Source organism: Pseudomonas marincola (assembly GCF_900116605.1).
GTDB classification, from domain to species: domain Bacteria; phylum Pseudomonadota; class Gammaproteobacteria; order Pseudomonadales; family Pseudomonadaceae; genus Aquipseudomonas; species Aquipseudomonas marincola.
The window spans coordinates 1-57,671 of the sequence record NZ_FPBC01000013.1 but is presented as its reverse complement, the minus strand read 5'-3'; the positions used below and the strand labels follow the sequence as shown (position 1 = coordinate 57,671).

The 57,671-nt window shown below is 56.2% G+C and carries 48 protein-coding genes, 1 rRNA gene and 1 pseudogene (1 of these 50 running past the window's edge); 25 read left to right on the top strand and 25 right to left on the bottom strand.

Features of this window, described 5'->3' with window-relative positions; all coding sequences use genetic code 11:
- From BM395_RS18330 to BM395_RS18305, 6 genes are all read left to right on the top strand, one after another.
- Positions 1-41, top strand: partial view of a hypothetical protein gene (locus BM395_RS18330; protein WP_090514628.1) — the final stretch only. 289 nt of this gene lie to the left of the window's left edge; only the last 41 of its 330 coding nucleotides appear in the window; its start codon lies off the left edge, out of view; it ends in the stop codon at positions 39-41.
- A 97-nt stretch (positions 42-138) separates the two neighbouring features.
- Positions 139-1,107: a DUF932 domain-containing protein gene (locus BM395_RS18325; RefSeq protein WP_090514626.1), complete on the top strand. Its 969-nt coding sequence runs from the start codon at positions 139-141 to the stop codon at positions 1,105-1,107.
- Between the two features lie 79 nt (positions 1,108-1,186).
- Positions 1,187-2,191, top strand: coding sequence for a YqaJ viral recombinase family nuclease (locus tag BM395_RS18320; RefSeq protein WP_090514623.1), 1,005 nt, complete (start codon positions 1,187-1,189; stop codon positions 2,189-2,191).
- A 92-nt stretch (positions 2,192-2,283) separates the two neighbouring features.
- On the top strand, positions 2,284-3,180 hold the full coding sequence (locus BM395_RS18315; RefSeq protein ID WP_090514620.1) for a recombination directionality factor: 897 nt from the start codon (positions 2,284-2,286) through the stop codon (positions 3,178-3,180).
- A 42-nt stretch (positions 3,181-3,222) separates the two neighbouring features.
- On the top strand, positions 3,223-3,720 hold the full coding sequence (gene radC, locus BM395_RS18310) for a RadC family protein (protein ID WP_090514617.1): 498 nt from the start codon (positions 3,223-3,225) through the stop codon (positions 3,718-3,720).
- Positions 3,721-3,761: 41 nt separating this feature from the next.
- A complete protein-coding gene (locus BM395_RS18305; RefSeq protein ID WP_090514614.1) occupies positions 3,762-4,112 on the top strand; it encodes a hypothetical protein in 351 nt (116 codons plus the stop codon).
- On the opposite strand, the gene BM395_RS18300 is transcribed toward BM395_RS18305, so the two are convergent.
- On the bottom strand, positions 4,087-4,434 hold the full coding sequence (locus BM395_RS18300; protein ID WP_033939302.1) for a helix-turn-helix domain-containing protein: 348 nt from the start codon (positions 4,432-4,434) through the stop codon (positions 4,087-4,089). The two genes, BM395_RS18305 and BM395_RS18300, sit on opposite strands and share 26 nt — an antisense overlap.
- A gap of 148 nt (positions 4,435-4,582) precedes the next feature.
- Here BM395_RS18300 and BM395_RS18295 point away from each other — a divergent pair, with 148 nt between their 5' ends.
- From BM395_RS18295 to BM395_RS18280, 5 genes and pseudogenes are all read left to right on the top strand, one after another.
- On the top strand, positions 4,583-4,927 hold the full coding sequence (locus BM395_RS18295) for a hypothetical protein (protein ID WP_090514611.1): 345 nt from the start codon (positions 4,583-4,585) through the stop codon (positions 4,925-4,927).
- 232 nt (positions 4,928-5,159) lie between these two features.
- Positions 5,160-5,489 (top strand): annotated as a pseudogene (locus BM395_RS23885) (PAS domain-containing protein); the annotation flags it as partial.
- A gap of 66 nt (positions 5,490-5,555) precedes the next feature.
- A complete protein-coding gene (locus tag BM395_RS18290; RefSeq protein ID WP_425287646.1) occupies positions 5,556-6,722 on the top strand; it encodes a methyl-accepting chemotaxis protein in 1,167 nt (388 codons plus the stop codon).
- A 2-nt stretch (positions 6,723-6,724) separates the two neighbouring features.
- Positions 6,725-8,458, top strand: a complete 1,734-nt coding sequence (locus tag BM395_RS18285; protein WP_090514601.1) for a putative bifunctional diguanylate cyclase/phosphodiesterase — start codon at positions 6,725-6,727, stop codon at positions 8,456-8,458.
- A 251-nt stretch (positions 8,459-8,709) separates the two neighbouring features.
- Positions 8,710-8,979 (top strand): hypothetical protein, encoded by a 270-nt coding sequence (locus BM395_RS18280; RefSeq protein WP_090514599.1) that lies wholly within the window; start codon positions 8,710-8,712, stop codon positions 8,977-8,979.
- Between the two features lie 244 nt (positions 8,980-9,223).
- Here BM395_RS18280 and BM395_RS18275 read toward each other — a convergent pair whose 3' ends face one another.
- The 5 genes from BM395_RS18275 to BM395_RS18255 all read right to left on the bottom strand — a co-directional run bounded on the left by BM395_RS18275 (position 9,224) and on the right by BM395_RS18255 (position 16,955).
- Positions 9,224-12,262, bottom strand: a complete 3,039-nt coding sequence (locus BM395_RS18275; RefSeq protein WP_090514596.1) for a type I restriction endonuclease subunit R — start codon at positions 12,260-12,262, stop codon at positions 9,224-9,226.
- The gene (locus BM395_RS18270) at positions 12,259-13,422 is read right to left on the bottom strand and encodes a restriction endonuclease subunit S (RefSeq protein ID WP_090514593.1); all 1,164 of its coding nucleotides are present in this window, start codon (positions 13,420-13,422) and stop codon (positions 12,259-12,261) included. Before BM395_RS18270 ends, BM395_RS18275 begins: the two co-directional genes overlap by 4 nt.
- Complete coding sequence (gene rhuM, locus BM395_RS18265) at positions 13,419-14,420, bottom strand: virulence RhuM family protein (RefSeq protein WP_090514589.1); 1,002 nt, start codon at positions 14,418-14,420, stop codon at positions 13,419-13,421. Before rhuM ends, BM395_RS18270 begins: the two co-directional genes overlap by 4 nt.
- A complete protein-coding gene (locus tag BM395_RS18260) occupies positions 14,417-15,997 on the bottom strand; it encodes a type I restriction-modification system subunit M (RefSeq protein ID WP_090514586.1) in 1,581 nt (526 codons plus the stop codon). The genes rhuM and BM395_RS18260 overlap by 4 nt, the downstream gene beginning before the upstream one ends.
- A 73-nt stretch (positions 15,998-16,070) precedes the next feature.
- Positions 16,071-16,955: a helix-turn-helix transcriptional regulator gene (locus BM395_RS18255; RefSeq protein WP_090514583.1), complete on the bottom strand. Its 885-nt coding sequence runs from the start codon at positions 16,953-16,955 to the stop codon at positions 16,071-16,073.
- Positions 16,956-17,120: 165 nt separating this feature from the next.
- Between BM395_RS18255 and BM395_RS18250 the strand changes: the two genes are divergently transcribed.
- The 4 genes from BM395_RS18250 to BM395_RS18230 all read left to right on the top strand — a co-directional run bounded on the left by BM395_RS18250 (position 17,121) and on the right by BM395_RS18230 (position 23,153).
- Entirely contained in the window at positions 17,121-18,800 is a 1,680-nt protein-coding gene (locus BM395_RS18250; protein ID WP_212633034.1) for an NUDIX hydrolase, read from the top strand.
- Positions 18,801-18,858: 58 nt separating this feature from the next.
- On the top strand, positions 18,859-21,393 hold the full coding sequence (locus BM395_RS18245) for an McrB family protein (protein ID WP_090514581.1): 2,535 nt from the start codon (positions 18,859-18,861) through the stop codon (positions 21,391-21,393).
- An 11-nt stretch (positions 21,394-21,404) separates the two neighbouring features.
- On the top strand, positions 21,405-22,715 hold the full coding sequence (locus tag BM395_RS18240) for an McrC family protein (protein ID WP_090514579.1): 1,311 nt from the start codon (positions 21,405-21,407) through the stop codon (positions 22,713-22,715).
- A gap of 228 nt (positions 22,716-22,943) precedes the next feature.
- On the top strand, positions 22,944-23,153 hold the full coding sequence (locus BM395_RS18230; RefSeq protein ID WP_090514573.1) for a hypothetical protein: 210 nt from the start codon (positions 22,944-22,946) through the stop codon (positions 23,151-23,153).
- 74 nt (positions 23,154-23,227) lie between these two features.
- Here BM395_RS18230 and BM395_RS18225 read toward each other — a convergent pair whose 3' ends face one another.
- Together BM395_RS18225 and BM395_RS18220 are read right to left on the bottom strand one after the other, a co-directional pair.
- Positions 23,228-24,199, bottom strand: coding sequence for an inovirus-type Gp2 protein (locus tag BM395_RS18225; protein WP_090514570.1), 972 nt, complete (start codon positions 24,197-24,199; stop codon positions 23,228-23,230).
- A 318-nt stretch (positions 24,200-24,517) separates the two neighbouring features.
- On the bottom strand, positions 24,518-24,748 hold the full coding sequence (locus tag BM395_RS18220) for a helix-turn-helix transcriptional regulator (protein WP_090514567.1): 231 nt from the start codon (positions 24,746-24,748) through the stop codon (positions 24,518-24,520).
- 1,602 nt (positions 24,749-26,350) lie between these two features.
- Here BM395_RS18220 and BM395_RS18210 point away from each other — a divergent pair.
- Positions 26,351-27,025, top strand: a complete 675-nt coding sequence (locus tag BM395_RS18210) for a hypothetical protein (RefSeq protein ID WP_045633485.1) — start codon at positions 26,351-26,353, stop codon at positions 27,023-27,025.
- Between the two features lie 371 nt (positions 27,026-27,396).
- Here BM395_RS18210 and BM395_RS23635 read toward each other — a convergent pair whose 3' ends face one another.
- From BM395_RS23635 to BM395_RS18180, 6 genes are all read right to left on the bottom strand, one after another.
- Positions 27,397-27,609: a type II toxin-antitoxin system RelE/ParE family toxin gene (locus tag BM395_RS23635; protein ID WP_090514559.1), complete on the bottom strand. Its 213-nt coding sequence runs from the start codon at positions 27,607-27,609 to the stop codon at positions 27,397-27,399.
- Positions 27,610-27,677: 68 nt separating this feature from the next.
- Positions 27,678-27,950, bottom strand: coding sequence for a CopG family ribbon-helix-helix protein (locus BM395_RS18200; RefSeq protein ID WP_090514557.1), 273 nt, complete (start codon positions 27,948-27,950; stop codon positions 27,678-27,680).
- Between the two features lie 411 nt (positions 27,951-28,361).
- Positions 28,362-30,887: a fused MFS/spermidine synthase gene (locus tag BM395_RS18195; protein ID WP_425287641.1), complete on the bottom strand. Its 2,526-nt coding sequence runs from the start codon at positions 30,885-30,887 to the stop codon at positions 28,362-28,364.
- A gap of 92 nt (positions 30,888-30,979) precedes the next feature.
- Positions 30,980-32,566, bottom strand: a complete 1,587-nt coding sequence (locus BM395_RS18190) for an arylsulfatase (protein WP_090514554.1) — start codon at positions 32,564-32,566, stop codon at positions 30,980-30,982.
- Positions 32,567-33,177: 611 nt separating this feature from the next.
- Positions 33,178-34,131 carry a LysR family transcriptional regulator gene (locus BM395_RS18185; protein ID WP_069900788.1) on the bottom strand — a complete coding sequence of 318 codons (954 nt, stop codon included), beginning with the start codon at positions 34,129-34,131 and terminating at the stop codon, positions 33,178-33,180.
- 169 nt (positions 34,132-34,300) lie between these two features.
- The gene (locus BM395_RS18180) at positions 34,301-35,752 is read right to left on the bottom strand and encodes a diaminopimelate decarboxylase family protein (protein WP_090514551.1); all 1,452 of its coding nucleotides are present in this window, start codon (positions 35,750-35,752) and stop codon (positions 34,301-34,303) included.
- Positions 35,753-36,726: 974 nt separating this feature from the next.
- On the opposite strand from BM395_RS18180, the gene cyoA reads away from it, so the two are divergent.
- Genes cyoA through cyoE form a run of 5 tightly spaced genes read left to right on the top strand, consistent with a single transcriptional unit; the run spans position 36,727 to position 41,556 of the window.
- Positions 36,727-37,662 carry a ubiquinol oxidase subunit II gene (cyoA, locus tag BM395_RS18170; RefSeq protein ID WP_090514544.1) on the top strand — a complete coding sequence of 312 codons (936 nt, stop codon included), beginning with the start codon at positions 36,727-36,729 and terminating at the stop codon, positions 37,660-37,662.
- A 6-nt stretch (positions 37,663-37,668) separates the two neighbouring features.
- Positions 37,669-39,699: a cytochrome o ubiquinol oxidase subunit I gene (gene cyoB, locus BM395_RS18165; protein ID WP_090514541.1), complete on the top strand. Its 2,031-nt coding sequence runs from the start codon at positions 37,669-37,671 to the stop codon at positions 39,697-39,699.
- Positions 39,700-39,704: 5 nt separating this feature from the next.
- Positions 39,705-40,331 carry a cytochrome o ubiquinol oxidase subunit III gene (gene cyoC / locus BM395_RS18160; RefSeq protein WP_069900714.1) on the top strand — a complete coding sequence of 209 codons (627 nt, stop codon included), beginning with the start codon at positions 39,705-39,707 and terminating at the stop codon, positions 40,329-40,331.
- Positions 40,328-40,666, top strand: a complete 339-nt coding sequence (locus BM395_RS18155; RefSeq protein WP_069900713.1) for a cytochrome o ubiquinol oxidase subunit IV — start codon at positions 40,328-40,330, stop codon at positions 40,664-40,666. The genes cyoC and BM395_RS18155 overlap by 4 nt, the downstream gene beginning before the upstream one ends.
- A 2-nt stretch (positions 40,667-40,668) precedes the next feature.
- On the top strand, positions 40,669-41,556 hold the full coding sequence (gene cyoE / locus BM395_RS18150; protein ID WP_069900712.1) for a heme o synthase: 888 nt from the start codon (positions 40,669-40,671) through the stop codon (positions 41,554-41,556).
- Positions 41,557-41,737: 181 nt separating this feature from the next.
- Here the strand turns inward: cyoE and BM395_RS18145 are convergent, their stop codons facing one another.
- Positions 41,738-42,232, bottom strand: coding sequence for a PaaI family thioesterase (locus BM395_RS18145; RefSeq protein WP_090514538.1), 495 nt, complete (start codon positions 42,230-42,232; stop codon positions 41,738-41,740).
- Between the two features lie 322 nt (positions 42,233-42,554).
- Between BM395_RS18145 and BM395_RS18140 the strand changes: the two genes are divergently transcribed.
- Positions 42,555-42,776, top strand: coding sequence for a hypothetical protein (locus tag BM395_RS18140; RefSeq protein WP_069900786.1), 222 nt, complete (start codon positions 42,555-42,557; stop codon positions 42,774-42,776).
- On the opposite strand, the gene BM395_RS18135 is transcribed toward BM395_RS18140, so the two are convergent.
- From BM395_RS18135 to BM395_RS18110, 6 genes are all read right to left on the bottom strand, one after another.
- On the bottom strand, positions 42,773-43,714 hold the full coding sequence (locus tag BM395_RS18135; RefSeq protein WP_090514535.1) for a DMT family transporter: 942 nt from the start codon (positions 43,712-43,714) through the stop codon (positions 42,773-42,775). The genes BM395_RS18140 and BM395_RS18135 overlap by 4 nt on opposite strands.
- Before the next feature lie 5 nt (positions 43,715-43,719).
- Positions 43,720-44,364 (bottom strand): carbonate dehydratase, encoded by a 645-nt coding sequence (gene can / locus BM395_RS18130; protein WP_090514532.1) that lies wholly within the window; start codon positions 44,362-44,364, stop codon positions 43,720-43,722.
- A 175-nt stretch (positions 44,365-44,539) separates the two neighbouring features.
- Positions 44,540-44,992: a ribosomal protein S18-alanine N-acetyltransferase gene (gene rimI, locus BM395_RS18125; protein ID WP_090514530.1), complete on the bottom strand. Its 453-nt coding sequence runs from the start codon at positions 44,990-44,992 to the stop codon at positions 44,540-44,542.
- Entirely contained in the window at positions 44,989-45,852 is an 864-nt protein-coding gene (locus tag BM395_RS18120; RefSeq protein WP_090514529.1) for a YML083C domain-containing protein, read from the bottom strand. The genes rimI and BM395_RS18120 overlap by 4 nt, the downstream gene beginning before the upstream one ends.
- Entirely contained in the window at positions 45,849-47,396 is a 1,548-nt protein-coding gene (locus tag BM395_RS18115; protein WP_090514526.1) for a 2-isopropylmalate synthase, read from the bottom strand. The genes BM395_RS18120 and BM395_RS18115 overlap by 4 nt, the downstream gene beginning before the upstream one ends.
- A 282-nt stretch (positions 47,397-47,678) precedes the next feature.
- Positions 47,679-48,293 (bottom strand): hypothetical protein, encoded by a 615-nt coding sequence (locus tag BM395_RS18110; protein WP_090514524.1) that lies wholly within the window; start codon positions 48,291-48,293, stop codon positions 47,679-47,681.
- A gap of 256 nt (positions 48,294-48,549) precedes the next feature.
- Here BM395_RS18110 and mksB point away from each other — a divergent pair, with 256 nt between their 5' ends.
- The 3 genes from mksB to mksF are packed head-to-tail and all read left to right on the top strand — an operon-like array spanning position 48,550 to position 53,377.
- Positions 48,550-49,818: an Mks condensin complex protein MksB gene (gene mksB / locus BM395_RS18105; RefSeq protein WP_069900705.1), complete on the top strand. Its 1,269-nt coding sequence runs from the start codon at positions 48,550-48,552 to the stop codon at positions 49,816-49,818.
- Positions 49,815-50,546, top strand: coding sequence for an Mks condensin complex protein MksE (gene mksE / locus BM395_RS18100; RefSeq protein ID WP_090514521.1), 732 nt, complete (start codon positions 49,815-49,817; stop codon positions 50,544-50,546). Before mksB ends, mksE begins: the two co-directional genes overlap by 4 nt.
- The gene (mksF, locus tag BM395_RS18095; RefSeq protein ID WP_090514518.1) at positions 50,543-53,377 is read left to right on the top strand and encodes an Mks condensin complex protein MksF; all 2,835 of its coding nucleotides are present in this window, start codon (positions 50,543-50,545) and stop codon (positions 53,375-53,377) included. Before mksE ends, mksF begins: the two co-directional genes overlap by 4 nt.
- Before the next feature lie 119 nt (positions 53,378-53,496).
- Here the strand turns inward: mksF and BM395_RS18090 are convergent, their stop codons facing one another.
- The 4 genes from BM395_RS18090 to rrf form a co-directional block, all read right to left on the bottom strand.
- A complete protein-coding gene (locus BM395_RS18090; protein ID WP_069900702.1) occupies positions 53,497-55,800 on the bottom strand; it encodes a PqiB family protein in 2,304 nt (767 codons plus the stop codon).
- Positions 55,793-56,416: a paraquat-inducible protein A gene (locus tag BM395_RS18085; RefSeq protein WP_069900701.1), complete on the bottom strand. Its 624-nt coding sequence runs from the start codon at positions 56,414-56,416 to the stop codon at positions 55,793-55,795. Before BM395_RS18085 ends, BM395_RS18090 begins: the two co-directional genes overlap by 8 nt.
- Positions 56,403-57,065: a paraquat-inducible protein A gene (locus BM395_RS18080; RefSeq protein ID WP_069900700.1), complete on the bottom strand. Its 663-nt coding sequence runs from the start codon at positions 57,063-57,065 to the stop codon at positions 56,403-56,405. The genes BM395_RS18085 and BM395_RS18080 overlap by 14 nt, the downstream gene beginning before the upstream one ends.
- Before the next feature lie 317 nt (positions 57,066-57,382).
- A 5S ribosomal RNA gene (gene rrf, locus BM395_RS18075) occupies positions 57,383-57,498 on the bottom strand.
- Between the last annotated feature and the right edge of the window lie 173 nt (positions 57,499-57,671).

Genomic DNA, 57,671 nt, shown 5'->3' with positions numbered 1-57,671 from the left:
TCTGCCTGCTCTGCGGTCATCGCTTCAACCTGCCGACCTGATCCGGCCACCACTCTCCTCTTCCTTCTCCATCACTGATTGCCGGTGCTGCGCCATGCGCGGCGCTTTATGCCGGCCTGCACCCAAAGGAAATTCGTCATGGCTCATCAAATCGAACAAATGGCCTACGTTGGCGCTACTCCGTGGCACGGCCTGGGCAACAACCTGCCGCAAAAACAGCCCATCGAAGTCTGGCAACGCGAAGCCGGTATGGACTGGCAGATTCTGGAAAGCCCCGTGCACTTCAAGTCGGACGCCATCGGCCATCTGGGCGCGATCCATTCGTTCCCGGAACAGAAGGTGCTCTATCGCTCGGACACCAAGGCACCGCTGTCGGTGGTCTCCCAGCGCTATCACACCGTGCAGCCAAAGGATGTGCTGGAGTTCTACCGCGACCTGACCGAGGTCTCCGGCTACGAGCTGGAAACCGCTGGCGTGCTCAAGGGTGGCCGCAAGTTCTGGGCGCTGGCACGCACCGGCCTGGGCGCTGCGCTCAAGGGCAACGACCAGGTGAATGGCTACCTGCTGCTGGCCACTTCCTGCGACGGCACCCTGGCCACCACAGCAACCCCCACCACCATCCGTGTGGTCTGCAACAACACGCTGACCATCGCCTTGGACGGCACCAGCCGTGCGATCAAGGTGCCGCACAGCACCCGCTTCGACGGCGACCTGGTGAAGAAGCAGCTTGGCATCGCCGTCTCGCAATGGGACGACTTCATGTACCGCATGCGCCACCTGGCTGAACGCAAAGTGCAGTGGCATGAGGCACTGGGCTTCTTTATGAACGTGATGTGCGAGACCAGCCCGACCGGAGCCCTACCGGAGCAGCTGCCGAACGAGCGCGCTCTGCGCAAAGTGCAGGAGCTGTACGAAGGTCGTGGCCGTGGCAGCCAGCTGGACTCAGCACGCGGCACCGCCTGGGGTTTGCTTAATGCCGTGACCGAGTACGTCGATCACGAGCGCCGGGCACGCAGCACAGAGTATCGCCTCGACTCCGCTTGGTTCGGCCAAGGCGCCCATATCAAGCAACGCGCCCTGGATACAGCCCTGCAATTGGTCGCCTGACCTTTTACCCACTCCAACCCATAACGCCCGACCCGCTTCGTTGCAGGTCAGGCGTTTCTATTTCTGCAAGGTGAACGCTATGAAAGCCACTTCATTGAATCGCAGCACCAGCAAATCCCGCCCCGCCCTGCGTCTGGTCAGCACCAAGGAGCTGCCGCGCGAAGACTGGCTGCAGATCCGCAAGCAAGGCATCGGCAGTTCGGACGCTGCGGCGGCGGTCGGTCTGAACCCCTATAAGTCGCAGCTGGAGCTGTGGCTGGAAAAGACCGGGCGCGATGCTGGCATGCCCAAAGCTGATCCTCAGGATGAGGAAAGCCCGATGTACTGGGGCAACGTGCTGGAGCCCATCGTGGCCTGGCATTACAGCAAGCGCACGAAGAACAAGGTACGGCGCATCAATGCCGTGCTGCAGCACCCGGATCCGGAGCTGCCCTGGATGCTGGCCAACATCGACCGCGAGGTGATCGGGGCGGACGATGTGCAGATCCTCGAATGCAAGACAGCCGGCATAAACGGGGCACGCCTCTGGAAAGAGGGCGTGCCTGAGTATGTACAGCTGCAGGTGATGCACCAGCTCGCCGTCACCGGCAAGCAGGCGGCGGATGTGGCGGTGCTGCTGGGTGGCCAGACGCTGGAGATCCACCGTATCGCACGGGACGAGCAGATGATTGCTCGCCTGATCGAGCTGGAGCGCCAGTTCTGGCACTACGTGGAAACGGATACGCCGCCACCGGCTGATGGCACGGCTTCGGCCGAGTCCGCGCTGCGCTGCCTCTACCCGGAGGACAACGGCCAGGTCGTCAACTTCAGCCAGCATGCTGGTCTGTCAGCGGCTTACATCGAGCTGAAGGCCGTGCGTCAGTCGATTGCCGATAAGGAAAAGCGCGAGGCCGAGCTAAAACAGATGCTGCAGCAGGCCATGGGCGATGCCAGTCGGGCGGAGTTCACCAGCGGCTATGTCAGTTGGCGCAAAGCCAAGGACAGCATCGGCCTCGATGTCGCTCAACTGCTCAAGGACAAGCCCTACCTGCAGGCCAAGTACCCTCTGCTGAAACCGGGTGCACGGCGCTTCCTGGTCGGCTGAAACCCAACTTCTCCAACCCTTTCCTCCCCCTTGGCCAGTCCATGCAGTTCGCGTTGTGTGGCTGGCCTTTTTTCATTTCCAGGAGACTCACCATGCTCAAAGGTCTGGCTATCACCCCGCCGGTGCTCGGGCGGATTTCCATCGGCAAGGTCATCGAGAAAAACGGCAAGCGACTGCCGGAGAAGGATGACCAGTTCACCATCACCTCCCAGGTGCAGGGTAAGGACGGCTGGCTGCTGCACCCGCTCAATGACGAGCTGCGTCAGGGCAAGGACGACAAGCTGCGCAGCATTCCGGTGCGCTTGTTGTTCAACGAGCCGGAGCTGAACTTCCGCGCCGACTACACCTTGTTTGATCGGCAGAACGGTCGACCGGTGTGTGTCGGTAATGGTGAGACCTGCAAGCGCATCGGCAAGGATGGCGTTCAATCGCTGCCCTGCCCGTCACCCGATGCCTGCCCTCTGGCCAAGGGCAACGCCTGCAAGCCCTACGGACGAATGAACGTGGTGATTGGCGATGAGGATGCCCTGGGCAGCTTCGTGTTTCGCACCACGGGCTTCAACAGCATCCGTACGCTGATTGCCCGACTGCAATACTTCAGGGCTATCTCGGGTGATCGTCTGGCGTGCCTGCCGCTGGAACTGCGTCTACGTGGCAAATCCACCCGGCAGAGCCATGGCACGCCGATCTTCTACGTCGATCTGACGCTACGCAGCGGCATGACCGTGGAGCAGGCGTTGCTCGCTGCACGCGAGTTGGATGAGGCGCGTCAGGCGGCTGGGTTTGATCAAGCCGCGCTGGATGCCACCGCACGTGTCGGTCTGGGCAACGGCATCTTCGAGGATGACGGCGAGGACAGCAGCGCCATTGCTGAAGAGTTCTTTCCGGACGGGCAGCCCGCCGCGTCGAAACCCGACAGCACCGTTCACACCCAGTCACTCGCTGAAAAGCTCGAAGCCCAATCCCAACAGCTCGAACCATCAGCCTAAGTACAGGCGGGCCGAATTGGCTCGCCAATCCGGAGACACACCATGAAATTTCACAAGCTCAGAGCCGGTGAAGTCGCCGGCAGTTACCTGGTGGATTCGCCCGTCAGCGAAACCGACATCCTGCGCATGGCCCAACAGTTAGCCACTCAGCGACTGAGTAAGGGGCGCGCTCTGACTGATCCACACAAAGTCAGGGAGCACCTGCAGGTGTTGCTACAGGATCTGCCGCACGAAGTCTTTGCGGTGTTGTTGCTCGATAGCAAACACCGCGTGATCCGTTTCGAGGAGCTGTTTCGCGGCACCATCGATGCAGCCAGCGTCTATCCACGTGAAGTGATCAAAACAGTGCTCGCGCAAAACGCCGCTGCAGTGATCCTGGTGCACAACCATCCTTCCGGCGATCCCTCGCCCAGCCAGGCAGATATACGCCTGACGCAGACACTCAAAAACGCTCTGGCCATGGTCGGCACCACCACGCTGGATCACTTCATCGTGGGGTCAGAAGGCATCGTGTCGCTGGCTGAACAGGGCTTGCTCTAACCACCCTTTGCTGCGGGCACCATCACGCCCGAGGAGCGATCATGTCCACACGCTGCTTGATCTGTGAATCATCCGCTGTGTTGTCCAACGAAGCGGTCGGCACGCTTGCCATGCTGGCCAGCGTCATAGGCGGCTTTATGAATGCGGCACGGCGACCTTCCGGCCCAGAGGCTGCATCACCTGGAGTGAAGCCGATTAACCTGGAACAGGTGCTGGGATTTGTGGCGGAAGGGATTGAACTGGCTCAGCGGCAGTGGGCTGAGAACCAGCCCTTTCTGCAAGACACCAGGCGCTTTCAGTTCATGCAACACGACTGCCTGTGCCTGCGTTGCGGAGCGCTGTTTAACCGGGCGCTCGAACCTGAACTCAATCCTGACTCAGGCGTTGGGTGAGACGCTCGATCATCTCCAGCACCAGCTGACGATCTGCTGGTGTGAGCTGGTTGAGCATCTGGCTGATACGCACGGCCTGGTCTTCAGGCCGATGGCTGGCTTGGGTCAGCAGATCCGCAGCCTCACAGCCGAATATCTCAGCGAACTGCATCAGCCGCTCGATGTTCGGCATCACGATGCCACGCTCGATACGCGACACTGCTTCACCACCAATCCCCAACCGCTCGGCGACCTGCTCTTGAGTCAGCTCGCACAACATGCGCTGCCTGGCAATCGCTAAGCCCACCACTTTGGCCAGGTTCGTTTCTTCAGACTTCGGCATACGCCCTCCAGGTCAACCTGAATGGTCGAATGCCATCCTCTTGACATGAAGGGCTTCAAAGGTTGTTATCCAACCTATAGAGTCGATATGCATCCATCTAAGTCGACACTGCAAAACCCTTCATTGCGCAATAAGCGAGACCTTCACCATGACACAACTGACATTCGACGACTTGGCCACCGCCAAGTTGCCTCAACTCATCAGCCGCAAAGAGTCGTTTGAGGTCGTGGGCCTCAGCGGCAAGTTGATCGAAGCCGTTCGCCTGGTCGAAAGCAAGATCGAGGTCACCGGACTGACCTGCCGCGTTTACACCGTTGGCCGCGTTGGCCTGGCAGCCGGCAGTTTTGCAGGAGGAGTCACAGGAGCATTCGGATTGCTCTCGGCGACCAGTATTGCCGTGCACAACCTGCTGACCTTCAACCCCGACTACGAGATCGAGAAGTACCCGGTGCATAACCGGATCGTCGTTCGCTACAAGAAAAAGAAGATGTAACAAATTGATGCAGGCTTAGCTCACTGCTGGTACGAGCAAATAAGGGCCAGCGCTGGATAGCTCCGAGAGCCAGATTGATGCTAACGAGGTAGAGCTAATAATGCTGACCGCAAGGACAGGAATAGCTCTAAAAATTCGCCTAAAGTCCGATTCGCTAAGTAATCAAAGTAGCTAAGATAGCCACTAGGAATGCTGGCCATGTGCCGCCTACTGTCTTCAGAGAGCTTTACCGATGAGAAACAATGGTCCAGTGACTGCAAAAGAACGCGATTTTCCTTCAGCTCAACGTTTGATCACCACTACTGATACTCATGGCACGATCACCTACTGCAATGACGCTTTCGTCAGCATCAGCGGCTTTGATCGTGACGAGTTGCTCGGGGCACCGCACAACATCGTCCGACATCCGGATATGCCACCAGCGGTCTTCGCGCACATGTGGAGCCATCTCAAGGCCGGCAAGGCCTGGATGGGTGTCGTTAAAAATCGTTGCAAAAACGGCGACTTTTATTGGGTCAACGCCTATGTGACACCAATAACTGAGAATGGCCGAGTCACTGGTTATGAGTCAGTTCGAGTAAAACCAGAGTCAGAACATGTGCTTAGAGCAACTGACCTTTATGCACGGATGCGTTCTGGAGCTTGGAGGGAGACGCAAGGTAAATCTCTGCGGCTACTGTCGGTCTCGACTCCCTCGCTGGTAGCGAGCGCAGTAGTATTGGGAGCTTATTTCTTTGTCTCCCCTGCGGTGGCGTCGGGCTTAGCAGTCGCATCTTTTTTTGCATTGCAGGCTTGGCAAAGCCGAAACACAGAACAGCTACTGGTTCGCCTACAAAACTCTGTAGAGGGAGCTTTCGATAGTGAGCTGATTGCACGAACATACACAGACTTGGTAGGCAAGCCAGCTCAAATCCAAATGGCTTTGATCAGCGAGCGCGCACGGATACGCACAGTACTTAGCCGTCTTGAGGACTATGCGGACCACAGTTCTGAGCTTGCTCAACGCAGCGGTCAGCTTACCAGTAGCGCAGAAAGCTCTCTTTTGGCCCAGCGAAACGAAGCCGATATGACGGCAACCGCAATGCACGAAATGGCGGCTTCTATTGCAGAAGTTTCAACACACGTCCACCGCACTGCAGATGAGGCAAATCAGGCTAATGCACTGGCCAAGACTGGTTCTGCAGAGGCAAGCAAAACTCGAGAGGTCATCGAGAACTTGGCTAAAACCGTTTCCGGCATTAGCGAATCGGTAGAGGTGCTGGCACGCGATACACAGGCCATTGAACAAGCAGCAGGCATGATTCGGGCAATTGCTGAGCAGACTAATTTGCTGGCACTCAATGCGGCCATTGAAGCTGCACGTGCCGGAGAGCAAGGCCGAGGTTTTGCAGTGGTTGCAGATGAAGTGCGTGCTCTCGCGTCTAAGACGCAGGAGTCGACTAAAGCCATTCAAGAGATAATCCAAACCCTACGAGAGGGCGCACAAAACGCTGTATCTATAGCTAAAGCAGGAACTAGAGAAGCGGATGCTGGTGTACAGCAGGTTATATCCACTCAAGAAGCGCTTCAAGGAATCAGCAACGCAGTGAGTATGATTCACGATATGGGTCAACAGATGGCGGCTGCATCTGAAGAGCAAGCGCATGTAGCTGAGGATATTTCACAGCAAATTACGCGCATTGCCCAGGCCTCTGACCATAACGCTGAGCTAGCGGGCGAATCGGCACAAGTGGGCCAGGATCTGAAAGATACCTCAAGAGCCATGCATGCCTTAGTTGAACGCTTTGGTCGTTGAAAATGACAGACTTAGTAAATAGTAAAATCGCCACTGAAAGAGCACATGAAGTATGGGACGGCCTGGAATCAGCTCTTACCAGCGCTATTTTCAATGCTGCTGTCGATGCAATCATGGTAATAGACTCACGCGGAATTCTCAAAGCAGCCAATAAGTCAGCAGAGCGTCTTTTTGGATTCAGCGAAGATGAAATGCTCGGCCAGAACGTTTCTATACTCATGCCCGCACCTTACGCACAGCAACATGATACTTATTTAAACAACTACTGCACTGGTGGCGAACGTAAGATAATTGGTATTGGCCGAGAGGTCATGGGAAGGCATAAAGACGGAAGTAGCTTTCCACTACATCTGAGCGTCGGCGAGTTTCTCCAAGGAGATCAGAGGTTATTCGTTGGAATTTGTCATGATATTAGCGAACGCCGCCAATTCACGGAACATATTGCTTTCCTGGCCAAGTATGACGGACTAACAGGATGCGCCAACAGAAGGGAATTTATCGAAGGTTTGTCGAAAGCCATCGAGTCATGCGACATCAATGAAAGGAAAATTGCTGTACTTTTTATTGATTTAGATGGCTTCAAGCAAATTAATGACAATCACGGCCACCGAGTCGGCGACCGACTGCTAAAGCTAACAGCTGAGCGCTTTCAGAAAATACTGCGCGACACTGATCTACTGGGTCGCGTTGGCGGGGATGAGTTTGTCGTTTCCATCGTTATAGATTCAAAAATAGAAACAGCCAGCGAAATCGCAAAACGCCTTCTTGAGACACTCAGGGAGCCTTTTGTCATCGACAACCGAGCGCTGACTGTCAGCGCAAGTATTGGTATTAGCCTATTTCCAGATGACGGGATCACAGCCGATGAAGTCATCAATGAAGCTGATATCGCCATGTATCAGGCGAAAGTAGAGGGGGGCAACTGTATTCGCTTGTTCGATCAAGCCTTACGTGACCGATCCGAGCAGATCTACCGCGTGCTAAGCCGTCTACGCAAGGCCATACCGCTTGAGCAGTTCGAGTTACATTACCAGTTGCAGTTCGATTTGCAGACCATGCAACCGTGTGGCATTGAAGCACTGCTACGCTGGCGCGATGGTAAAAATGGTCTGGTGCCCCCTGACCAGTTTATACCCATAGCCTTAGAGCATGGATTAATGCCAACTATTGGGCGCTGGGTCATCCACCAAGCCTGTAAAGATAATATTGCACTAATTAAAAGCGATTTACTCGACGTGACTGTAGCGGTAAACATTTGCGCCCCATTATTTAGCGAGCCCGGATTTTGCACTCTAGTAAGCCAGACCCTTATGAAAACTGGCCTTCCGGCGAATCGTTTGGAGCTTGAAATTACCGAAGATGTGGCAATGAATTCTTCAGCACAGGTTTTACAAGCCGCTAACGAACTTCACAGAGCAGGTATCAGTCTTGCAATGGATGATTTTGGAGTTGGCTTTTCCTCTCTAGATCGTTTAAAAAAACTTCGCTTCGACAAACTAAAAATTGATCGATCATTTGTTTCTGGCCTTCCCGAAAGCACTAGCGACCAGGCCATTGTAAAAGCGGTCCTAGGCATGGCCGAAGGACTCGGGATGATTACAATTGCGGAAGGCATTGAATCAAGTGAACAAATATCCTTTCTTCAAGAAGCTGGCTGTGCTCAGGGACAAGGTTTCATATTCGCAAAGCCGATGCCATTAAAGGATTTGATAGAGTGGCTAAGAGCACGCAAGTAAACTCAATAACGATAGATGCGTCATCTTATTGGCAAGAACGTCTTTAGCTGCTCAACCATGAAACATCGAAGCATCGGTAACTACGACTGCCGCCCTGCAGGCGACCGTAGGCCACGGATCAAGCGCCTGCCGTTCATCGACAATCAGACAGGCGCCCGAACACTCGATGAAGTCCCCGGCTCACTGAATGTCCTGTGCGACCAAACGGCTGCGCCACGATATCCAACCAGCCTGGGTTTCCGAAGGGCACGATGGTAGGTAAAGGAGCCAACGGTTACTTCATCATCGAATCGGGTTATCTGGGCTATGACAGCAATGGTCACACCACTGCATACCGTGGAGATGTGGGACCGGACAGAGGCGACGCACCTTACGAGCCTTTGGTAAACATCGCCAAATACGGCACCGATGCCTGCCACGACGACGCCGTCAATGCCATTGAGAGCAAAACAGGCGCACCGCTGGAGGATTACTACATGATCCGCCAGATCCTTGAGGAGTGCGGCCTGCCGATCCAGTGACTGACTTTTGTGCAAACACATGCCTCGTACCTCCGGGTACGAGGCATGCCTTTTTTTTTGCTCCGATGATGAGTCTCGGTTTGTAGCTGTCCAGAGTAATAGCGCAAGGTGCCGCTCGCATCGGCGGGTCGCCAGCTGATATCGCCGAACAGGGCTTGGTTCTCGATCAGCCACAAGGGCGCAGCCGTGTGCCAATCATCGCCGCACTCCATAAAGGCTCAGCTACTAGGCCCGCGCCTCAGCGTCAAACCAGCCCAAAATAACGCTCGAAGAAAGTTGCCAGCTTGCCCAGCACTGTCTGTTTCTTGGCTGCATGACCATTGCCCTGCGAGAACCGCGATACCGGCGGCAGAATCTTGGTGATAGCCGTGCCGGCCGTGGGGATGGAGCCGTCACGGAACGCCTGTTCAACGAACTCGCGCGCCGCTTCGCCGTTGAGGTTTTCCTCCGTGATGATGCGCTCCAGCTCCTCGGTCTTCTTGGCCGCCATAAAGCTCTGCCATTGGGCGTCCACCTTGGCCCTGGTGTTCACCGACTCCACGAACTGAACGATAAGATCCTTCTTGTTGCGCAGGCTGGGGCTGGCGTTAATGGCGCGTTCGATGGTGGCGCGAATTTCCTTGTCTTCGCCCGAGCCCTTTTTCTTTAGGTACTGCTCGACCAGCAGCAGGATGTAATCGACGTTGATTTCCACCTGCTTGATCAGCTCGATCTCGAAGACCACGTCGTCGTTGATCGACTCCTTCTCCGCCTCGGACGTGGTGCGGAACTCGGCATACAGGTTCAGATAGACGCTCTGGTAATCCTGGTACTGCCGCTCGCTGAGAATCTCGTTCCCGGCAAAATCGTCGAAGGCCGTCAGGATATTTTTCAGCCGCAGGATCGAACCAAACAGCTTGATGAATGCCTTCTGCGCCGCTTCGCCGACGATGGCCTGCCCCAGCGGGAATTTGTCGAGCAGCTCGCCGACGCGCGCCTGGTATTCAGCGTAATACTCGGCGTAAGGCTTCAGCAGCACGATGCCCTTGGCGTCCTTATTGCCGAACAGGGCCAGCGCATCGTTGGTTTCCTGCTCCAGATTGCGGAAGGAAACGATGTTGCCGTAGGTCTTGACCGAGTTGAGGATGCGGTTGGTGCGCGAATACGCCTGGATCAGGCCATGCGCCTTGAGGTTCTTGTCCACCCACAGCGTGTTCAGCGTGGTGGCGTCGAACCCGGTCAGGAACATGTTGACCACGATGACCAGGTCCAGCTCGCGCTTCTTCAGGCGCTGCGACAGATCCTTGTAGTAGTTCTGAAACTTGTCCGCCGAGGTGTCGAAGCTGGTGGCGAATAGAGCGTTGTAATCCTTGATCGCGGCATCCAGAAAATCCTGCGAGCTCTGATCCAGCCCCTCGGCCTCGAACTCCTCTTCGCCGAGCAGGCCGTCTTCGTCGTCCTCGTTGGCAGCAAAGCTGTAGATCAGCCCAACCTTGAGGCGCTGGGCCTCGGGCAGCGCCTGCTGCTGCGCGGCAAGTTCCGCGTAGTAACGCTTGGCCGCATCAATCGAGGCACAGGCAAACAGCGAGTTGAAGCCCGCCACTCGCTTGCCGTCATGGCGATAGGTGCTGGCGCGCTTGGTCTTCTGATCAAAATGCTCGCGGATATAACCGACGATCTGGCTGATACGCTCCGGCGCCAGCAGGGCACGTTCGGTGTCGATGGCCGAGACCTGCTTGTCCTTGATCCGCGCCTGCATCTTGAGGGTGTTGATGTAGTCGATACGAAACGGCAGCACGTTCTTGTCGTTGATCGCATCGACGATGGTGTAGGTGTGCAGCTTGTCGCCAAAGGCCTGCTCGGTGGTGCGGCGCAACGGGTTGCCGCCGGTTCCCGAGTTCTTCGCAAAGATCGGCGTGCCGGTGAAACCGAACAGATGATAGCGCTTGAACACACGGGTGATTTCGCTGTGCATGTCGCCGAACTGGCTGCGGTGGCACTCGTCGAAAATCACCACCACATGCGCGTCGTACACCGGGTGCTTCTTGTTCTTGGCCACGAAGCGCGAGAGCTTCTGAATGGTGGTGATGATGATCCGCGCGTTCGGGTCTTCCAGCTGCTTCTGCAGCACCGAGGTCGAGGTATTGGAGTTGGCCGCGCCTTTCTCGAAGCGCTCGTATTCGCGCATGGTCTGGTAGTCCAGATCCTTGCGATCGACCACGAACAACACCTTGTCGATGTCCGGCAAACCACGGGCAAGCTGGGCGGCCTTGAAGCTGGTCAGCGTCTTGCCAGAGCCCGTGGTGTGCCAGATATAACCACCCGCCGCCAGCGTTCCCAATTGCCGGTGGTTGGTGGAGGTGGCAATGCGCTGGAGGATGCGCTCGGCGGCCACGATCTGGTAGGGGCGCATCACCAGCAGCTTGCGATCCACATCGAACACGCAGTACTTGGTCAGTACGTTCAGCAATGAATGCTTGGCAAAGAAGGTCTTGGTAAAGCCCACCAACTCGGTGATGGGCTGGTTGCGCGCGTCGGCCCACCAACTGGTGAAGGAAAAGCTATTGGAAGCTTTGCTTTTACTGCGTTTGCCGGACTGCTCCTTCAAGTGCCCGTCACGCACAGTGTTGCTGTAGTACTTGGTCAGCGTGCCATTGCTGATCACAAACAGCTGCACGTACTCGAACAAACCGCAGCCTGCCCAGAAGCTGTCGCGCTGGTAACGGTTGATCTGGTTGAAGGCTTCGCGGATGTCCACGCCACGGCGCTTGAGCTCGATATGCACCATCGGCAGGCCGTTGACCAGCACCGTTACATCGAAGCGCGTGGCGTGCTTGCCGCCGTGCTCGCCGGTCGGCGTTTCATACTGGTTGATCACCTGCAAGACGTTGTTGTGGATATTGGCCTTGTCGATCAGATAAATGTTCTTGCTGCTACCATCATCGCGCTTCAAGACCTGGACGTGATCCTCCTGCAGGCGCGCGGTTTTTTCCAGAATGCCGTCATTGGTGCCCGCAATGCAGGTGGCGAAGAAGCCCTGCCACTCGTTGTCAGAAAACTCGATCTTGTTGAGCTGCTCCAGCCTGGCCCGCAGGTTGGCGACCAGCTCGGCCTCCGAACTGATCGGCAGGTACTCGTAGGCCTGCCGCTGCAGTTGTTCGACAAAAGCACTCTCCAGCGCCGCCTCGCTCTGGTAGCCGGTCTCGCGCACACCCAGCGCATCCGGCAGAAACTCGGCCACCACGGTGCTCTCGTTGGAGAGTGCAATGGCCTCGTAGCGGTAGGGCTGGATCTCAATGCTCATGCGGCTTCCTTGAATGTGAGCAAACGGTCGCGGTAGTAGGCGTACTGCCGACGGCGAGCGGCGATCTCGGCAGGCAGACCGACTGAGATGTCATTTACCAGTGCATCGAACTTGTCGAGGATGGCGACGATGCGCTCTTGCTCTTCAAGCGATGGGACTGGGATACGAATCTTGGAGAAACCACCAATCAGCAAGGTGTTGACCTTGGTACGCGCCACATACTTGGCCTTCTCTGCAATGAATGAGCTCGTTTGCATGCAGTAGGAAACGAACTTCGGATTCATCGAATGGCGGAAGGCGTAGCAGTGATCGTGGATCGCAACATCTTCGGTGCCAACCCAGGCCACGGCCTTGCCAACGTCTTCCACGGTTTCACCTACGTCGGTAACCACGACATCACCGGGCTTGGCATAACGCAGTGAAGCGGCCATATCCGAACGCACATGCGAGATGGCCGTATCTGCGGTCGTACCGTAGCGGGTGTAAATCTCGCCATAGTGGATACAGGGCACCCCGTCTTCAACGTAGTCAGCCTTGGTAAACCGCCGCCCCCGAATGAACTCGCCTAGCTCGGCCATCGCGGCCCAGCGAATATCTTGATCGCTGAAAGCGAGCAAGGCGTCGCGGTAGTACTTGTACTGCCTGCGACGCGCCTCAAGCTCCGCCTCAAGCTCCGCCTCAAGCTCCGTAAACGTATCGAGCACTTTCACGATTTCGCGCTGCACTTCGAGCGGCGGAATGGGAATACAGAAGTCAGTAATCATCGGCTTACGAATCGAAGTAACGGTCGCACTGACTGCTTTCAACAAGATGAAGCGTTTAAAATGAACGGCAAAGTAGTAGTACGCAAACTTCGTGTTGAGCTCGGCCAGATTGAAGCAAATTCTGTAGGCCCGCTGATGCAGAGCATACTTACCGGATACATAGTGGAATATCTCGCCAATTCCACCCTCTCCGGGGATCAGGATTGCTTCTTCGTCGAACTCGTATTTGTCGATACGGAATACGTCTTGAGAGCGCACATAGAACGGAAATGCACCGTCGGCTTTTGCGTCTTTCCGGTCACTGCTGCCAGTGCCAACGGCGGCAATTTCGCCAATTGATTTGAACTCCACTCCTTCCGGGCAAAGCTCCGCGATCAACGCATCGATCCGGCTCATGGCTTTTCCTTCCCGGTGATTTTCTTCTGCACCATCTTCACGGTTTCCAGATAGGCCGTTTCCACCTCGCTCGGCTGCTCAGCCAACTGGGCACGGAACTTGGCGTATTCCGTTTCGGCGTGAGCAATGGCCTGCTGGTGGCTGACTTTGCCGGCACCTTCCAGGGCCTTGCCGCCCATGGCCAGGATCAGTTGCTCCAAGTGCGCGAGCCAGTCCTTCATATAGGTCGGCTCATGGTTCATGGCACGGAACTCGGCAGCGTCGAAGTAGGCCGAAACCAGCGTATTCAGGCGCTTTAGCTCGTCGGCGTTAAGATAATTCTTGGCATTGGTGACTTCGGCCTTGGTGGGCTGCTTGCCACTGAAGGACAGCAGGCCCATAAAGGGCTTACCGGCATCGGCACGCTGCCTGACCACTTCCGCCGCCGTCTGGCCGTGGGCCGCGTAATGCAGCTTGTTCTGTACAGCCTTGAAGAACACCACGCTGGCTTCGGCCTTGGGGTCGTAATCCACGCTGGTGGCGTACAGGTCGAGCACCTGACGGTAGAGCACCTTCTCGCTGGAGCGGATATCGCGGATGCGATCCAGCAGTTCTTTCCAGTAGCTGCCGCCGCCCAGGTTCTTCAGGCGCGCGTCATCCATGGTGAAGCCCTTGACCAGGTATTCGCGCAAGCGCTCGGTGGCCCAGATGCGGAAGCGCGTGCCCTGCTGCGACTTGACCCGGTAGCCGACCGAGATGATGACGTCGAGGTTATAGAAGTTGGTCGGCTTGGTAGAAAATTCGGAAATTCCGATTTTTCTCATCACCTGTTCCGGCACCAACTCGCCTTCCTCGAAGACGTTCTTGATGTGCTCGTTGATGGTCGACTTGGCCTTGCCGAACAGCTCCGCCATCTGCTCCTGGGTCAGCCAGACCGTATCGCCGTCTAGCCGTACATCGATGGCGGTTGCATCGCCACGTTGGTAAAGAATGATTTCCCCTGCTGGCTGCTCGCTCATGCCTGGGCTCCTTCCAGATCCGCAACGATGGCATCGATCTGCTTTCGCAGCTCCGTTTGCCGGGCAACGATGCCGCTGAGTTTCTCGTTGAGCTCACGAATGTCTACCGCTTCGCTGGTGTCGGCCTGCTCGACATAGCTGGAGACGGCGATGTTGTAGCCGTTGGCGGCGATGTCACCGTTCTCAACCATGCGTGCGAAATGGTCGATGTTCTCGCGAGCGGTGAATGCATCGAGAATTTTCCGCTGGTGATCGAGCAACATCTTGTTCTTGTTACCGCTGCGCACGAACAGGCTGGAGGCGTCGATGAACAGCGTGGCGTTGTCGCGCTTGGACTTCTTCAGCACGACGATGCAGGTCGCGATGGTGGTGCCGAAGAACAGGTCCGGCGGCAACTGGATGACGGCATCGACGTAGTTGTTGTCGATGAGGTACTTGCGAATCTTGGCTTCCGCACCGCCGCGATAGAGCACGCCTGGGAACTCAACAATCGCTGCGGTGCCATTGACCGCCAGCCAGCTCAGGATGTGCAGGGTGAAGGCAAGGTCGGCCTTGCTCTTGGGCGCGAGCACGCCGGCCGGAGCGAAGCGCGGGTCATTGATCAGCAGCGGATTGGCATCGCCCTCCCATTTGATCGAGTACGGGGGATTGGAAACGATGGCCTCGAAAGGCTCGTCGTCCCAGTGCGCCGGGTCGGTCAGCGTGTCGCCGTGGGCGATGTTGAATTTCTCGTAGTTCACGTTGTGCAGGAACATGTTGATCCGGCACAGGTTGTAGGTGGTGAGGTTGATTTCCTGCCCGTAGAAGCCCTGGCGCACCTTGTTGTGCCCCAGCACCTTGGAAAAGCTGAGCAACAACGAACCGGAGCCGCAGGCTGGGTCATAAACCTTGTTGACCTCCTTCTTGCCCACCACCGTGATGCGGGCCAGCAGTTCGGAGACTTCCTGCGGGGTATAGAACTCGCCACCGGACTTGCCGGCCGTGGAGGCATACATCTGCATTAGGTATTCGTAGGCATCGCCGAACAGGTCGATGCTGTTGTCGGCAAAATTGCCCGAGCTGTTGCCCAGCGGCAGATCGCCAATGGCGTCGAGCAGCTTCACCAACTTTTCGTTGCGCTTAGCCACGGTGGGGCCGAGCTTACTGCTGTTGACGTCCAGGTCATCGAACAACCCCTTGAAGTCGTCCTCGCTACCAGCGCCCAACGCCGAGGCCTCAATGTCCTTGAACACTTGCGACAGGGTTTCGTTGAGGTTGGGGTCACGACGGGCGCGCTTGCGCACATTGGCGAACAGTTGCGACGGCAGGATGTAGAAGCCCTTTTCCTGAACCGTTTCGTAACGACCCACAATGGCGTGGGCGTCTGCCAAATCGCTGTAGTCAAAATCCGCACTACCCGCGCGGCGCTCCTGTTCGTTGAGGTAGTTGGTCAGGTTCTCCGAGATGAAGCGGTAGAACAGCATGCCCAGCACGTAGGTCTTGAAGTCCCAGCCATCAACGCTGCCACGCAGGTCGTTGGCGATGCGCCAGATGGTTTTGTGCAGTTCGGCGCGTTCAAGATCTCTGGTATTGCTCATGGGACGTTAATCACTCTCAGTTTTCGTGTCGCCGGATGACTAACGCATCACGGCGCGTATGTAATTCGTTCGCTCAGGCCGCTCGGTAACCGGGCGCCAGCACCGCTGTTTCCACGCCGTAGAGCAGCAGGGGGTCTTTCAGCCAGAGGCGGTACTCTGGATCACGCAGCCGATGATCCGGCGAACAATCGACGCTCCATTTGCGCAGTACGTAACCCGCCGTAGCCCCGCGCAGCCTCAGGCGCAGCACACCGTCTTGCATGGCGTAATCCATGGCGGTGATATCCGGATACGGCTGGTCGGGGTGCGGCACCAGTTCGACCTCCACTATCCGGCTCCACTGGACATCCTGCTCCGGCCGCTCGTGCTCGGCGACGGGAGACTCTATGAGCAGCTTCGGCCGCTTGATGCGCGTGACCACGAAATCCCGAAACGCACCGCGCTTGCGGTCATAGCCGCGCACGTGCCAGCGCAAGCCCGTGTCGATGAGGGCAAACGGCACGATCTCCCGCTGGGTCTTGCCGCTGCCTATGGAGTAGTACTCCACACGCAGAGGGCAGCGGTGGTAAATGGCACGCGTCACGATACCCAGCGCGTCCAGATCCGGCTGAGCAAGGCGCCCGGACGTTACGCATGAGATTCCCGGCGCACTGCTTGCCGGCTCACCATCACCAAAACCCTCTGCCAGCCAGGCCAGAACCCGGTCAGCGGAGAAGGTGAAGATCGGCCGGAACTCCTTGGTCGGCGTGTAGATTTTGCTGCTGCGGTCATAGGCCAGGTTATTGCCGGCGAGCTCACGATAGGCGGCGAGGTCACGGGTAGCAGCCGCCGTTTGAATGCCGAAGCGCTGAATCAGGTCCTGCCGTCCTATCTCCCCCACGAATCGCAGGCGCAACTCCAGGTAGGCCAGCCGATCGCGCTGGGCTTGCGTTAGTTGCGAGAGAGCTGCAGTGGTCATGGTGGACTAGTCGCGGTTAAAACCTGGACAGCATAAATTGCGATCACAACGCCCGCAATTAAAAATCACGAACGTACCATTTACAGATCATTTTGATTCGTAATAGCCTAAGGCAATCGTCGGGCGCCAACTGCCCGACCCACAAACTCAGGGACGGGCAGGCACATGTGGCTGTTTACCAAATTCGGTTTCTTTTCCGTTGTAAAGAAAGGCACCAACGATGACCTGACCATTCGCAGCCGCACACGCAGCGACCTGGACCGTCTTCGCAATCACTATCTGCCTTCGCTCTCTGCCTCCCGAGCCCATGAGGGCACTGACTACCCCTGGCGAGCCACGGCGTCTGCTTCCGCCCTGGCGGAGGCGATGAGCGCCATTGCGCAGGACATTGACTATGCAAATTTCAAAGACGAAGTAGCGCTTAGCCTTGGGAAAGATCGCGCCAAACGCTACGGCAGAGTCTGGTCGGCGCTCTACGATATGTCGGATGATCTCAGCGAACCCCATCCGGAAGGCTTCGAGGGCCTCCCCTGGCAACAAAGCGCCAGCACCGGTAAAGCCGTGGCCTATGGCGGTGTGGTGATTGATCCCAATGGCTACCTGCTGATGCGCGAGGTGAAAAACCACTTCGATGGCTATGTGTGGACATTTGCCAAAGGCCGCCAGGATAAAGGGGAAAGCCCAAGGCAGACCGCACAGCGCGAAGTCCGTGAAGAAATGGGCATTGAGGCCACCATTCTCTCAGCCATACCCGGTGAATTTGCTGGCGGCACCACGATTAACCGTTTCTTCCTGATGCTGACAGACCGTGGAGCACCAGATCTCACGTTTGGCAACCGGGAAACCGAACGCCTCTGCTGGGCAACCCCAGATGAAGCCAAGTCGCTGATCGCCCAAACAACCAACAGCAAGGGGCAGCAGCGCGACCTTACCATCCTTCAGGCCGCACTGGCCTTGCTGCCTGCCGCGCCGCCTCTGAAACGCGCCATAGCTCGACGGGCCGATTGGAAAAGCCGATTCATGCCGGCCACCCGAATCTCCTTGCCACTAGAGACTCGCTACTCGCCTCAAGAGATGGCCACAATCATCGGTGGCTTCGTGCCGGCTGTAATGGAGGAGAAGTGGTTCATCTTCTACGAAGATGGCGTGTTGCATTGCCACCGCAGCTGGACGGGGATCTGCATTTTCCGGGTTCACTTCAAGCCCTGTGACAGCGAATGGCAGGCCTGGCAGGTCGAAATCAACCGACACCCTGGACAATACACAGCAATCGATGAACGCGAGGATCTGGCGCTACTCAACTCGCTCATCGAACACCTACTGATCCATGGCCCAGTAGAACCGACAGTCGATGGCTTTGCTCAGGCGCTGCTGCAGTCGACTCAGCCTGGCTACCTGGGGTCACCGCAGGTCGTTGGCGACCTGCTGCAAGAGCTATTTATCACCGTCGTCGAGCAGCGCAAGGGCGCAATAAAAAAGGGAGCATCGCTCGCGGTGATCAAAAAGCTTTCCGTGATCTTTTCTGAGGACACGGAAGGCTATATCCGCATGCCTGGATGGCACAGCGAGCAGCAACTCGGCAAGGCATTGGTGCATTGCTGCAATCTCGATGAGGGTTATTGCGAAGGCGAGAACCTCTACTGCTTGGTCGCGGAGGGATTAGCTGCACTACAGCTGAAGATTGGCGAGCTACTCAGCGGCTTTGAAGCAGATCACAACGCACAATGGGAGCGAGACGCCCTACCCCAGCTCAACGAATTGCATCGCTTTGCTACAGCGGTAATGCTCGGTAGCAACAGCGTGTCCCATCCAAATCTTACGCTCAGGGACTTTATCTGGAAATAATCGAACGCATGCCCCTTGCTACCAAGCTTGCCAACAGCACACATAAGGCGATTACTCGATGAGTGACCTCCCAAAAAAATACGCCCTATGGGATGAGTTTCTAACGGTTTGGCCGGCCTCCCGACTGGCTACCATGACGTTGGATGAATACAGCCAGGCAGGGTCGAAGGACAGCTTCACCTACTGGATCGAATCGCGGCTCGATGAGCTCGGTAGCATCTGGGGAGGCTCGTCGTTCAAGTTCGGCGTGTTCTCGCGCAAGGACACTGAAGACAAGGGTTCGGACACTAAGCTTTCCTATTCGGAAACGCACGGCTGGTATTCATCGCTTGGCACATCAGCCGACGCTGCTTTCGACAAAGTCCGGAGTTTCGTAGCGCAGGTGGCGGACTGGGCCGCCATAGGTGATCTGGACGCCATCGAGTCCTTTGAGCATCTGGGCGAGGCTTTTAAATGGAAGATTGCCTTCCACTACCAGGACCGGAAGGCGCCAGTGATCGTCGATATTTTCAAGCGTGCGCCCCTGGCAGTGTTTGTTGGCGGTACCGCAAGTCAGCGCATGGCCACGCTGCAGAAGGCCACACTGGCCAAACGCCCAAGCGACCTTGGCATTCTGGAGTTCGGGCAGCAGGTGTGGGAGGCGTGGAGCCAGAAGAATCTGGCCATCTGGAAGCTATCGCACGGACTAAACGACTTTTCTGCCGAAGAGCGCAGGCAGTACCTGCAGGAAGAGCTGGGCGTGATGCATAGCGATACCGCGAAGGGCCAGGCCGAGAGTTTCCAGAAGGCGCCAGCCGGCAGCTTGTTCTACTTGTGCCACGGAAATGAAAGTCTTCAACTGGTCGGACAGTTCATCTCTGATCCTGCACCATGCTTGAAAGGGGATGGTTGGCTACAGCGCCGCTACAGGGTGTTGAAGCACGGCATCAAGCATGGTGGCTTTCAAGGCAGCCAGAAAGGCTGGACGCCCAACTACCGCTCCACCTTCAAACAAGTGCCCGCTCACGATCTGCCGGAGTTCGAGAGTGATTTACTCAAGCCGTTTTTCGGCACCGATTTAGCTGAACTGGCCGCATTGGCCGGTGACCCCATCGAGGATGTCAGCCCCCTCGCCGCAATCCAGTCATTGCCCCCAACCTCTCAGGTAAAGCATGTGGCCAGCAAACCCGTCGCAATCTGCTCCAACCGCATCTACTACGGGCCGCCCGGAACAGGCAAAACCTTCACGCTGATGCAGCTACTCAAGCACGACTACGAGGAGCAGGTGGCCTCGGTCAATGCAGATGAATGGCGGGCTCAGATTATTGCTGAAAAGATTGCACCGCTGACCTGGTGGGAAGGTGCGGCCGCTGCGCTATATGACCTGGGGGGCAAAGCCAAAGTACCAGAGCTAGCAGGACACCCCTTCATCAAAGCCATCGCTAGCGCAAAAGGTCGTACCAGCGGCATAAAGCAGACACTCTGGGGCACACTTCAGCACCATACGGTTCTGGAGTCAGCAACGGTCAACACGAAACTTCGTCTGGAACCTGCCATTTTTGATAAGTCGTCAGACTCGGTGTGGCAATTTGCGGGAGCCTCTCAAGACATCTGCTCGGACATCTTCACGCTTGTCGACAAGATCAAGCAGGGCCCCGTCCCCGATACAGGCGAACAACTGCAACGCCATAGCTTCGTCACCTTCCACCAGTCTTACGGATACGAGGAATTCGTTGAGGGCTTGCGACCAGTACTCGCGGACGATCCGATTGATGGCGACGCTGAAACGGGCCAAGTGGCTTACAGGATCAAAGACGGAGCATTCAAGGAGCTCTGCCGCCGTGCACGCAACACACCTGACAAGCGTTTCGCGATGGTCATCGACGAGATCAACCGCGGCAATATCAGTAAGATTTTCGGCGAGCTGATCACGCTGATCGAGGCCGACAAGCGAGACCCACTCGATGGGACTCCACCGCCGACTGAAGTGATCCTTGCATACTCAGGAAAGCCTTTTTCAGTGCCAGCCAACATAGACATCATCGGCACGATGAACACTGCGGATCGTTCACTGGCTCTGCTGGATACTGCACTGCGCCGCCGTTTTGATTTCGTACCGCTGCTACCCGACACTCGCGCAACTAAATCACCTGATGAACCACACAGCGCGCCGCTGGCGGGTTTGATAGTAACCACGGGAGCAGGCGCGATCGACGTGCGCCGGATGCTGGAACGTATCAATGAGCGAATCGAAGCGCTTTACGACCGTGATCATTGCATCGGTCACGCCTACTTCACTCATTTGTGGAGCAAGACGGATGGCCCGGACAGATTCGACGCACTGGCCGACACGTTCCGCAATCGAGTTCTTCCCCTATTGGAGGAGTACTTCTTCGAGGAATGGCGCAAGATTCGCTTAGTTCTAGGCGACAACCAGAAACCCGACGCCGCCCAATTTATTACAGAGAATGACTCACATGAGCAGGATCTGAGCACTCTCTTTGGGAGCGATCACGGATTGGATAGCTATACCACCAAGCGCCGCTACCTATCGCAGTCCTCGGCTTACAGCGAACCAGCCGCCTATTTCGGCATTTACCAAACCTCGACCTGACAGGTACGGAAATGGCGGGCATTACGATTTTCGAGTTTGACGCCATGGCGGTTTTGCCGTCCGGCTCGCACGATATGGTTGGGTTGCACAGGATCTCTGCCGATGTTTTTGCCTGGCTGGAGACCCAGGCATTACGCAACGCAGAAGCGGGCGAGTCGACCTGGCTGCGCCTGACTCAACGGCACGGCCGAAGGGCCATACAGGTTAAAAGCTTCGTGGGCGTGATTCGCTGCCCCGACGGCTTCCAGATTGAAGTGCTGCCTAAGCTGGGTAAAGCCAATGGCGAAGCAGATGCGCGACAGCTGCTAATCGAGATGCTGTGTTGCCTCGGTAGTTTTCGCCACATCCAAACCAATAGTGCCCAGTTACAAGCTCGCCGGATGCCTTTGCTGGAGGTGTTCATCGCTGAGTTTCTGCGAGCAGTAGATCACACCGTGAAGCGAGGCCTGCGCAGCGATTACCGCGCCCAGCAAGACAATCTGTTCGCTCTGCGCGGCAAGCTGAATATGGCACAGCATCTTCGTCTCAACCTATGCCGTCGTGACCGGTTCTATACCGAGTTCGACGAGTTTTCGCTCAACAGACCGGAAAACCGCCTACTGCATACAACCCTAAAGCGCGTATTGAAGTGGACTGCCTCGCAAGCAAACCAGCAGCTAGCACGAGAGCTGTGTTTCGTTTTCGCCGAAATTCCCACATCCGACCAGATCAACGCGGACTTTGGTCGGATACGGCCAGATCGAGGGATGGCTCATTACGACGCAGCAATGGCTTGGGCCCGACTGATTCTGCTAGATGAGTCACCCCTCACTGGTACGGGCCAACATTCCGCGCCGTCCCTGCTCTTTCCGATGGAAGCGGTCTTTGAGGCTTTTGTCGCGAAACATCTTGCCCGACAACTCAACTCAGGTCACGACCTGCGCCCCCAAACACGCAGCCTGAGGCTTGTACGACATAAAGAGCAGGACTGGTTTCAGCTCAAGCCTGATCTGCTGGTACAAACTGCCAAAACCAATCGCTTGGTGCTCGACACCAAGTGGAAGCTGGTTGATGAGCGGAAAGCCAATAGCAAGGAAAAGTACGGCTTGAATCAAAGCGACTTCTACCAGCTACATGCTTACGGCCAGAGCTATCTCGACGGAAAAGGCGATGTGATCCTGATCTATCCCAAGACCGAAACCTTCGGCCAGCCCCTGACAGTATTTAGCTTCCCTAAGTCCCCCGACCTGCGCTTGTGGGTTCTACCGTTCTGCCTGAGCACTAGACAGATGCACTTACCGCAATGCGGCAGCCTCGCTCCGTTTTTCTCATCGGTCACCTGAGCAGTCATAACTTAAACAACCGGGTGCCCCCATGATCCGTCACTACCTTGCCGGCCTGCTGCTTGGCTTCACAGCCACAGCAAACGCAGCTGATACCTCCAGCTGTTACGCAATTTCTGAGGCTGATGCTAGGAACTACTGCCTGGCTCTCGCGCACAATGACCCCGGTCGCTGCTATGCGATTCAAGACTCTGCGATGCGCAGCCGTTGCCTGGCTGAGGCCAGGCAATGAGCACCGACGAAATCAGAGAGCTTCTGCTAGACCTGCAAAGGCTCGCTTTGGAGACGGAGCAAGCAGAGCAGGCGATTCTGCGCAAAGCCAAGGAGCGTCTGAGCCAACTGCCTGAGGCACCATCCAGCGAAACTGAAAGGCGTCTGCTTCGAGGGGTGTTATATCGAGCGGAATCGGCACTAGGGCTGAAAAATCAGATCGAGTAGGACACTTCCAGGGCGCATGACTGCGCCATGCAATACATTCAGTGCCCGTAGATTCCCTGGTTCAGCAGCACGAATTATCGCCGACGAACACGGTTCAGAGCCCCCTTACGCAGGCAGCGTGCTCCCGCAGGCTTCAAGCGCAGGTGCTGATCGTCCTTGACCAGGTACTTCATCGCGAAGTGCGTACGAGACCGTTTGGACTGATCATCCCTCTGGATCAGACCGATACCGCATTCGTCACCATACCCCTCCTTGTTGTGGTTGCAGCTGTGGGCATAACCCTGACCACGAGTGACCGCCTCCCACAGCTCGCTGATCTCAATCGCCTTCCAGACATCCCGGCACACCTGGTTGCCATTGAAGAAGTAGGCTGCATGGATGTGGTATCCCCTACCATCATTCCGATCCCCTTGCTCCACTGAGTACGTGTAGCCGATCAGGTGCTCGAAAGTCAGGTGACGGCTGTGCTCGTAGATCAGATCATCCAGGTGATCAAAGACTCGCTCGACTCGAAGTCTGGCCTGAGCTTCAGGTCGGTAATACAGATCCAGTCTGATGACCGTTGTGCGGGAGTACAGGCTCATCACAGCATCCGTGTACGCCTCCATTTCCCTCGCCTGCTGCTTGGCCAGCTCTCGTCGATCCCCTGGCCTGCGTCGATACCGTTGCTGACGAGTCAACTCACGGATCCGCTCGGTCAGGACGTTCATGCTCTGCTGATGACTTAGCCAGTAGGTACCCGTCTCACTCATGCAGACAGGGCCATTGGGTGAGCGCTGAAGGCTGATGTCATCACAGGCTTCCCGGAACGCTTGCAGGTGCTCACTGTAGTCGTACGGCACTCGATCATCGAACAGATTGCACATCTGCTGCACGTGGGTGAAGTGCTGGGAGAGCCTGGTCTTTTCGACCTGCTCATAGCCTGAGCGTTTATGCGTGATCCGGAATGCGGGTGTATCGCTGTGTTCGATAGCCTGGACGAGTGATTCGATCTTCAGGGCTATGTCGGACTGGGAAAGGTGGGTGTTGTGCTTGCGGTTGTTCATGGCTGAGTACCTGGTTGGTTGTTGGTGCATACCAGGTACGTGGTCTGTTTCTTTTTACTGGTCTTCTTTCCCTCTGGTGTAGTCAGTGGTGATGAGTAGTGATGGATAGGTAGTGTTGGTAGTTAATGGCTATATCAATAGATGCAGCCCTGACCAGAGCCGACCCTCCCGAGCAGGCCGAGCAATGGGGAGCAACATTGCCAAGCCTGTCGAGAGATTTGCCGCATTGAGCTTTGGGAGAGTTAGCTGAGAGCCCAAAGCTGTTCGAGTCGGCATAAACGCCATGACCAGCCGTAGCCGGTCATGGCGCTGCTGGTTCTAGCTGGCCACACTCAGATGGTCGATGGGGCGTGTGGAAGTTCCCTCAGCCAGATCGCGCTCCTCGATCTTGGCCAGAATCCAATCAAAGACCTCGCTTTCGACAAATCCGACCGACCTATCGCCTAATGAGACCGGCGACGGAAACCTGCCTTCCCCGATGTACTTGTACAGAGTCGACCGAGACAGGCCAGTTGTATCGATTACCTCTTTCAATCGCATGATTCGCATGAGCAGGCTCCTCTGTATGGCTCAGAGGATCTGCAGGAGCAGTAAAAAAACACTTGCCCATTGGCAGCTACGCTAGGCCTTAGTTAACAGCCCAGCGCCACAGCGCAACGCTAAATCAAGGTCATCCTCACGTCCGTAGTGGTCGACACGTCCATCGTACTTATCCCAGACAACGAGGCAGGTTACTGCACTCCGTGGCGCGGGATAGACAACCAATGAAGTGATGGTGAGTCCATCCTTTCTGTCCGGAGCTGGAATAAGCCTTACTAGCTGCGGTCTATACCCTTGCCATACCTTCCATCGAAGCAGTCTCCTGTGGAGGCTATCTGCCCACTCGCATGCTGCCGCGTGAAAATTTTCTTGCATCTCGGCCCAGTAATACCCCTTATCTTTCGCAGAGCTACCGACCCAGAGGTCGCCCAAGTCGTTAGCAATATCGGCGGCTACGGCAGCTGTTACCTCACTATGAGTCTCATCCGACTCCGCCCAAACGGCTGATAGCAAGCGCGATGTATGACCTGCGAGCTTGTGGTACAGCATCTCCAGGGCAGCCGGCCCTATTGCCTTCAAAGCCCCAGTCGAAGGTATGCCCGTTGCGAGCCTGTCGAATTTCCCGGGCCCTTGGGCAACATGCACTACTAGCCCACACGCTCCTCGCGCTGCACAAAGCTGCGGATGATCAAGGTTCAGGTAGTAAATCGTAGGGACCTTCGCACCGACAAAAATGCCACTCGATACCCCGGGCACATGAGCCCGGATGAACCCAAGACTGATCAGGCGCCTCACCTGATGCTTGAGCGAGAGAGCATTCAAACCAGTCATTGCCCGCAACCTCGCTTCGCCAACGCCAGTCGCAACGCCACAGTGATCAGCAAAACTCAAAAGTGCCGCCAACATCACGCGCGTTGACGCAGCCAAGCGCCCTTTGGCTCCAGGAGCTGCTGGGCGACCATCCTTTCGAGTCAGCTTTCGAGCAGGCTTGTCGTCCTCCTCGCAGGCGTCTCCCATACCTGCGGAAAATGGCCCGAGTGCATAAATCTCAGGCTCGCTAAACAGCCGCACAATCAGATCCCGATGGACTGCTTCGCCCTGCCCAGCCTGAGTAACTAGATCGCATAGCAATTGCGACGATTCATATTCCTGCACTGGGCGACCTACCTGATCCGCCCGCCGCCTGCTCACTAACAGGCCGACATCTGCAAGCTCCTGCGCCGCCTCCCTGACCAGCCGCTCTGTCAAACAGAGCTGCTTAGCGACCGTTTTTACTTTGAAGGATGTCGACAAGAACGTTGACTCGCGGCAAACCAGGGCTTGCAGCAAGAATCTTGCATCAGCTCCTATTTTCAAATCTTCAAAAAAAACCATATTGCAGCAGCCATGCCGAAGGATATACCCTATATTTTTATCACGTTTTATAGACTATAAAATAAAATTTCAACTTCATGTAACATCATCACGTCACAACTCATGTGATCAGTCGTGAAATAACTAATGAAACATGTTCATGTAACAAGATTGACATCCAGCAACAGAGGCAGTTATCCATAGGCAGCAGAAGACCCTCCTCGCAGGGCCAGGCTTACTTGGAAGAGGACGACAAAAGTGAGTGAAACTGGAGCAGCGCCCAGTTGGTTTAACGAGCTGAACGGCGAGGAACGGGCATGGGCAACGAACTACCTAGTTGAGCGTATGCCTCGCGAGGCTCTCGCGGGACTTGCCTTTGAAGTCCGGGTAAACCCAGCTCTGCTGATCCAAAGTATCCGCAAGCTTGAGACGATGGCTGAGGGGGTGAAGCTCATCGGCAGAGCGAGAAACAATCTCAGGCAAAAGCGGTACAGGGCATCGGCAAAAGGGAGGGCCACATGCTCTTTCACCTTGCCGCGCGACACCAAGGCCAAGCTAAAGGGCCTGGCAAAAAGCGCTGGAACTACCGAAACAGCGATCATAGAAAGCCTGATCGAAGAAGCTCAGCAATCGAGCCAAGATCGGAAAGAGGAAAAGCGGCGCTGGGCTCTGGAGAAAACAATCACCCGCAACTCAAGCAAGCTTGCGCAAGAGCTGAACAAAATCAGACTCGACGCGACCACGAGACACCTAGACACCTGCTTGAAACGACTGTCAGGCTGGCAGGTATATCTTAACGAGCAGGCACCCGAGCTTTCCTCTGAGCAGGAGTCCGAAGCTAACAAGATTGCCGAGAAGCGAATGCGCGAGATCCAGGAGGCAATCAGGGCCATCGTAGCGAAGCATGAAATGATGAGCCCAAGGAACATCTGAGATCACCTCCCCAGGCAGCGGCCCACCTCAGTGTGGGTCAAAGTATGGGTCTATATGACCTTTAAAATAAAAATTATTTAAAATCAAAGATATACAAGACAAGAAAGCCGGCCACAAGCCGGCTTTTTTAATGCCTACAGATTTCTACAAAATCCACCGAACCTATACATAGCAAGGCTTTCAGCCTAATACCTGTCCATCAACAACTATCCAAAACTGGCCCCATCCAGCATAAAAGTGTGGGGACAGAAGCTGGAAGCGCAGCATTGTCTGATGGGCAAAGTCGGCCGTGATCGGCTATTTGATATCTTTCGAGTCAGCCAGCAACTGGATCGGCGCATTAGACATTGCGTCCAATGTTCGGTGCTTGCTCAGTAACCGACCTCTTTCTGATGCCGAAAGGCCAATACATAAACAGCATCATCCTCGCGCTCATGCCGATAGAGCGCCACATAACCCGAATCACCGAACTCGATAATGAGCTCACGTAACTCCGGCAGTTCTGAAAGTGGGCGACCTACTTCCGGGCCACCTTCCAAACGAGCAAATTGCCGCTCAATCGCTTGGGCCGCTCGCTGTGCTATCTATGGGCCTTTGTCGACAAGAAACTAACGATAGCGCGTTAGCCCTTGGGCAGCACCTTCAGTGATGATCAATCGTGGCACTCAGGAAGCTCCGACTCAGCCTCAGTACCCCAGGTATTGAGCCAGGCCCGAGCCTCTTGGCCAGTCAGATGAAGTCCCGTTTTCTGGTAGGCTGCCCACGACGCCAAGGCTTCCCACTTGAAGCCCTCGCGAGCTTCTTCCCGATCGACATACTGCGCTTTCGCTTCGCGCATAATCCAGTGGGATGAACGTTGACGAAGAGCAGCCAAGTGCTGAATGCGGTTTTTCAGCTCGTCATCAATTTTGATAAAAGTTGCCATAACCGAATCCTCGTTATCTAACGGAGTTACCTCTTGATGAGATATCAGTCACCCTGCTCATCTGTCCATGAGTCCAGAAGACAGCCGATGCCACGCAGAATAGATGCCGGATGATGGAACAAAAAACATATGAAAAAATATCCCATATGAATCTACAACTTTGAATTCATTGAGCGCAGTCATCACGCCTGCTTCTTAATGACTTCAGAAAACCCAAGCGCCCGCAGACCACAGAGAGAGTGGGAACTACACCCTCGAACTCTACCCAAGCACATACAAAAAAACCAAGAATCCCGCGCCAAGGCCTGGGTTGCTGAGGCATAGCCGCGGGATAGTTACAACTAAATCACCTAGATCACCAATGCTTTACCATTAGTGACCTACGTGACTCGCGCATACCGATACCCGGCGCTAGGGCAATCCGAGAAACCAGCGGTAGTACGGATTTTCGCCATCGGTGTAAATGAGGTCTTTTACATCGCGTGCCCAGCCGGGGCGATCGTTGTTATAGGCTTTAAGGCCGGCGGAGTAGAACAGTTGCAAGCGTTCCCACTCGTTATCGACCTCAGCTGAGTAGGCCGCTGTACTGCCCTCCAGCGGAGGCGGGCTGCGCAGCGCGAGTATGGTCGGAAGCACGCGGGTGATTTCCTTGGGGCGCACCCAGCCGGTGTATTCAATACGCGGATGGTTATCCGTTACCGGTTTTGCATCAGCGGCGTAGCGTGCGAGGCCATCGCGATCGGTTACCCACGTCGCCAGCAGCGCTGCCGGGGAATCGATACCGATTTCGCGCAATGTCTTAATCACCTTGGGTTGTTTGAAGCGCTGCTGAATCATCGGCACATTGAGGTGCATTTCGTCGAGCGAGCCGATCATCAGCATCTCGTGAAACTCTGTCGTCCACAGCGACGCATGAGGGAACACGTCGATGAAGCTGCGCACCAGCGACTGACTGTCTTCGTTGTTCTGGGTTGGCAGTGGCAACCACTGCGCGACCAAGCCACCCGGCTGCAGACGGCTGGCAGCCAGTTCATAGAAGTCACGAGAATATAAGTTAACCACGCCCGCGGCAGAAGGGGGTGGCGGCTCGAGGGTGATCAGATCGTATGGATCGGTATTTCTGAGTAACTCGCGGCGACCATCGCGAAGACGAATATCGAGCCGTGTGCCGAGGGCAGCGTCGTAGTTGCCTTTGAACAAGGGCGCGGCTTCCAGCACACCAGGTAAAAGCTCAGCCACTACCGGTTTTGTCAGCCCGTCGTAACGCAGCATCGCCCCGGCAGTGATACCAGTTCCGAAACCAATGACCAACGCCGAAGTGGGTTGCTTGTTGTGAATCAGTAAGGGCAGCAGTGCTTGCATGCGCATGTAACGCAGCGACGGCATTGCATCACCAGTGTTCGATACGCCTTGAACATACAGACGATTGAATTTGCGCTCATCGCGCCCTTGGCTGACTACTGCCACGGTATTGCCGCGGCCTTCCTGATAAAACAGTATTTCGCCATTGCGTGCACCGGGCAGCAGTTCGGCCAGCTTTTGCGGCGGTGTTACAACAGCGCAAACAACGGTGAACAAGCCAATGCACTGGATTGTGCGGCGCATGACGACGCTTACACCGGAGCCAAACCAGGCGGCAATACAACCCACGGCGCAGGCGGTTAGCGCGAGCACGCCGAGTGTGTGCACCAACCCGATTGCGGGGATCAACACCAGCCCGGTCAAGCCCACGCCGAATATTGCGCCCAAGGTATTGAGCGCGACCACGGCGCCGACATCACGCCCCACATGCGCCTTATTCACAGAAAGACGCAACGCCAACGGAAATGCTGCGCCCAGAATGGTGGTTGGTAAAAATACGACGCACAGAGCGGCCATGGCGAAGCGTGCGCACATGCCTGCGAGTTCGTTGCCGGTTAGATACAGCACATAGAATTCGACCTGGCTTTGAGCGAATATCAGCCAGCGGCCGAGGCCTGCGATTTGCAGCAGGGCAAGTAGCCCTGCCAAAGAAATCAAAACGCCAAACAAGCCCCAAGGGTCACGGATACGGTCCGCACGGCGCGCATAGATTGCGCTGCCGATTGCCAACCCTAATAAGTATGTGGCGAGCACTATCGCGAACGCAAAGGCACGAGTGCTCATGAATGGCACTATCGATTGCGTCCAGACAATTTCATAACCCAGCGCAACACCGCCTGCGATGCAATAGAGCCAAATTGCCAGGCGTGCCTGTGCAGTGGCCGGTATTCGCTTAAAAGCGCCCGCTTCTGGCAGAGACTTGTCGGCCTGACTCACCAGCATGGCCACAATGCCCGCTATCGCATTGAATATGGCGGCGGCGACTGCGCTGCCAATCACACCAAACTGCGCAATCAACACGAATGCAGCTAACAACGTACCGATGATGGCGCCGCCGGTATTGGCCGCATAAAGCCGCCCGCCTGCCTCGCCAAATCGGCCATCTTGCGGTGATAAGGCGCGCATCAATACCGGTAAGGTTCCTCCCATCAAGAACGCAGGGATCCCCACCAGCGCAAATGGCAGCAGCCAGGCGAATAGCCCTACGCTGCTTTCGAGGCGGGCAAACAGCCCTGCCGATTGCGCCAATAAAATCGTCGCACCTAAGCCAAACACAGCTACCGACAACTCAAGGGCCGCGTAGAGTTTTAATGGCCGTTTCAGGCGATCCGCAAAACGACCGAAAACCAGCCCGCCCAATGCAAGCCCGGCAAAGAACGCACTGATTGCAGTGGTGACGGCGTAAACCTCCACACCGACGATCAATGAAAGCTGTTTGACCCAAAGCACCTGATAGACAAGCGCTGATGCGCCCGAAATAAAGAGCAGAGCAGCAGCAAGAGGCATCGAGACAGGGTTGGGCTTACGGATGGAACCGGCGGAGGAATCGTGGGATGAACGTGCGGCTGACGACATCTGAATGGCCTTATCAGGCAGAGAAAAACCTGCAACAGCGTTAGCTGCTGCAGGTTGTGAAGATGCCCAAAGATCCAGGGCATTGGCATAGATCAGTTAGTCTGGGACTCTTTGGCCTCTTTCATTTTGACTTTGATCTCTTGGTCTAAACGAGCACGGACCTCGTCGATGCTGAAGCTGGCAGGAAGCTGGCTTGGCGGATAATCGACAAATGTCTGCAGGAACTTCGCAGAACGTTGAGTCGCTTGCTCAGTGATGAACAGGTTTTTGGTCAGGAAGTCGTAGTATTGGTCAGAAACAACGTCTGCACGCTCATACGGATCCATGCGCAGATTGAAGATCTTAGGCAGACGGAGGCAAACGAAAGGTTCGCTCCAGACCTTCATGCCGCCGGGCGCGCGCTGCTCGCAGAAGACAACCTTCCAGTTACCAAAACGCATACCCACCAGCTCGGTATCATCGTTGAAGTAGTAGAACTCTTTGCGTGCACCTTCGTCGGTTTTACCGGTGATGTAATCAAGCTGGTTAAAGCCATCAAGGTGAACCTTGAAGTTCTTACCATCAAGATCGGCCCCTTTAAGCAGGCGTTCTTTGATGTCTGTATCGCCCGCGGCTGCCAACAGGGTTGGGAACCAGTCAAGACCCGAGAACATTTCGCGAGATACAGTTCCTGGCTTGATGTGGCCGGGCCAGCGGACCATCGCAGGTACGCGATAAGCCCCTTCCCAGTTTGAGTTTTTCTCGTTGCGATAAGGCGTGGTGGCAGCATCTGGCCAGGAGAACTGGTTAGGGCCGTTATCGGTGGTGTAAACCACGATGGTGTCATCGGCGATTTTCAAATCATCCAGCGATTTGAGCAGCTTACCCACGTCACCGTCGTGCTCGATCATGCCGTCGGCGTACTTATTGCCGGGCATGCCGCTCTGGCCTTTCATTGAATCACGCACATGGGTAAACATGTGCATGCGGGTGGTGTTCATCCACACGAAGAAAGGTTTATCCGCCTTGACCTGTTTCTCCATGAAGTTGATGGCGGCTTGGGTTGTATCGTCGTCAATGGTTTCCATGCGCTTGGAGGTCAGCGCACCAGTGTCTTCGATTTTGCCGTCAGCGGAAGACTTGATTACACCGCGCGGGGAAGCTGTCTTGATAAACTCCTGATCATCCTTCGGCCACATTGCGCGCTCAGGTTCTTCTTCGGCATTGAGGTGATAGAGGTTGCCGTAGAATTGATCAAAACCATGATTGGTGGGCAGATACTCATCACGGTCACCCAAGTGATTCTTACCAAATTGACCTGTCGCATAGCCGTGCGACTTGAGCGCCTGGGCAATAGTGACATCACGCGCCTGAAGCCCGACTTTGGCACCCGGCAAGCCTACTTTCGACAGCCCTGTTCGGAAAATGGTTTGCCCGGTGATAAAGGTAGAACGCCCTGCTGTGCAGCTGTTCTCCGCGTAGTAGTCGGTAAATTTCATACCTTCCTTGGCGATGCTATCGATGTTCGGCGTTTCATAACCCACAACCCCTTCACCGTAGCTGCTGATATTGGTAACACCCACATCATCACCGAAGATAACCAATATATTAGGCTTGTCTGCCGCCAACACCGTAGGTGAACCGATAGCGGTTGCAACAGCAAATGCGATCCCCGATAGCCACTTCCCTTGCATAGTCATATTTGGATCCTTCCATTGATAAATAATTACCATAGACTTTTATAGCTTTTCGCTCGACAGCTGAGTTAGCTCAGCGTTACACCAGAACATAGTTACTGATGGAACAAGTCGAATTCAAAGTATAAACACGCTTGCAACGCTCAGTCTTAGTTAAGTCAGAAACAGGCCAGTCCTTTTGGATTGAATCGGCGTCAGTTTCGAAAGTGCCATCATTGGCAACAATATGGCCTATTGAGATCACTGCATTTTTGAAGAAATTAGCCGCCAAATCCTGTCAAAGTAGACAACATTCATTAGTTCCGTCCGCAGCCAACTTCCTGCCAAAGTCGCAGCTACATGGAGCTCGCGGGCATATTAAATTGCGGCGTATGAACTGGCACGCAGTGACTTTCCTCTGCAACTAGTGATTAAACGCAGAACTGCTGAAGCCTATATTCAGAATGAGATAAACATATAAACGACCAAGCAAATCCGGCCTGATTGTAATTAAAATGCAGCATTAGCAAACTGCAACAGTAATGAGCATTGCGTTTCAAAAAGTACTGTTTGTTATCAGCATTAAATCGCCACGCTGAACTAAACAGCACTCACCACTTACAGCAACCCGCCGCCTAAGATTTAAAAAACCGCTCTCGCACCGCCGCCACTGACGCCTCCCTGAGCATGGCGATAAAAAGTTGCTCAACGTCAGTTAACAACTGATTTTCCGGGGTTACCAGATACACCTCGTTGACCGGCAGGTCGTCGTAGGGTGGCAGCTGGAAAAGAATCTTCTGTTCGACGAAGGGCTTGGCGCCTTCGACGGTCAATGCCCCGAAGCCAAGGCCGGCGAGGATCAGGCGGCGCACTTCTTCCTCGTTGGGCGATACGGCAACCAACTTGCCCCAGAACTGCAACTCGGCGCGCACTGCGCTAACCGCACTGAGGCCATCGCCTGGCTGATCACTCTCGAACGAGACATAGGCCTGGCCGCGCATATCCGCTGCAGTGAGATCCGGTTTGCCGTACAACGGATGGCGAGCACCGCAGTAAAATGCCATCTGCTCGTAACCAAGCAGGTCGAAATGCAGGCCGGTCTGGGCGGTTTTCTTGTTGCTGATACCGATGTGCAACTGCCCATGCGCAACAGCATTGACGATATCGGCGCTCGGTTGCGAGCTGAGCGTGAGCAGCACTTTGGGGTAGCGCTGATGAAACTTAACCAGCGTGTCATCGAAAGACTGGCAGCTGACATGACTGGCGACCTGAATATGCAACTCGCCGAGTACGGCATCGGTTTCACCAGCGAATTGCTCAGCCATCGAGTCGATGATACTGCCGGCCGAAGACACATACTCGTACACCCGCAAGCCCTGCTCCGTCAGCGAGAACATGCCCTTTTTGCGGTGGATCAGGCGCATGCCCAAATGCGCTTCCAAACGCTTCAGCGCATTGCTCACGCTGGGCTGGCTGAGGGCGAGTTTACGCGCAGCGCCGGTGATGCTGCTTTCCTCGACAATCACCAGAAATGTGTACAGCAGGTTCCAGTCCAAATTGCGCAACAAGCGCTCACGCGGCGACAGCATACGATTCTCCACCCAACCAGCGGTCATAGTAGGCGAAACCGCATGCAACAGCGTACTGGCAGAAACTCGACGCGCTTTAACCGTCATGCATCATCCTTACCCTGTGAATCAAAAACGCCCGAGTCTTGCGAGCCGGGCGTTCTCGGTATGGCACCAGCAGGTGGCCAGGTCAGTCAACGTCGTAGTTGAGCAGGTCTTCATATTGCGCACGGCGGCGGATTAGCCGGCTGCCTTGTTGCAAGTCGACCATCACCGCTGCGGCAGCCTGGCGGCCACAGTACTCGGTCATGTTTTCCAGCGCATAAGCGCCCACATCCAGCAAGGCGATTATGTCGCCCATGCCGGTATCTGCCGGTAACTCGCGCAAGTTGGGCTGATTGACCAGAACCTTTTCCAGCACGCTGCGATGCGCATTCAATGCAGGCTCAGCCGCCAGCAAGGAACTGACTGCGCCCTCGCCTTCGATGTCGTAGTAAGTGTCACTGCTGTCACACAGCGGGCCGGCCATGCGGCAGTTCTTGGTTTGCACATCGTCCGCGCGCGAGGCGTTGACCATGTGGAAATACCAGCCGTGATAGATATCGAACAGCACGCTGTAACCGGCATCGAGGTAATACACCGGATTGTTCTGGCGTTGCTTTCTGGCTTCGATGCGACTGAGCAAAATGGCCGTATCGCTGACCATGCTGCGCCCGGGCTCGACGATGATTTCTATTTGCTCGCCCAGCGCTGCAGCAATCGGTTTGATCAGATGCCTGGAGAGTTGGGCGAAGTCGATACTGGTGCGATAGTTCTCGCCGTAGTGCGCGGCCACCCGGCTAAAGTTCTCTTGCGCACTGCTGTAGTTTTTCGGAAAGCCACCGCCGAGGTTCACATGCTCCAGCGGGTACGGCAGCATCTCGCAAACGTGGCGGACGTAGTCGATTAAGAACTGTGCCTCAGCCTCGTAAATCGCTATGTCGTTCACCTGAGTACCAATGTGCGCGTGTACACCGACCATTTTCAAGGCATCCGGGTGCTGCACAATCAGCTCGATCGCGGCAGCTTGCTCAAGGCTGGTCATGCCGAACTTGGAGCTTGATGTACCGGTTTGCCAACCTGCTGCTGCGCCGCCCTGAATCTCGGGAATAATGCGCAAAGTCAGGCGAGCCTGCTGCTTCAACTCGGTGGCCACCTCAAGAATGCGTTGGACCTCGCTCAGCGAGTCGACGTTGATAGCGCCAATGCCGGCCGCGATCACCTCGCGTAGTTCACCACGCTGCTTGGCCACCCCGTTGAACACCATGTCGCCAGGTTTGTATCCGGCAACGCAGGCTTTGTAGAACTCCCCGCCGGAGTTGACCTCGACCGCCAACCCGCAATCCTTGAAGACTTTGAGCACGGCCAGATTGGCGCACGCCTTACTGGCAAAACACACACGGGTGTTGGCGTGCTCGCGGCGGAAATTGCTGAGGATATCCAGCGCGTTTTCGCGCAACCGTGTTTCCGAATACACATAAAGCGGCGAGCCGTATTGAGCAATCAACGACTCAGCCTGAACCCCGTCAATCAGTAATTTATTGTTCTCACTGGTCAGGTGCTCGGCTCTCTTCCATGGGTGTAACGCAACGACTTGGCTCATAAATACTTACTTGTCTGGGTGAATAAGGCGTGGGTGGAGAACAGCAAGTAAGAATCAGCCGGCATCAGGCATTTATCAAATGCATATTAATTATGTAATAGATTCTCACAGGCTATGCGTGCAACCCCGAGAGCGACCTCCAGCAGCTTGAGACTCAGATTGAGCAAAAGAGTGGCTAACTGCTGTTCGCGAAATGCCAATCGGAAGCGCCAAGCGCACAATTTTGCAAGGCACAGATTGCCTTTGAGCCAGCATTTTGAGCGAGCGAATGAGCCATGCGCGGGCAGTTTGTACAGCTCGATTAAGTCACCCACAACTCATTGATGTGGCATTGAACGGACAACGCAACGCGAACTTGCTAGCAGAAAATCCGTACAAAACTATGGACACAGATCAATTTGGCAGCAGTTTTCAACTGCAAAGCTGCGACCTGGCGTCGCACCTCTGACGCGCGATTTTGCCTGCTTAAAAGTCGCTACAGGCCAGATTTGATAGGGACCTAACAAACTTCCATCGCCAAAAAAGAGCCGTGCCCAGGGCCTGCATCGAGGCACAGCTGGCTATTTGTAACTTGAAGTTACCACCGTAATAACTTGTAATAATTGCGCCACCCTTCATACGGATCTGTGAAATTCCACACAATCCAGCGAAGGGTAACTCCGCGCGCAGGCATTGCTCGTGGTGGCTGAATAACCCGTCGGTTCACACCGTTCAGTGGAATTCACCTCAAAGGATTGTCCGCAGCAAACCCCTCACGGGGTCACGCATACGCTGACTAACAATATTCCAAACAGCGCACAACTCAGTTTCGCCTCGCGAGAACTGGACGGGACAACTTCGTCTGGCGTTATTGCGGCAGCTGAGTTTTGCGCAAAAAAACGTCCGACAGCAAGCGCCGTCAGGACCGTGTCGGCATCGGCGCCCTGAACAGAGAGGGCAGGCGCCGGGGTCAATTCATCCATTAAGGCCGCAAGATGAAAACTGAGCAGTATCTTGGATACCTGAAACGACTGTCGTGGCTGCCCTTGCTCATGCTGGGTGGTTGCAAAATGACCTTGCTCGACCCCAAGGGTCAGGTCGGCGTCGATGAGAAGTCACTGATTATTACCGCGACTTTGCTGATGCTAATCGTAGTGATCCCGGTAATCGTGATGACGCTGGCATTTGCCTGGAAATACCGAGCGTCCAACACCAAAGCCACTTATAAGCCGAACTGGGCTCACTCCACGCCAATCGAGTTGGTTGTCTGGTTGGTGCCCTGCGCAATCGTCGCAGTGCTGGGCACTATCACCTGGACCACCACTCACGAACTGGACCCTTACCGCCCGCTCGACTCGGACGTTAAGCCAATCGTAATTCAGGCGGTTTCGCTGGACTGGAAATGGCTGTTTATTTATCCGGAACAAGGCATTGCCACGGTTAACGAGATCGCCTTCCCGACCGACACGCCGGTGAGCTTTCAGATCACCTCGCAGAATGCGATGAACTCGTTCTTCATCCCACAACTGGGAAGCCAGATTTACTCGATGGCTGGCATGCAGACCAAGCTGCATCTGATCGCGAACCACGAAGGTAGCTTCGACGGCCTGTCCGCCAACTTCAGTGGTGACGGCTTCTCCGACATGAAGTTCAAGGCCATAGCCACCTCCCAGAAGGGCTTCGATGCCTGGGTCAGCAAGGTCAAAGCCGCCCCCACCCAGCTGGATCAGAACAATTATCCGCAGTTGGTAAAGCCCAGCGAAAAAGCGCCGGTGCAGTACTTCGCGGCGGTAAGCCCAACGCTCTATCACTCAATTCTCATGCAGTACATGCACGGCCCCTCGACGTTGCTTGATGGCAATCAGGCTGAGGCCGGGATGAACAGCAAGCAGCCCATGCAAATGCCCATGAACGCAAGTATCAAGGAGTAATCACTGATGTTTGGCTTGTTAACGCTTGACGCAGTGCCCCTGGACGTCCCCATTGTCATGGGCACTCTGGCAGTCGTCGCCCTGATTGGCCTGGCCGTCGTGGCCGCCCTGACCTATTACCGCAAGTGGTCGTACCTGTGGACCGAATGGCTGACCTCGGTTGACCACAAAAAAATCGGCGTCATGTACATCTTCGTCGCCATGATCATGCTGCTGCGCGGCTTCGCGGACGCCATCATGATGCGCGGCCAGCTCGCGATGGCCGAGGGCGCCAATCACGGTTTCCTGCCGCCAGAACACTATGACCAGATCTTCACCGCCCACGGTGTGATCATGATCATTTTCATGGCCATGCCGTTCATGGTCGGCTTGATGAACATCGCCGTACCGCTGCAAATCGGTGCTCGCGACGTGGCCTTCCCGTTCCTCAACTCACTGAGCTTCTGGCTATTTGTCGCCGGTGCGATTCTGGTCAACGTGTCGCTGGGAGTGGGTGAGTTCGCGCGCACCGGCTGGGTCGCTTATCCACCGTTGTCGGAGCTTGGATACAGCCCGGGAGTGGGAGTCGACTATTACATCTGGGCCTTGCAGTTATCCGGTTTAGGCACGCTGCTAACGGGGGTCAACTTCCTGGTGACCGTGCTGAAGATGCGCACGCCCGGCATGAAGCTGATGCAAATGCCGATCTTCACCTGGACCTGCACATTCACCAACATTCTGATTGTTGCCTCGTTCCCGATTCTCACCGCGACTCTGGCGCTGCTCAGCCTGGACCGCTATCTGGACATGCACTTCTTCACCAACGAGCTTGGCGGCAACGCCATGATGTACATCAACCTGTTCTGGGCCTGGGGCCATCCAGAGGTGTATATCCTGATCCTGCCGGCCTTTGGTGTGTTCTCGGAAGTGATCTCCACCTTCACCGGCAAGCGTCTGTTCGGTTACACCTCAATGGTCTGGGCGACTGCAGCCATCACCATTCTGGGCTTCGTGGTCTGGCTGCATCACTTCTTCACCATGGGCTCCGGCGCCAACGTAAACGCCTTCTTCGGTGTCGCCACCATGATCATCTCGGTACCCACCGGGGTGAAACTGTTCAACTGGCTGTTCACGATTTTCCGTGGCCGCCTGCACTTCACCACGCCGGTTCTCTGGACTCTGGGCTTTATGGTGACCTTCACCGTGGGCGGCATGACCGGCGTACTGCTAGCCGTTCCCGGGGCCGACTATGTATTGCACAACAGCCTGTTTCTGATTGCCCACTTCCACAACACGATTATTGGCGGGGCGGTATTCGGTTACCTGGCTGGTTTCACTTTCTGGTTCCCTAAAGCCTTTGGCTTCAAGCTCGACGAGCGTCTGGGCAAATGCGCCTTCTGGTGCTGGATCACGGGCTTTTTCGTGGCGTTCATGCCACTCTACGTGCTGGGTTTCATGGGCATGACCCGTCGCCTGAACCACTACGACAACCCGCTGTGGCATCCGTACCTGATTGTCGCCTTCTTTGGCGCGGTGCTGATTTTTTGCGGCATTGCATTCCAGATCGCCCAGATTCTGGTCAGCATCAAAAACCGTGACGCGCTGCGTGACCACACTGGCGATCCATGGGGCGGCCGTACTCTGGAATGGTCCACCTCATCGCCACCTCCGTTTTACAACTTTGCGCAGCTACCCACTGTGCATGCAATCGATGCATTCCACGAGATGAAAGAAAACGATACGGCCTACCTGCGCCCGGCCCGTTACAGCCCAATCCACATGCCCAAAAACACGGCGGCGGGTCTGATTATCGGCCTGGTCGGTGCGGTATTCGGCTTTGCCATGGTCTGGCACATCTGGTGGCTGGCAGGCCTGACTTTCATCGCCATGGTCGCCACCTTCGTTGTGCGCAGCTACAACCAGGACGTTGACTACTACGTGCAGCCGGATGAAATCGAGCGTATCGAAAACCAGCGCTTCCCGCATGATTCGGCGCACACCAACAACCGGGCGCAGACATCCGCAAAACACGCCCAGCAACTTGCGCAAGAGGTGTAATTCGCATGTCTACGGCAATTCTTGACTCGCAACACGACGCGGACTCGGCCCACGAACATGATCACGGGCATGACAGCGGTGACATGACGGTTTTCGGCTTCTGGCTGTACCTGATGACCGACTGCATTCTGTTCGCCAGCGTTTTTGCAACCTATGCAGTGCTGGTTAATCACACCGCAGGCGGCCCAAGCGGCAAGGACATTTTCGAGCTGCCTTATGTGCTGGTCGAAACCGCCCTGCTGCTGGTGAGCAGTTGCACCTACGGCATGGCCATGCTGGCGGCGCACAAAGCTGATAAAGGCAAAACCATTGCCTGGCTGTTCCTCACATTCCTCTGCGGCCTTGGCTTCATTGGCATGGAAATCAACGAGTTCCATCACCTGATCGCAGAAGGCTTTGGACCGAACCGCAGCGCCTTCCTCTCCTCGTTCTTCACCTTGGTCGGCATGCACGGTTTGCACGTAACCGCCGGGCTGGTGTGGATGGTGGTCATGATGGCGCAGGTTTACACCCGCGGCCTGACGCCTCAGAACACCACTCGCTTGTCGTGCTTGAGCCTGTTCTGGCACTTCCTCGACATCGTCTGGATCTGCGTCTTCACCGTTGTTTACCTGATGGGAGTTGCCCAATGAGCCACGCACAAGCACACAGTCATGCCGGTGAAAGCCACGGCAGCGTGCGGTCCTACGCCATCGGATTCATCCTCTCGGTAATCCTCACGGTGATTCCGTTCGCGATGGTCATGAGCGGCGATTTCTCGCGCAGTGTGGCGCTAACTTCGATGGTGGTGCTGGGCGTGGTTCAGGTCCTGGTGCACCTGGTTTGCTTCCTGCACATGAACACATCGTCTGAAGGCCGCTGGAATCTGCTGGCCTTCCTGTTCACGGTGTTGATCATCGTGATGCTGGTAGGGCTGGCGATCTGGATTATGGTCAATGCCGACCAACTGATGATGCCGTGGATGTGACCATGAAGTTCAAACGCTATCTTCTGATCACCAAGCCCGGAATCATCTTCGGCAATCTGATTGCCGTTGCAGGTGGATACTTCCTGGCAGCGCAGGGCCATATCGACCTGATGTTACTGCTGTCTACCGTGATTGGCTTATCGCTGGTGGTGGCCAGTGGATGCGTAATGAACAACTGCATTGACCGCGATATCGACCAGCACATGGCGCGCACCCGCGACCGGGTGCTGGTCACCGGCAAAATCTCGCTCAAGGCAGCGCTGGCCCATGGCGTCGTCCTGGGGCTCGCCGGGTTCAGCCTGCTGTGGTTCAAGACAACGCCACTTGCCACTGCCTTGGCGGCGGTGGGCTATGTGGTGTATGTCGGGCTCTACAGTTTGTGGCTCAAGCGCACCTCGGAATATGGCACCTTGGTGGGCAGCTTGTCCGGAGCGATGCCTCCGGTCGTGGGTTACTGCGCAGTCACAGGCCAGTTCGACACCGGTGCTGCAGTGCTGTTGCTGATCTTCTGCTTATGGCAGATGCCGCACTCCTTCGCCATTGCCATATTCCGCCTCAGCGATTACCAGGCAGCGGGTATTCCTGTGTTGCCGGTTAAGCGTGGGATAGACGCGACCAAGCTGCAGATTGTTCTCTACATCCTGGCATTTACTGGCGCATCGTTGCTGCTCACCCTCACCGGTTTCGCCGGTTATGGCTACTTGTTAATCGCGTTGCTGGTCAGTGCTTGGTGGTTGGTAATCGCGCTCTCCGGCTACCGCGCCGTGGATGACCGCCTCTGGGCACGCAAGTTGTTCGCCTTTTCCATCGTCACCATCAGCGCTCTGAGCCTGATGATGTCGATTGATTTTCAGGCCATACCGCACACCAGTTTACTGACCATGTTGTAAGGCATTGCAGATGCTGGGGTGTTCTGGGCGCTGCTTTGCGGCGCTCAACTCGCTCCCTTTGCCCCGCCCTGTGCGGGGCTTTTTAATTCAGCTTCGCCGGCCAAGTCAGCGAACCTTGTTTGCAGCGGCTGACGCTTTGTGAAGCGCTCAGCCTGATCAAGCCACGTGCAGACGCTTAGCGTTACTCGTTACGCCCGTGCGCAGCGGCGCTTAACTGTGCGGTATCGACCCGCACAAATATCGAGTCGCCAATCGCGGTCAGCACATCACCGGCATACACCTCGCAGATAATACGGCTCTTGCGCCCGACTTCGCCCTCGACTTTGGCGCGCAGAGTTAGCGGCACGCCCATGGGTGTCGGCTTGATGAATTTGATGCCGAGATTGCCGGTCACACAGTCAATGCGCGGCAAGCTGCCGAGTTGGCGGCCTTCCTCGCGGTAGTGATAGGCCATTGCCGTCCAGTTGGAATGGCAATCCACCAGCATCGCGATCAGCCCGCCGTATACCAGTTCCGGCCATCCGCAATATTTGCTGTCGGGCAAATGCTCGGCCATTACATGCACACCGTCTTCATGCCAGAAGCTCTTAACATGCAGACCATGCGGATTGCTGGAGCCGCAACCATAGCAAACGCCTTCTGGTGCGACGGTGTCCTGGAGTGAATCGGTGTGCATGCTGAACGACCTCGATACGTCTTGAATGGGAGCCAGCTCAGCGCTTGCTGAATAGTTGCGCAATGAGCTGACGGCATCGCGGCAACATACCGCAGTTTCGCCTGCAGGCAAATTTTGCGCGGCGCGAAAAACCAGCAGACCGTGTTTAAGACCGTGACTGCAATTGCGTTCATGCCCGCTCTGCGCTGCAAAAAAATCTGCCTGATGGCAGCTAAATCAGCTTACCGAGATGGCCGAACAGCCGCATAATCCGCAGCTTGATTCGCGCCCTGGCCTGCACACATCCGGCACGTCCAGCTCGCTGATTTTGTGGAGAACACCTGTGGACACTAATTTCGATAACCTGCGCGCAGAACGCCTGCACGCTGAACCCGATTTCGAGCGCTATCAGCCGAAATCGGGCAACAACTTTGCCGGTTTGTGGAAGCAAATCGCGCTGGGGATCGTGGTCGGTTTTACCACGCTAAGCGTACTGGGCTTTTTGGCCTCGATGCTGTGGATGAAACTGGCGCTGGGCGCGCTGCAGTTTCAAATCCCCAGTTAATCGATCGCCCGGGCTTGAGCGGGCACAGGCGCTGGCGCGTTGCTTTTGATCTGAGTGGCCAACAACAGCCCGGAAAAGATCAGTGCGCCGCCAACCCAATGGAAGCCTTGCAGCCCCTCATCCAGCAGCAGCCAGCCGAGAATGGCGGTGAATACAGGCATCAGGTAATTGGTCAGCGCCGCTTTGGCCGCGCCCATGACCCGGATGCCGTGATTCCATGCCAGATACGCGACCAGTGAGGCAAATACCGCGGTGTAACCAATAGCCGCCAGCGTGCTTGGGGTTGGCGTAAATGTCGCGCCCTGACTGAGTTCATACAGGTAGAACGGCACGATCATCGGCACGCCCAACAACATCAGCATGCCCAGCAAAGCCAACGGTGGAATTGGCTGCAAATACGGCGCCCAGCGACGCAGCAACAGCGAATAAAGGGCCCAATCTGCCACCGCGACCAGCATGATTAAATCGCCACGATTGAACGACAACGTCTGCAATGTAGCGAAACTGCCACGGCTGATCAGCACCAGCAAACCCAGTGCCGCCAATGCCATGCCGAACCAGGCGCGGCGCAGCGGCCACTCGCCCAACAACAAACCACCGCCGATAAAAGTCATCAGCGGCAGACAGGTATTAACCAGCGTTATATTGATCGCAGCGGTGCTGTGCGCCGCGGTGTAGAGCAGCGAGTTATAGACGGCAACGCCGGTTGCCGCGAGCACCAAGAGGCGCCAGCCGGCATTGCGCAGCGCTTGACGATGGCGCAGCAAAGGCCTGATGACAAACGGTAGCAGCAACGACAGCGCCAGCAACCAACGCCAGAACGCCAGCGTAAACGGCGGTATTTCACCGTTGAACGCGCGTGCGACCAAGGCATTTCCCGACCAGCACAACACCGCCAACAACAGGCCAACCATGGCCAACATGCGTGAGTTATTCATAGGTTTCAGCTTTGCCCGAGCGGACGCAAGCGGTATTGGTTGGGCAACTGATCAATACCTTCGACGGTGACGTTGAGGTCTTTCCAACGACCGTCTTTAATCCCGTAAATGCAGCCATGCACCGACAACGGCTGGCCGCGATGCCAGGCATTCTGGACGATGCTGGTGTGGCTGACGTTGGCCACCTGATGGATCACATTCAGCTCGCAAAGGCGGTCTACCCGCGCCTCTTCGGTCGGCAGTGTTTCGAGGCTCTTGCAGTGTTCGTAATAGAGGTCGCGAATATTGCGCAGCCAGCCGTCAATCAGCCCGTACTGGGTGTTCTGCATGGCCGCACGCACGCCGCCGCAACCATAGTGGCCGGTGACCAGAATATGTTTGACCTTGAGCACATCCACGGCGTACTGGATAACCGACAGGCAGTTCATGTCGGTATGCAGGACCACGTTGGCAACATTGCGGTGAACAAACAGATCGCCTGGCAACATGCCAACGATTTCATTGGCCGGAACGCGAGCATCGGAACACCCGATCCACAAGTATTCGGGCGTCTGCTGCTTGGCCAGTTTGGCGAAGAACTCAGGGTCCCTTTGAGTGATCGACTCCGCCCAGCGAGCGTTATTGTCGAGCAGTTGCTGTAAGTCACTCATGGTGCTTCTCCCGGGTATTCAAGCGCGCACAATACGCAAGACATGCTGAGCATGACAAGCTACTTGACCTGTGAGTCACAGTCACGCGCGTTGATGCCGCAAGCGGCGATTGCCCGGCCCAAGCAAAAAGCCCTCAAGCCGGTAAACAACTTGAGGGCTTTATCTGTAAGCGCAATCAGTCGATCAGGGTACACGCCATGACCAGCGCGTCTTCACGCCCGCCAACGGCCGGATAGTAGTCACGACGACGGCCAATCTCATTGAAGCCGTAACGCTCATAAAGGCGATACGCGGTTTCGTTGCTGGCCCGAACTTCCAGAAAGCACTCACCGGCTTTCAGTTGCAGGGCGCGCTGCATCAAGTGTTCAAGCAGGCGCAGGCCCAACCCACGCCCCTGACTTTCGGGCTTTACGGTGATATTGAGCAGGTGCGCTTCATCCAGAATTACATTGATTACACCGTGACCGACCTGCTGATTGCCTTCAAGCATCACCCAGCAGTCATACGATTTAATGCTGTCGAGAAAGGTGCCGCGCGTCCAGGGGTGACTGAACGCTGCGTATTCCACTTTCAAAACTGTTTCGATATCTGCCTCTGTCATCGGCCGAAAACTAATTGCGTCACTCATTCAGCCTGACTCATCCAACGTTGGCGCACTCGGCGCATCGCTTGCCAAAGCTCAGCCTTGCGGGCTGGCTCATCCATTAACAACTCCAACCCGGGCAATGCCCAGGCGGCGCCGACACCTTCGACCTGCAACTCGCGGTTGTAGGCGTCTTCGTGCGCATCGCCGGCAAAACGAATTGCCGGTAATCCAACCAGCCACAGGCAGCTGCAACCGCCCTGCTCTTCGATGCGTGCGGCGGTAAATGACTGCACAAACTCCAGCGCCGCCGCCGGGCCTTGATCCATGTTGCCGCGTGACAACAATGGCCAGCGCACCGGCTCCCCGATTATCTGCGGGCTGTCCGGCAGGCCAGCGGCACGCAGCAAGTCTTTGAGCAACAAGTAAGCCGGGTCGCGCCCTTGCAACGCCTCGCCAGTGGGCAGTTCAACCAGAACATGGCACGCCCCGGCCTTCAGTAGCTGCAAGGCAAAACGCGGCGGCTGTACAGCAACCGGCTTGGCACTGACCTCAATCGTAGCCTCAGCTTTTTCAGTTTCGCCATCATCATTCGCCGGTGGATTAATACGCGCTGGCGTTTGCGGACGTGCGCCTTCAAGTTGCGCGCGGACACTTTGCAGCCCCGCAGCGCCCTGTGCGGTTGCCACCGGTCTAGCGGGTTCCCGTTCGGCAGTTTCAGCCGCTTGCACGCGCTGTTGTGCAACGGGCTCGGCAGTTGGTGTAGCAGCCATTTCAGGTTCGGCTGGGAGAACCTCAAGCAGTTCGGGCCGCGATGGCGCAGCAAATGGCAGCACGCCACGCGGCAGCCAAGTGGCTACCTGCATGGCGCTTAGATAAGCACGGCGGCGTAATTCTGGAATCAAACGTCAGCTACCTGTGGATGCGCCTTGAGTCCCATTTGCATGAGATTCAAGGCATCAATGTAGGCTTTGGCCGAGGCCACCAGAATATCGGTGTCGGCACCATTACCATTAACAATACGGCCACCCTTTTCAAGACGAACAGTCACCTCGCCTTGCGAGTCTGTGCCTTGAGTGATCGCGTTTACCGAGTAGAGCTGCAAGGTGGCCTCTGACCGGGCAATCTGCTCCAGCGCCTTGAATGTCGCATCCACCGGCCCCGAACCTGCCGAGCGGGCGCTGTGCTCAATGCCGGCAACGCTGATTACCACTTTGGCGTCAGGCACTTCACCGGTTTTGCTGGCGACTTCCAGCGTGACCAACTTGAAGTGCTCGGGCGCTTCGGCGGCCAGCGTCTCGGAGACCAGCGCTTGCAGGTCTTCGTCAAAAATTTCGTGCTTCTTGTCCGCCAGATCCTTGAAGCGGGCAAAGGCTGCATTCAATTCAGCCTCACCGGCCAGAACAATCCCCAGCTCATCAAGCCGGGTACGGAAAGCGTTACGCCCCGAGTGCTTGCCCATGACCATTTTATTGGTGTGCCAGCCGACGGATTGCGCCGACATGATCTCGTAGGTTTCACGGTGTTTGAGCACGCCATCCTGATGGATGCCCGACTCATGGGCGAAGGCATTGGCGCCCACGATGGCCTTGTTTGGCTGCACCGGGAAACCAGTAATCCCCGAAACCATGCGCGAGGTGCTGAGGATATGCGGCGTGTCGATGTTGGTGTGCACACCCAGCAGATCTTCACGGGTTTTAATCGCCATGACGATTTCTTCGAGCGCCGCATTACCTGCACGTTCGCCCAAACCGTTGATGGTGCATTCCACCTGACGCGCACCTGCCACCACGGCGGCTAACGAGTTGGCAACGGCCAGCCCGAGGTCGTTATGACAGTGCACCGAGAACACCGCCTTGTCGGCATTCGGCACACGCTGCAGCAATTCGCCAATGGTGGCGGCGTATTGATGCGGTATCGCATAGCCGACCGTGTCGGGAATATTGATGGTGGTCGCACCCGCATCGATGGCGGCTTCGATGATGCGGCACAGGAAATCAATCTCGGAGCGCCCAGCATCCTCACAGGAGAACTCAACGTCGGCGCATTGATTACGCGCCCGTTTAACGGCATGCACCGCCTGTTCGATAACCTGCTCGGGCTGCATGCGCAGCTTGTACTGCATATGGATCGGGCTGGTGGCGATGAAGGTGTGAATCCGTCCGGAGTTGGCGCCGGCCAGCGCTTCAGCCGCGCGGTCGATATCGGCGTCTACAGCACGGGATAAGCTGCAAACCGTGCTGTCCTTAATGTGGTCAGCAATCGCCTTCACCGCCGCAAAGTCACCCGGACTTGCAATCGCGAAGCCCGCTTCAATTACGTCCACGCGCAGGCGTTCAAGAGCTTTGGCAATGCGCAGCTTTTCTTCACCGGTCATCGAGGCGCCCGGGCTTTGTTCACCATCACGCAGGGTGGTGTCGAAAATTATTACGCGATCACTGTTGCTCATGCTCAGCTCCTGTTGCCCAGACGATTAACGCGTCTGGTAAAGGCTAGATTCAGTAACGCCGATTGTGGCTATCACGCCGCTCACCCGCGCTCCAACGGTCGAGTGCGCGGCAAAATACCTCGGCCCGAAAAACAAGAACTCGAACCTGACAGGTGAATTGTGGCTGGAAACACGGCAAGCGGAAAGGCCAACGATGCCGGACGGCACAATTGACTGAGAAATCAGCCCTGTGCAGGCGCTAAAGATAAGGTTGCAGCGGAAACTAACTAAACGCGGCGCGGATTAAGCCTCAAGCCCTGCAAACAGGGTAAGCAGGCGGCCAACAACGGCTTTGCGCAGCAGGCGGATGCTGTCGCTGGACATATGAGTCAGATGCGCGGGATTGATCCGATACAACTCCAGCGACGGCATCCGCGACTCGTAGCTGCGCAGGTCGCGCTTGAGCAATACCGGCAGGAAATCATCGCTTTCTTCGCGGTAGCGTTTAATCAAGAGGCGCAAACCATTTTGAAAAGGTAATTCGCTTGAGGCCAGCAAACGGCATTTATTCGGGATTTTCAGGTAGACCCCGGAATGCCCGAGCACTTCACCTGGCAATATATGCACACCGGTGGGCTCTATCGCCGCCGCCGGAATACCCTGAAACGTAGAGTGCCAGGCATTTTGGTTGGGCAAGATAGTGATGCTGCCATGCTCGGTACTCGGCATAACGAAGGTGTACTGGCCGTACAGCGCCTCTTCGAAATGCGAATAGATGCACAGCCGGCTTTCGAAGCGCTGGATAAACGCCAGCGCTTCATTGCGATCAGTAATCGCCTGTTGATCCCAGGATAGGTCGTGCGGCGCATCAAGCGCCGCCCAGCAATCATCGTGATACATAGCCGCCACTGCAGACATAAAATTCATCTCAAACGAGTCGATTCAGACACTTGCGCAAAACATGCCAACTTGCCGAGCTAGCCATATGGGCAACATAGTGCCTGTATAGCTGGGTAAATCCCTGGCAAAAGTCGCAAACTGCCGAAATACGTCAGGTCCATCAAAACGTACTGCCAAACCGATCACACATAGCCTCTGATCGGTTGAAGCGTCATAAGTTTCGGTTCAATGCAGTACAATCAGCGCTTTTATTGATTGAGCGACCCGCACTTCAATGATCGATCCAAAGCGCGTATTGCGTGCCCTTGCCGAACACTGGACGTTACTCGAGCCGCTCTGCGAGCGTTTCGATACCGGCACACTAAGCCTGATAGAGCTACGCGCTCAGCTTTCAGCCCAGTTGCCCGATAGCACACCAGTGGACACCACCGCCCTGCTCGACCAGTGGATTCGTCTGGATATTCTTGTGCCTGTGGCCAAGAGCCCCAACCGTTTCGAGCTCAATGCGCAAATTCACGACTTCCTCGCCTACCTGCGCCGCGAACACCGGCTTGGCCTGTGCCTGGAAATCGAAGCGTACCTGCGCCATCTGGAACGGCTTGCCGGTTACATCCGCGATGCTTTCGAGGTGCGTGACGCACATGACCTGGCCCGCCAGTTGCGCCTGCTCGACATGCGCGTGCGCGATGTACTGAAAAAGCTCGCCAACGATGAACAGGCATTGGTCGCGGTGGCCGAGCGCGCCAAGACCAGCGACCGGCAGATTCCGCTGCGCCAGCGCTACGCCGAAGTCCTGGCCACCTGGGATGAATATGTCGAGCCGATGATTCAGTTGGTCAGCGCCGATGGAGCCTTTGAACAGGGCGTGTATCGCGTCGAGCATGTGTTGCTGCGCTTGCTGACCGAGCAACAACGTCTAGGCCAACTGGTGGATGACGACCTGCTGCTGCGCACCCACGCGCGCATCCTCGAAATGCAGACCACCGCGCAGCTGACCTTGCGCCGTGCGCGCGAGCTGCTGCTGCCGCTGCGTGAAGAAGCGCGCCGGCATAACGCTGTCACGCGTGGCGCTGCGCTGGCGCTGGCGGCCATCCGCCGTAAAGGGATCGACGCCGTGCCGCAAGCCTCGCTGGCGTTGTTCAATCGCCCGCAAAGCACCTTCCTTGGCAGCGCTTCACAGGTTGAGGCATACGTGTATGCACTGGCGCGCTTTGAGCCCAAGCCGGCGCAGTTCCCTAAAGCCAGTGGCAGCCGCAAAGGTCCCGCACCGCGTTCGCCGCGCACAGCACGCGAGATGATCGAGCGCTGCGAGCAAGCACTGCCGTTACCCGACCTGATGAGTTGGTTGCTTGAGCAAGAACCGGAGGGGGCAACCGATGAGTTGCTCTACTGGTTCTCGCGTTTGTCGCGTGATAGCCGTTTCCAGCGCGAGCGCCTGGAACGTCGCGACTACCTCACCGCTGAGCATCAGCTGAACCTGAGCTCATTCACCCTGATTAAAGGCCACACGGCATCCGCTAACAACGAGAAGAACAACGCATGAATATTGATCTCTCAGAGCTGTCGCAACTGGCGCCGATCTTTCGCGAGCTGTTCAAGGGTTACCACCTGAGCCGCCGTGACCCCGAACTGTATGCCCAGCTTTCGAATCAGCAAGACCAATACCGCACCCTGTTCAAGGCACTCGGCTTCGAGCTGAGCTGCGACCCGCGCGGTTTCTATTACTTTGTTCCGGAACAAGCTACGCCACAGGTCAACAAGACGGCGCAACGTTTGGCGCTGTTCACCTTCATTCTGGTTGAGCATCTGGCGGATCAGGGCCGTGACCCGCTGTCTGTGCTGGATGGCGGCAGTCTGGGCCGCGATGAGTTGCCGTCGCTGCTGGAAAAGTATCGTGACCTGTTCCTGCAAACCGAAGTCACCACGCAGGAAGAGCTTGAAGAGAAAATCATGCGTCGCCTGTGTCAGCTGGGCTTTGCCAGCGAAGACAACGGCATTTATCGCTTTCTGGCGCCGATGCACCGTTTCCTCGATGTCTGCCTTTCCGTCCAGCAGGACCGCGATCTGGCGGCCGCGCTGCACAGCAACTTGCCACTGCCAAGCCCGGTGCTGATCGACGAAGACGAGGAAGAAGCCATCATCAGCCTCGAATCCGAACCACAGAGCGAAACTGAAACCGAAACCGAAACCGAAACCGAAACTGAAACCGAAGAACAGGCTCTGGCCCGAGCGCTGGCCGAAGAACGCGCCCTTCAGGAGAATGATGCATGAGCCAGGAACGCTACGGAATTCGCCGCTTCGCCCTGCTGAATACCGCCGGTTACAGCCTGGGATTATTCCCGCTGGAAAACCCGCTGTCCGTTTATGGTGCCAACAACCTCGGCAAGAGTGCGTCGATTAACGCGCTGCAATTCCCGATTCTGGCGCGCATGTCGGACATGAGCTTCGGCAAGTACAGCCTTGAGCAGTCGCGCAAGTTCTATTTCGCCACCGACACCAGTTACATTCTGGTCGAAGTCAATCTGCCGCACGGCTCGCACGTTATCGGCGTGGCCGGTCGCGGCCCCGGGGGCGGCTTCGGTCACCAGTTCTTCGCCTATGCCGGCGAGCTTGATCTGGACCATTACCAGAAGAACGGCACCTGCTTGCGCCAGCGCGAACTGTTCAACAACCTTGAGCGCGAAGGCATCAAGGCCTATGAACTCAAGCCTGACGAACTGCGCCGCCTGCTGGTGGGTGGACACACGTCGATCCCACTGGACCTGACCCTGATTCCGCTGCGCTCGACCAGCGAGCAGAGCCTGAAAACCTTCCGTGCCCTGTTCATCAACTTGCTGCACATGCGCGAAATCACCGCGGCCAAGCTCAAGCAGCTGTTCCTCGATGCCTTCGAGCACAGCCTGCGTTCGGGCAGCGTCGATTACATTGCGGCCACTGAAGAGGCCTTCCGCGACGTACGCCGCATGGAGCAGGATTATCAGGCGCTGGTCACCGCTGGCCCACTCATTGAAGCCTTGTCTGCTGGCGTTCTTCAGCGCGAGATGCTGCGCGGTAAGCTGCATCGCATCTCGCCTCTGCTCGATAGCCTGCTGGGCACTTGGCAGGATTACGCCAATGCGCGCCGCGAAGAGCTGGTGATTCAAGCCGAACACTACCGCAGCGAGCAGGATGGCCTGCAACAGGAGCAGCGCGGCGGCACCCAGGAACTGATGCGCATGGAGCGTGAGATCAGCGAGATTCAACGCTGGCTGGGCGAATTGAGTGTGCTCAAGAACCGCTTCGCACTGGTTGAAGATCCCAAGGTGCTGGAGCAACAACTGCTCGCGGCCAAGGACGCTCACGATGAACTGGCGGGTGCGTTGGCGCAATCGCGTCAGTTCTCCAGCGAAGATATTGGCGAACGTTTGCGCGACCTCGAGCAACGCCTCAAGTCGGTCAAGCAGCAGCTTGAACATGCCGATAACAACAGTTACTCACGCTTGCGCGAAGAGTTCTCGCAGCAGGATGTCGATCGCCTCATGCGCTTGTTCAACGGCCAGTTGTTCAGTTTGCCGCTGGGCGCGAAAGGCATTCAGCTGGACGACAGCGATGCGTGGGTGAAGTCGCTTGAAGCAATTCTGGATGGCTTTACCGGCGACCAGTTCGAGGTTCCGGGCCTCTCAATCGACTTGTCCAATATCGAGCCGCCCGCCCTGCAGGCACTGGCTGACCGCGCCGCTTTGCGTGACCAGAAAGACCGTCTCGACCGCGAATACAAGCAACTGAAAACCCAGCAATCAGTCGCCTCCGACCGCGCCGCTAGCAAGGCGCAGGCCGAGCAGTTGTATCAGGGCGTACTCGATGCACAGAAGGCCCTGGAAGACTTCCGTCGCCAGCAAACGCTCACGGTTGAAGAGCCGCAAAAGCTCGAACAACTGGCGCAACTTGAAGCCTCGAAGGATGAACTGACCCGCGCCAGCGACTCGTTCACCGAGCGCGTGCAACAGTTGTCGGCCAAGCTGCAATTGATCGGCCGCCAATTGGCCGATCTGGAAGCCAAGGAACGTACGCTTGAAGACGCCTTGCGTCGTCGTCAGTTGCTGCCGGCAGACTTGCCGTTCGGGACACCGTTCATGGACCCGATCGATGACTCGCTGGATAACCTGCTGCCGCTGCTCAATGACTATCAGGATGCCTGGCAGGGCTTGCAACGTGTCGACGGGCAGATTGATGCGTTGTATGCGCAAGTTCGTCTCAAGGGCGTTGCCAAGTTCGACAGTGAAGATGATGTCGAACGCCGCCTGCACTTGCTGGTGAACGCCTACGCGCACCGTCAGGACGAAGCCCTGACACTGGCCAAGGCGCGCCGCGCTGCCGTTACCGATATTGCGCGGACCCTGCGCAATATCCGCAGCGACTACGACAACCTTGAACATCAGTTGGCGTTGTTTAACCGCGAAATCAACAAGCGTCAGGTGTCTAACCTGGAGAGCTTCCGTATCGTCTTGGCGCCGAACAAGGAAGCACTCAAGCACATCGACCAGATTATCCACAGCGCCGGTCAGTATGAAGAAGGAGAAACCCTTTCGGTATTCGACCTGTCGCAATCGGCGGAACAGGACAGCAAGAACGAAGAGGCCAAGGAGTATCTGGCGCGTCTGGTTGCGGCCAACCACAACCAGTTGGGCTTGAAGGAACTGTTTGAACTGGCCTTCGAGATCACCAAGGTGGGCGGTCAGCCGGTTATCCACACCGACATCGATGGCGCGGCCTCGAACGGCACAACGATGACCATCAAGGCGCTGACCAACATGTACTTGTTGCTGCACCTGATGGACCGCGATCAAGCCGGGCGTGTGCGCTTGCCTTACTATCTGGACGAGGCTGCCGACATCGATGAGCGCAATCAGCAGGCACTGATCGAAACCAGCTTGCAGCTCGGTTTTGTGCCGATTCTGGCGTCGGTAAAACCACAGGTTTCGGCTCACGTAGCGATCGATCTGGAAGGCGGCAGCGGCCCGAACGGTATCTACATCGACGAGGCCGACTGGAAATACATCAAGCCTCGCGAGAACAAGGCGCAGGCCGTTGCAGCGCCACAGGCTGATACCGAACTGGCTTAATGCCAACGGCTAGCTGAACGGCAGTCGCGGCTGATCGCGCTGCAGTTCAAGCAAGCCACCATCACAAAAAAGGGCAGGTCTGAATTATCAGCCTGCCCTTTTTTGTTGCTTCGGTTGTGCTACTTGCCGATGCGGATCTTCGGCGCCCACTGCAGCCATTCTTCATTGGCGGCATCGAACAGCGCGAAGGTCTGCCCGGGTTTGGCGGCTGAGCCCATTTCGCTGACATCCGGCGTTGCAAACGAAACACCACCAGCGATGATGCTCTCGAGTGACTCGGTTTGCACTTGGACTCCCGAGAACAGCCCGGCATCGACGCCAATCCCAGAGGTCGTCCAGAAGCGACTGCCGGTGTGCACGAGCTTGGCGTAGCGCGGCTCGATCAATACATGGATCAACACCCGATCAGCCGTTGCACCCAACTCGTAGTTGACCACCTCGCCCACTTTGACCTGGCGATAGGTGACTGGTGCGCCGGTGTCCAGCGAACCACGTCTTGGGGCGCTCAATACCAGCCGCAATCCAGCATTGGTCACGGCAGCATTCGGCGGCTCAGACAACGCGGTGAAGACGGTCTGCGGCTCGCCTGGCTTGGTGGCCGGCGACACTTCAAGGTAGCGGCCCTTGAGTAAGGTCTCGAGATTGTTGACCTTGCTGATGCCCACCTCGGGCTTGATTACCCAGAACTGCGTGCCACTGCGGGCAATACGCGACGCTGCGGATGTGATGCGCGCAGACACCAGCACCGAACGCAGATCATCAGACAGGTCGATGGTCTCAACCGTACCGACATCCAAACCTTTATAACGAATCGGCGCGCCGGGATTGAGCCCATCGGCGCGGTCCAGACGGATAGTAATCAGTTGCCCTTTCTTCTGCGCCAGATCCTCTGATGAGTAGAGTTTGAAGCGCGACACCCGACGGGTAATCGGCTTAGCGTTGAAGTCCGGTGTATCAAACGCAACCCCGCCAACCAGCAAGGTTTGCAGTGACTCGCTCTTGACCTCAATACCGGACAAGCCGCCTTTCAAGGTAATTCCGCTGGCATTCCAGAACTGCGTCGAGGTGTTTACCAAATGCGCGTATTCCGGCTGGATATGCACGCCAAGCAATACGGTTTTGCTTTTGCGTGAAAGCTGGAAGCTCTGGATAGAGCCCACCTTGATCTGGCGATACAGAACCGGGCTGCCGATATCCAGTGAACCTAAAGCTTCACTGCTCAAGACCAGATGCAAACCGGGCGCTTCCAGATCCAGCGGCGGGACTTTCGCCCGTGCTTCAAACTCGCGCGTTGGCGTCCCGCCCTTCTTGCCGGGACGGATCGCAATGTAGTTACCTTTGACCAACGCCTCGAGCCCGTTTACACCCGCCAGCGAGATCGACGGTTTGACCATCCAGAACTGCGTTCCCTCCACGAGATAGTCTTCGGCTTGCGGGGTAATCGTCAGCTCGGCGTTGGCGCTGTTAAGCCCGGAATCGATATTGAGCTTCTTCACAGTACCGACCTGAATGCCTTTGTACATAACGGGCGTACGACCGGCTTGCAGACCTTCGAAATCAGTCAGTTTAAGGAACACCTTGATTCCGGCCTGCGCCGCATCGAAGTCCTCGTACAGACGGAAAGGAATCGACGGATCGGTGGGTGGGCTGTCGGGGCGCGACTCAGGCGTGGCGAAGGCGATACCACCGGCAACCAGGCTGGCCAGTGACTCGGTGCGCACCTTAACGCCGCTCAGATCAGCCTCGACACTTATGCCGCTGGCATTCCAGAACCGCGTGTGTTTGCGTACCAGTGAACTGTAGGCAGGCTCGATGAAGACTTTGACCTCAATCGACTGCTTGTCCTTGGCCAGTTGATAACTCTTAACCCGCCCCACTTTGATCTGCTTGTAGAACACCGGGCTGCCCTTGTTTAGCGAGCCCAGCCGCTCAGCATTCAGGGTTAAATGAAGACCAGGCTGATCATCCGGCAATGGCGGTATCTCTGCGAGCGCCTTGAAGGTTCGCTGCGGCGTACCTTCGCCCGGCGTTACTGCAATGTAGTTACCCGAAAGCAGCGTCTCCAAACCCGAGATACCCGCCAGGGTGACACTGGGTTTAACCAGCCAGAAACGTGTTCCGCTGAGCAACGACGGTTCGACCGCTTTGTCCATTTCAATCGACGCGATGACGTCGCGCTTGTCGCCGTCATGGTTGAGCGCAAGCTTTTTAACCTTGCCCACTGGCATGCCTTTGTAGATCACCTCGGTTTTACCGGCAACGATGCCTTCGCCGGAGTCGAAATGTACTTCGATATCAATCCCGGCCTCGCTGTAGGCGCGCCAGCCCAGCCAGCCGCCAATGAGCAGGGCCAGAATGGGCAGAATCCATATCGCCGACCAGTTCGATGCTGGGCGCACTTTAGGCCGAGGTAAATCACTCATGGTCGTCATCCGTATCCGTGTTATCCCAAATCAAACGGGGATCAAAAGTTAACGCAGCAATCATCGTCAAAATCACTACACTCGCAAAAGCCAACGCGCCCCAGCCGGGGTCAATGGAGGCCAGCTTGCCGAAGCGAACCAGCGCAACCAGAATCGCAATCACAAAAACATCCAGCATCGACCATCGCCCAATCCACTCGATGAAGCGATACATGAAGCTTCGCTGCCTTGCAGACATCGGTTGATGGCGTTGCACCGAATACAACAAAGTAGCCAGCCCAACCAACTTGAAGGTGGGCACCAGAATACTGGCGATAAACACCACAGCAGCGATAGGCAGCATGTCGTATTGGATGAGCTTGAGTACACCGGACATGATCGTGTCTGCCTCACCGCTGCCCAGAGAACTGACAGTCATGATCGGCAATACGTTGGCCGGGATATACAAAATGGTCGCCGTGATTAGCAGCGCCCAGGTGCGCAGCAAACTGTTGGGCCGGCGTGCATAGAGCTCGCTTCCACAACGGCTGCAGAACTGCATTTCTATTTCTTCATCCTGGCGATTGAGTTGATGGCACTCATCACACACCAGCAAACCGGCATCAATCGCCCGCATGCGTTTCCTCCCCTGCCAGCGCTTCCCATATTTGATGGGGAGACATCGTCACATCGAGCCAAACCTGAACCAGCAGCAGGCTGATAAAGCAGCCCAAGCCGAGGCCGATTGTGAGATCGGCAATATCAACCAGTTTGACGATGGCGACCAGAATGCCCATCAGATAAACCTCGAGCATTCCCCACTCGCGCAAGTGATGATAAATGCGATAAAGCACCAGGCCATAACTGCGACCGATATTGAATTGAACAGTGAGCAATACAACCAACTGGCAGAGCAGCTTGAGCAAGGGCACAACCATACTGCACAGCAACACAATCAGCGCGACAGACTGCATGCCGCTGTCGTACAAACCGAGCACACCACTCCAAACCGTATCCTCGGTACTTTGCCCGAGCAGGTTGAGCCGCATGATTGGCAGGAAATTCGCGGGGATATATAGCAGCAAGGCCGTCACGACCAATGCCAGGCTGCGCCCGATGATACTGTGCCGATGGTTATACAACTCATAGCCACAACGCGGGCACTGAGCGCGGTCACCATCGCCCACAACAGGCGCCTTGTGCATGAGCAGATCGCACTCATGGCACGCAATCAGCTTCTCGATATCCAATTCGGACGCAGGCATTCGATCCGCAACTTCCCGCATGATCACACTCCTGAGTTTAAGTCTGCATTGTAAACGCCCCGAACCTAAGGCCTGCTACAAATGACCAAGTTCTTGTCGCGAGTCAGGTCTTTACTGACAGACAGTTGGGCAGAAACGCAGTTCTGTGCAACCGACATATATAACCGCAGACGTTGGCAAACTGCGCTGTTTAGCACCGCGCAGCGGGGCTAAACAGCCTGCGGTGGTGGTGGCGCCGCTTTGCTGCCTGCTGCCCGCCGCTTCCGAACACCCGGGCATTTTCAGCGCACAAAGTAAAACCCCAGACCGTTTACACGATCTGGGGTTTTGGTATAGGCGCTTGACGATGACCTACTCTCACATGGGGAAACCCCACACTACCATCGGCGATGAATCGTTTCACTTCTGAGTTCGGGATGGGATCAGGTGGTTCCAATTCTCTATGGTCGTCAAGCAATTTGGTTGAAGCCTCGTCAGTGACGCTGCTTCGAATCGGGTATGTGATGTTTTGTAGTTTCGCAAACTTTCGGTGTTCCTACTTCCAGAGACACACAAACATCAAATTGTTTGGGTGTTATATGGTCAAGCCTCACGGGCAATTAGTATGGGTTAGCTCAACGCCTCACA

What these genes read in the sequence shown, in the direction of transcription:
- BM395_RS18200 (WP_090514557.1), bottom strand. Translation starts at nt 27,950, where the DNA reads ATGGCAACTTTTATCAAAATTGATGACGAGCTGAAAAACCGCATTCAG.
- cyoB (WP_090514541.1), top strand. Translation starts at nt 37,669, where the DNA reads ATGTTTGGCTTGTTAACGCTTGACGCAGTGCCCCTGGACGTCCCCATT.
- BM395_RS18255 (WP_090514583.1), bottom strand. Translation starts at nt 16,955, where the DNA reads ATGACCACTGCAGCTCTCTCGCAACTAACGCAAGCCCAGCGCGATCGG.
- BM395_RS18315 (WP_090514620.1), top strand. Translation starts at nt 2,284, where the DNA reads ATGCTCAAAGGTCTGGCTATCACCCCGCCGGTGCTCGGGCGGATTTCC.
- rimI (WP_090514530.1), bottom strand. Translation starts at nt 44,992, where the DNA reads ATGAGTGACGCAATTAGTTTTCGGCCGATGACAGAGGCAGATATCGAA.
- can (WP_090514532.1), bottom strand. Translation starts at nt 44,364, where the DNA reads ATGAGTGACTTACAGCAACTGCTCGACAATAACGCTCGCTGGGCGGAG.
- BM395_RS18115 (WP_090514526.1), bottom strand. Translation starts at nt 47,396, where the DNA reads ATGAGCAACAGTGATCGCGTAATAATTTTCGACACCACCCTGCGTGAT.
- mksB (WP_069900705.1), top strand. Translation starts at nt 48,550, where the DNA reads ATGATCGATCCAAAGCGCGTATTGCGTGCCCTTGCCGAACACTGGACG.
- radC (WP_090514617.1), top strand. Translation starts at nt 3,223, where the DNA reads ATGAAATTTCACAAGCTCAGAGCCGGTGAAGTCGCCGGCAGTTACCTG.
- BM395_RS18290 (WP_425287646.1), top strand. Translation starts at nt 5,556, where the DNA reads ATGCGTTCTGGAGCTTGGAGGGAGACGCAAGGTAAATCTCTGCGGCTA.
- BM395_RS18300 (WP_033939302.1), bottom strand. Translation starts at nt 4,434, where the DNA reads ATGCCGAAGTCTGAAGAAACGAACCTGGCCAAAGTGGTGGGCTTAGCG.
- BM395_RS18145 (WP_090514538.1), bottom strand. Translation starts at nt 42,232, where the DNA reads ATGCACACCGATTCACTCCAGGACACCGTCGCACCAGAAGGCGTTTGC.
- BM395_RS18285 (WP_090514601.1), top strand. Translation starts at nt 6,725, where the DNA reads ATGACAGACTTAGTAAATAGTAAAATCGCCACTGAAAGAGCACATGAA.
- BM395_RS18135 (WP_090514535.1), bottom strand. Translation starts at nt 43,714, where the DNA reads ATGAATAACTCACGCATGTTGGCCATGGTTGGCCTGTTGTTGGCGGTG.
- BM395_RS18155 (WP_069900713.1), top strand. Translation starts at nt 40,328, where the DNA reads ATGAGCCACGCACAAGCACACAGTCATGCCGGTGAAAGCCACGGCAGC.
- BM395_RS18225 (WP_090514570.1), bottom strand. Translation starts at nt 24,199, where the DNA reads ATGAACAACCGCAAGCACAACACCCACCTTTCCCAGTCCGACATAGCC.
- BM395_RS18185 (WP_069900788.1), bottom strand. Translation starts at nt 34,131, where the DNA reads ATGCTGTCGCCGCGTGAGCGCTTGTTGCGCAATTTGGACTGGAACCTG.
- BM395_RS18260 (WP_090514586.1), bottom strand. Translation starts at nt 15,997, where the DNA reads ATGAGCAATACCAGAGATCTTGAACGCGCCGAACTGCACAAAACCATC.
- BM395_RS18305 (WP_090514614.1), top strand. Translation starts at nt 3,762, where the DNA reads ATGTCCACACGCTGCTTGATCTGTGAATCATCCGCTGTGTTGTCCAAC.
- cyoA (WP_090514544.1), top strand. Translation starts at nt 36,727, where the DNA reads ATGAAAACTGAGCAGTATCTTGGATACCTGAAACGACTGTCGTGGCTG.
- BM395_RS18080 (WP_069900700.1), bottom strand. Translation starts at nt 57,065, where the DNA reads ATGCGGGAAGTTGCGGATCGAATGCCTGCGTCCGAATTGGATATCGAG.
- BM395_RS18295 (WP_090514611.1), top strand. Translation starts at nt 4,583, where the DNA reads ATGACACAACTGACATTCGACGACTTGGCCACCGCCAAGTTGCCTCAA.
- BM395_RS18110 (WP_090514524.1), bottom strand. Translation starts at nt 48,293, where the DNA reads ATGTCTGCAGTGGCGGCTATGTATCACGATGATTGCTGGGCGGCGCTT.
- BM395_RS18085 (WP_069900701.1), bottom strand. Translation starts at nt 56,416, where the DNA reads ATGCGGGCGATTGATGCCGGTTTGCTGGTGTGTGATGAGTGCCATCAA.
- mksF (WP_090514518.1), top strand. Translation starts at nt 50,543, where the DNA reads ATGAGCCAGGAACGCTACGGAATTCGCCGCTTCGCCCTGCTGAATACC.
- BM395_RS18325 (WP_090514626.1), top strand. Translation starts at nt 139, where the DNA reads ATGGCTCATCAAATCGAACAAATGGCCTACGTTGGCGCTACTCCGTGG.
- BM395_RS18320 (WP_090514623.1), top strand. Translation starts at nt 1,187, where the DNA reads ATGAAAGCCACTTCATTGAATCGCAGCACCAGCAAATCCCGCCCCGCC.
- rhuM (WP_090514589.1), bottom strand. Translation starts at nt 14,420, where the DNA reads ATGAGCGAGCAGCCAGCAGGGGAAATCATTCTTTACCAACGTGGCGAT.
- cyoC (WP_069900714.1), top strand. Translation starts at nt 39,705, where the DNA reads ATGTCTACGGCAATTCTTGACTCGCAACACGACGCGGACTCGGCCCAC.
- BM395_RS18230 (WP_090514573.1), top strand. Translation starts at nt 22,944, where the DNA reads ATGAGCACCGACGAAATCAGAGAGCTTCTGCTAGACCTGCAAAGGCTC.
- mksE (WP_090514521.1), top strand. Translation starts at nt 49,815, where the DNA reads ATGAATATTGATCTCTCAGAGCTGTCGCAACTGGCGCCGATCTTTCGC.
- BM395_RS18180 (WP_090514551.1), bottom strand. Translation starts at nt 35,752, where the DNA reads ATGAGCCAAGTCGTTGCGTTACACCCATGGAAGAGAGCCGAGCACCTG.
- BM395_RS18190 (WP_090514554.1), bottom strand. Translation starts at nt 32,566, where the DNA reads ATGACTATGCAAGGGAAGTGGCTATCGGGGATCGCATTTGCTGTTGCA.
- BM395_RS18220 (WP_090514567.1), bottom strand. Translation starts at nt 24,748, where the DNA reads ATGCGAATCATGCGATTGAAAGAGGTAATCGATACAACTGGCCTGTCT.
- cyoE (WP_069900712.1), top strand. Translation starts at nt 40,669, where the DNA reads ATGAAGTTCAAACGCTATCTTCTGATCACCAAGCCCGGAATCATCTTC.
- BM395_RS18280 (WP_090514599.1), top strand. Translation starts at nt 8,710, where the DNA reads ATGGTAGGTAAAGGAGCCAACGGTTACTTCATCATCGAATCGGGTTAT.
- BM395_RS18090 (WP_069900702.1), bottom strand. Translation starts at nt 55,800, where the DNA reads ATGAGTGATTTACCTCGGCCTAAAGTGCGCCCAGCATCGAACTGGTCG.
- BM395_RS18240 (WP_090514579.1), top strand. Translation starts at nt 21,405, where the DNA reads ATGGCGGGCATTACGATTTTCGAGTTTGACGCCATGGCGGTTTTGCCG.
- BM395_RS18275 (WP_090514596.1), bottom strand. Translation starts at nt 12,262, where the DNA reads ATGAGCATTGAGATCCAGCCCTACCGCTACGAGGCCATTGCACTCTCC.
- BM395_RS18245 (WP_090514581.1), top strand. Translation starts at nt 18,859, where the DNA reads ATGAGTGACCTCCCAAAAAAATACGCCCTATGGGATGAGTTTCTAACG.
- BM395_RS18270 (WP_090514593.1), bottom strand. Translation starts at nt 13,422, where the DNA reads ATGAGCCGGATCGATGCGTTGATCGCGGAGCTTTGCCCGGAAGGAGTG.
- BM395_RS18250 (WP_212633034.1), top strand. Translation starts at nt 17,121, where the DNA reads ATGTGGCTGTTTACCAAATTCGGTTTCTTTTCCGTTGTAAAGAAAGGC.
- BM395_RS18195 (WP_425287641.1), bottom strand. Translation starts at nt 30,887, where the DNA reads ATGTCGTCAGCCGCACGTTCATCCCACGATTCCTCCGCCGGTTCCATC.